This is a genomic window from Bradyrhizobium sp. CCBAU 45389, from assembly GCF_028128625.1.
In the GTDB taxonomy this organism is placed as follows: Bacteria; Pseudomonadota; Alphaproteobacteria; order Rhizobiales; family Xanthobacteraceae; genus Bradyrhizobium; species Bradyrhizobium liaoningense_B.
Genome location: NZ_LBIY01000080.1, coordinates 57672 through 112459 on the forward strand (window position 1 = coordinate 57672; position 54788 = coordinate 112459).

General features: G+C 65.2%; 58 protein-coding genes and 1 tRNA gene (2 of these 59 cut by a window edge). 24 read left to right on the plus strand and 35 right to left on the minus strand.

All coding sequences use genetic code 11. The annotated features are described in order from the left end of the window. The 5 genes from XH79_RS12090 to XH79_RS12110 form a co-directional block, all read right to left on the minus strand. On the minus strand, positions 1-3099 hold the 5' portion of the coding sequence (locus XH79_RS12090; RefSeq protein ID WP_271581807.1) for a CHAT domain-containing protein. 486 nt of this gene lie to the left of the window's left edge; 3099 of the gene's 3585 nt are visible here — the first part of the coding sequence; it begins with the start codon at positions 3097-3099; its stop codon lies off the left edge, out of view. A 92-nt stretch (positions 3100-3191) separates the two neighbouring features. After that, the gene (locus XH79_RS12095) at positions 3192-3365 is read right to left on the minus strand and encodes a hypothetical protein (protein WP_271581808.1); all 174 of its coding nucleotides are present in this window, start codon (positions 3363-3365) and stop codon (positions 3192-3194) included. Positions 3366-3372: 7 nt separating this feature from the next. Next, the gene (locus XH79_RS12100; protein WP_271581809.1) at positions 3373-3693 is read right to left on the minus strand and encodes a hypothetical protein; all 321 of its coding nucleotides are present in this window, start codon (positions 3691-3693) and stop codon (positions 3373-3375) included. A 138-nt stretch (positions 3694-3831) separates the two neighbouring features. Further along, the gene (locus XH79_RS12105; RefSeq protein ID WP_271581810.1) at positions 3832-4140 is read right to left on the minus strand and encodes a hypothetical protein; all 309 of its coding nucleotides are present in this window, start codon (positions 4138-4140) and stop codon (positions 3832-3834) included. Between the two features lie 113 nt (positions 4141-4253). Further along, positions 4254-4631 carry a hypothetical protein gene (locus tag XH79_RS12110; RefSeq protein ID WP_271581811.1) on the minus strand — a complete coding sequence of 126 codons (378 nt, stop codon included), beginning with the start codon at positions 4629-4631 and terminating at the stop codon, positions 4254-4256. A 242-nt stretch (positions 4632-4873) separates the two neighbouring features. Here XH79_RS12110 and XH79_RS12115 point away from each other — a divergent pair, with 242 nt between their 5' ends. After that, complete coding sequence (locus XH79_RS12115; RefSeq protein ID WP_212345600.1) at positions 4874-6265, plus strand: peptidoglycan-binding protein; 1392 nt, start codon at positions 4874-4876, stop codon at positions 6263-6265. 70 nt (positions 6266-6335) lie between these two features. On the opposite strand, the gene XH79_RS12120 is transcribed toward XH79_RS12115, so the two are convergent. The 5 genes from XH79_RS12120 to XH79_RS12140 are packed head-to-tail and all read right to left on the minus strand — an operon-like array spanning position 6336 to position 10680. Further along, positions 6336-7028 carry an AprI/Inh family metalloprotease inhibitor gene (locus XH79_RS12120; protein WP_271581812.1) on the minus strand — a complete coding sequence of 231 codons (693 nt, stop codon included), beginning with the start codon at positions 7026-7028 and terminating at the stop codon, positions 6336-6338. Further along, positions 7028-8017, minus strand: a complete 990-nt coding sequence (locus tag XH79_RS12125) for a 2-hydroxyacid dehydrogenase (protein WP_271581813.1) — start codon at positions 8015-8017, stop codon at positions 7028-7030. Before XH79_RS12125 ends, XH79_RS12120 begins: the two co-directional genes overlap by 1 nt. Beyond that, positions 8017-8835, minus strand: a complete 819-nt coding sequence (locus XH79_RS12130) for an ABC transporter permease (RefSeq protein ID WP_271581814.1) — start codon at positions 8833-8835, stop codon at positions 8017-8019. The genes XH79_RS12125 and XH79_RS12130 overlap by 1 nt, the downstream gene beginning before the upstream one ends. Next, the gene (locus XH79_RS12135) at positions 8832-9647 is read right to left on the minus strand and encodes an ABC transporter ATP-binding protein (protein ID WP_271581815.1); all 816 of its coding nucleotides are present in this window, start codon (positions 9645-9647) and stop codon (positions 8832-8834) included. Before XH79_RS12135 ends, XH79_RS12130 begins: the two co-directional genes overlap by 4 nt. Before the next feature lie 10 nt (positions 9648-9657). Then, the gene (locus XH79_RS12140; protein ID WP_271581816.1) at positions 9658-10680 is read right to left on the minus strand and encodes an ABC transporter substrate-binding protein; all 1023 of its coding nucleotides are present in this window, start codon (positions 10678-10680) and stop codon (positions 9658-9660) included. Positions 10681-10833: 153 nt separating this feature from the next. Between XH79_RS12140 and XH79_RS12145 the strand changes: the two genes are divergently transcribed. The 3 genes from XH79_RS12145 (at position 10834) to XH79_RS12155 (ending at position 14414) form a co-directional block, all read left to right on the plus strand. Continuing rightward, positions 10834-11640, plus strand: a complete 807-nt coding sequence (locus XH79_RS12145; protein ID WP_212345618.1) for a creatininase family protein — start codon at positions 10834-10836, stop codon at positions 11638-11640. Between the two features lie 140 nt (positions 11641-11780). After that, positions 11781-12044, plus strand: a complete 264-nt coding sequence (locus XH79_RS12150) for a hypothetical protein (RefSeq protein WP_026312161.1) — start codon at positions 11781-11783, stop codon at positions 12042-12044. Positions 12045-12443: 399 nt separating this feature from the next. After that, positions 12444-14414 carry a carbohydrate porin gene (locus tag XH79_RS12155; RefSeq protein ID WP_442869948.1) on the plus strand — a complete coding sequence of 657 codons (1971 nt, stop codon included), beginning with the start codon at positions 12444-12446 and terminating at the stop codon, positions 14412-14414. A gap of 9 nt (positions 14415-14423) precedes the next feature. On the opposite strand, the gene XH79_RS12160 is transcribed toward XH79_RS12155, so the two are convergent. Together XH79_RS12160 and XH79_RS12165 are read right to left on the minus strand one after the other, a co-directional pair. Further along, on the minus strand, positions 14424-15155 hold the full coding sequence (locus XH79_RS12160; protein ID WP_271581818.1) for a sulfite exporter TauE/SafE family protein: 732 nt from the start codon (positions 15153-15155) through the stop codon (positions 14424-14426). A 117-nt stretch (positions 15156-15272) separates the two neighbouring features. Further along, positions 15273-17348, minus strand: coding sequence for a methyl-accepting chemotaxis protein (locus XH79_RS12165; protein ID WP_271581819.1), 2076 nt, complete (start codon positions 17346-17348; stop codon positions 15273-15275). A 243-nt stretch (positions 17349-17591) separates the two neighbouring features. Here XH79_RS12165 and XH79_RS12170 point away from each other — a divergent pair, with 243 nt between their 5' ends. Further along, on the plus strand, positions 17592-18887 hold the full coding sequence (locus XH79_RS12170; RefSeq protein ID WP_271581820.1) for a hemolysin family protein: 1296 nt from the start codon (positions 17592-17594) through the stop codon (positions 18885-18887). A 109-nt stretch (positions 18888-18996) separates the two neighbouring features. Here XH79_RS12170 and XH79_RS12175 read toward each other — a convergent pair whose 3' ends face one another. From XH79_RS12175 to XH79_RS12185, 3 genes are all read right to left on the minus strand, one after another. Then, positions 18997-19236, minus strand: a complete 240-nt coding sequence (locus tag XH79_RS12175) for a PilZ domain-containing protein (RefSeq protein ID WP_271581821.1) — start codon at positions 19234-19236, stop codon at positions 18997-18999. A 61-nt stretch (positions 19237-19297) separates the two neighbouring features. Continuing rightward, positions 19298-21022, minus strand: coding sequence for an FMN-binding glutamate synthase family protein (locus tag XH79_RS12180; RefSeq protein ID WP_442869949.1), 1725 nt, complete (start codon positions 21020-21022; stop codon positions 19298-19300). Positions 21023-21376: 354 nt separating this feature from the next. Continuing rightward, positions 21377-22150, minus strand: a complete 774-nt coding sequence (locus XH79_RS12185) for a ferredoxin--NADP reductase (RefSeq protein WP_212345633.1) — start codon at positions 22148-22150, stop codon at positions 21377-21379. On the opposite strand from XH79_RS12185, the gene XH79_RS12190 reads away from it, so the two are divergent. Both XH79_RS12190 and XH79_RS12195 read left to right on the plus strand, forming a co-directional pair. Further along, positions 22149-22301 carry a hypothetical protein gene (locus tag XH79_RS12190; protein ID WP_156528319.1) on the plus strand — a complete coding sequence of 51 codons (153 nt, stop codon included), beginning with the start codon at positions 22149-22151 and terminating at the stop codon, positions 22299-22301. The two genes, XH79_RS12185 and XH79_RS12190, sit on opposite strands and share 2 nt — an antisense overlap. 234 nt (positions 22302-22535) lie before the next feature. Further along, positions 22536-23336, plus strand: coding sequence for an ATP-grasp domain-containing protein (locus XH79_RS12195; protein WP_271581822.1), 801 nt, complete (start codon positions 22536-22538; stop codon positions 23334-23336). Between the two features lie 188 nt (positions 23337-23524). Here the strand turns inward: XH79_RS12195 and XH79_RS12200 are convergent, their stop codons facing one another. Both XH79_RS12200 and XH79_RS12205 read right to left on the minus strand, forming a co-directional pair. Continuing rightward, complete coding sequence (locus XH79_RS12200) at positions 23525-24442, minus strand: amino acid ABC transporter substrate-binding protein (protein ID WP_271581823.1); 918 nt, start codon at positions 24440-24442, stop codon at positions 23525-23527. 12 nt (positions 24443-24454) lie between these two features. Further along, complete coding sequence (locus tag XH79_RS12205) at positions 24455-25750, minus strand: dicarboxylate/amino acid:cation symporter (protein ID WP_212345641.1); 1296 nt, start codon at positions 25748-25750, stop codon at positions 24455-24457. A gap of 213 nt (positions 25751-25963) precedes the next feature. Between XH79_RS12205 and XH79_RS12210 the strand changes: the two genes are divergently transcribed. The 5 genes from XH79_RS12210 to XH79_RS12230 all read left to right on the plus strand — a co-directional run bounded on the left by XH79_RS12210 (position 25964) and on the right by XH79_RS12230 (position 31246). Next, positions 25964-26971: an NADP-dependent oxidoreductase gene (locus XH79_RS12210; protein ID WP_212345643.1), complete on the plus strand. Its 1008-nt coding sequence runs from the start codon at positions 25964-25966 to the stop codon at positions 26969-26971. Positions 26972-27119: 148 nt separating this feature from the next. Next, complete coding sequence (locus XH79_RS12215; RefSeq protein ID WP_271581824.1) at positions 27120-27935, plus strand: hypothetical protein; 816 nt, start codon at positions 27120-27122, stop codon at positions 27933-27935. Between the two features lie 130 nt (positions 27936-28065). Further along, positions 28066-28281, plus strand: a complete 216-nt coding sequence (locus XH79_RS12220) for a hypothetical protein (RefSeq protein WP_271581825.1) — start codon at positions 28066-28068, stop codon at positions 28279-28281. A gap of 188 nt (positions 28282-28469) precedes the next feature. Then, positions 28470-29636: an FAD-dependent monooxygenase gene (locus XH79_RS12225; RefSeq protein ID WP_212345647.1), complete on the plus strand. Its 1167-nt coding sequence runs from the start codon at positions 28470-28472 to the stop codon at positions 29634-29636. Then, entirely contained in the window at positions 29633-31246 is a 1614-nt protein-coding gene (locus tag XH79_RS12230; protein ID WP_271581826.1) for a benzoate-CoA ligase family protein, read from the plus strand. The genes XH79_RS12225 and XH79_RS12230 overlap by 4 nt, the downstream gene beginning before the upstream one ends. A gap of 187 nt (positions 31247-31433) precedes the next feature. On the opposite strand, the gene XH79_RS12235 is transcribed toward XH79_RS12230, so the two are convergent. Both XH79_RS12235 and maiA read right to left on the minus strand, forming a co-directional pair. Then, the gene (locus XH79_RS12235) at positions 31434-31946 is read right to left on the minus strand and encodes a MarR family winged helix-turn-helix transcriptional regulator (protein ID WP_212345651.1); all 513 of its coding nucleotides are present in this window, start codon (positions 31944-31946) and stop codon (positions 31434-31436) included. Next, positions 31936-32568, minus strand: a complete 633-nt coding sequence (gene maiA / locus XH79_RS12240) for a maleylacetoacetate isomerase (protein ID WP_271581827.1) — start codon at positions 32566-32568, stop codon at positions 31936-31938. The genes XH79_RS12235 and maiA overlap by 11 nt, the downstream gene beginning before the upstream one ends. Before the next feature lie 189 nt (positions 32569-32757). On the opposite strand from maiA, the gene gtdA reads away from it, so the two are divergent. Beyond that, positions 32758-33798 (plus strand): gentisate 1,2-dioxygenase, encoded by a 1041-nt coding sequence (gtdA, locus tag XH79_RS12245; RefSeq protein ID WP_212345655.1) that lies wholly within the window; start codon positions 32758-32760, stop codon positions 33796-33798. Positions 33799-33906: 108 nt separating this feature from the next. On the opposite strand, the gene XH79_RS12250 is transcribed toward gtdA, so the two are convergent. From XH79_RS12250 to XH79_RS12265, 4 genes are all read right to left on the minus strand, one after another. After that, positions 33907-34719, minus strand: a complete 813-nt coding sequence (locus tag XH79_RS12250; RefSeq protein WP_271581828.1) for an ABC transporter permease — start codon at positions 34717-34719, stop codon at positions 33907-33909. Further along, a complete protein-coding gene (locus XH79_RS12255) occupies positions 34712-35485 on the minus strand; it encodes an ABC transporter ATP-binding protein (protein ID WP_271581829.1) in 774 nt (257 codons plus the stop codon). Before XH79_RS12255 ends, XH79_RS12250 begins: the two co-directional genes overlap by 8 nt. 132 nt (positions 35486-35617) lie before the next feature. Further along, complete coding sequence (locus tag XH79_RS12260) at positions 35618-36622, minus strand: ABC transporter substrate-binding protein (RefSeq protein WP_271581830.1); 1005 nt, start codon at positions 36620-36622, stop codon at positions 35618-35620. A 31-nt stretch (positions 36623-36653) separates the two neighbouring features. Then, positions 36654-38021 carry an FAD-dependent oxidoreductase gene (locus XH79_RS12265; protein ID WP_271581831.1) on the minus strand — a complete coding sequence of 456 codons (1368 nt, stop codon included), beginning with the start codon at positions 38019-38021 and terminating at the stop codon, positions 36654-36656. Between the two features lie 111 nt (positions 38022-38132). Here XH79_RS12265 and XH79_RS12270 point away from each other — a divergent pair, with 111 nt between their 5' ends. Both XH79_RS12270 and XH79_RS12275 read left to right on the plus strand, forming a co-directional pair. Continuing rightward, entirely contained in the window at positions 38133-39017 is an 885-nt protein-coding gene (locus tag XH79_RS12270; protein ID WP_212345664.1) for a LysR family transcriptional regulator, read from the plus strand. Positions 39018-39079: 62 nt separating this feature from the next. Continuing rightward, complete coding sequence (locus tag XH79_RS12275; protein ID WP_271581832.1) at positions 39080-39352, plus strand: hypothetical protein; 273 nt, start codon at positions 39080-39082, stop codon at positions 39350-39352. A 3-nt stretch (positions 39353-39355) separates the two neighbouring features. On the opposite strand, the gene XH79_RS12280 is transcribed toward XH79_RS12275, so the two are convergent. Continuing rightward, positions 39356-40159, minus strand: a complete 804-nt coding sequence (locus XH79_RS12280) for an enoyl-CoA hydratase-related protein (protein ID WP_271581833.1) — start codon at positions 40157-40159, stop codon at positions 39356-39358. Positions 40160-40309: 150 nt separating this feature from the next. On the opposite strand from XH79_RS12280, the gene XH79_RS12285 reads away from it, so the two are divergent. After that, a complete protein-coding gene (locus tag XH79_RS12285) occupies positions 40310-41284 on the plus strand; it encodes a ketopantoate reductase family protein (protein ID WP_212345671.1) in 975 nt (324 codons plus the stop codon). A gap of 3 nt (positions 41285-41287) precedes the next feature. Here the strand turns inward: XH79_RS12285 and XH79_RS12290 are convergent, their stop codons facing one another. Then, complete coding sequence (locus tag XH79_RS12290; protein WP_271581834.1) at positions 41288-41965, minus strand: alpha/beta hydrolase family protein; 678 nt, start codon at positions 41963-41965, stop codon at positions 41288-41290. 126 nt (positions 41966-42091) lie between these two features. Here XH79_RS12290 and XH79_RS12295 point away from each other — a divergent pair, with 126 nt between their 5' ends. Further along, the gene (locus XH79_RS12295; RefSeq protein ID WP_271581835.1) at positions 42092-43237 is read left to right on the plus strand and encodes an acyl-CoA dehydrogenase family protein; all 1146 of its coding nucleotides are present in this window, start codon (positions 42092-42094) and stop codon (positions 43235-43237) included. Positions 43238-43468: 231 nt separating this feature from the next. On the opposite strand, the gene XH79_RS12300 is transcribed toward XH79_RS12295, so the two are convergent. After that, on the minus strand, positions 43469-44449 hold the full coding sequence (locus tag XH79_RS12300) for a helix-turn-helix domain-containing protein (protein WP_271581836.1): 981 nt from the start codon (positions 44447-44449) through the stop codon (positions 43469-43471). A gap of 120 nt (positions 44450-44569) precedes the next feature. Here XH79_RS12300 and XH79_RS12305 point away from each other — a divergent pair, with 120 nt between their 5' ends. Beyond that, positions 44570-45295 carry an alpha/beta fold hydrolase gene (locus XH79_RS12305; protein WP_212345681.1) on the plus strand — a complete coding sequence of 242 codons (726 nt, stop codon included), beginning with the start codon at positions 44570-44572 and terminating at the stop codon, positions 45293-45295. A gap of 38 nt (positions 45296-45333) precedes the next feature. Here the strand turns inward: XH79_RS12305 and XH79_RS12310 are convergent, their stop codons facing one another. After that, on the minus strand, positions 45334-46218 hold the full coding sequence (locus XH79_RS12310) for a LysR family transcriptional regulator (protein ID WP_271581837.1): 885 nt from the start codon (positions 46216-46218) through the stop codon (positions 45334-45336). Positions 46219-46321: 103 nt separating this feature from the next. On the opposite strand from XH79_RS12310, the gene XH79_RS12315 reads away from it, so the two are divergent. Genes XH79_RS12315 through XH79_RS12325 form a run of 3 tightly spaced genes read left to right on the plus strand, consistent with a single transcriptional unit; the run spans position 46322 to position 47815 of the window. Continuing rightward, complete coding sequence (locus tag XH79_RS12315) at positions 46322-46750, plus strand: DoxX family protein (RefSeq protein ID WP_271581838.1); 429 nt, start codon at positions 46322-46324, stop codon at positions 46748-46750. 20 nt (positions 46751-46770) lie between these two features. Beyond that, positions 46771-47229 carry a DsrE family protein gene (locus tag XH79_RS12320; RefSeq protein ID WP_271581839.1) on the plus strand — a complete coding sequence of 153 codons (459 nt, stop codon included), beginning with the start codon at positions 46771-46773 and terminating at the stop codon, positions 47227-47229. Further along, positions 47222-47815 carry a TlpA family protein disulfide reductase gene (locus XH79_RS12325; protein ID WP_271581840.1) on the plus strand — a complete coding sequence of 198 codons (594 nt, stop codon included), beginning with the start codon at positions 47222-47224 and terminating at the stop codon, positions 47813-47815. Before XH79_RS12320 ends, XH79_RS12325 begins: the two co-directional genes overlap by 8 nt. Before the next feature lie 7 nt (positions 47816-47822). Here XH79_RS12325 and XH79_RS12330 read toward each other — a convergent pair whose 3' ends face one another. After that, positions 47823-48962 carry an amidohydrolase/deacetylase family metallohydrolase gene (locus XH79_RS12330; RefSeq protein WP_212345693.1) on the minus strand — a complete coding sequence of 380 codons (1140 nt, stop codon included), beginning with the start codon at positions 48960-48962 and terminating at the stop codon, positions 47823-47825. 124 nt (positions 48963-49086) lie between these two features. Further along, positions 49087-49163: transfer RNA gene (locus tag XH79_RS12335), tRNA-Arg, on the minus strand. 143 nt (positions 49164-49306) lie between these two features. Here XH79_RS12335 and XH79_RS12340 point away from each other — a divergent pair. After that, positions 49307-49660 (plus strand): VOC family protein, encoded by a 354-nt coding sequence (locus XH79_RS12340; protein ID WP_212345695.1) that lies wholly within the window; start codon positions 49307-49309, stop codon positions 49658-49660. Between the two features lie 106 nt (positions 49661-49766). After that, the gene (locus tag XH79_RS12345) at positions 49767-50060 is read left to right on the plus strand and encodes a GYD domain-containing protein (protein ID WP_271581841.1); all 294 of its coding nucleotides are present in this window, start codon (positions 49767-49769) and stop codon (positions 50058-50060) included. A 57-nt stretch (positions 50061-50117) separates the two neighbouring features. Here XH79_RS12345 and XH79_RS12350 read toward each other — a convergent pair whose 3' ends face one another. The 4 genes from XH79_RS12350 to XH79_RS12365 all read right to left on the minus strand — a co-directional run bounded on the left by XH79_RS12350 (position 50118) and on the right by XH79_RS12365 (position 53424). Further along, complete coding sequence (locus XH79_RS12350; protein ID WP_271581842.1) at positions 50118-51074, minus strand: tripartite tricarboxylate transporter substrate-binding protein; 957 nt, start codon at positions 51072-51074, stop codon at positions 50118-50120. 48 nt (positions 51075-51122) lie between these two features. After that, the gene (locus tag XH79_RS12355; protein WP_212345699.1) at positions 51123-51494 is read right to left on the minus strand and encodes a dimethylsulfonioproprionate lyase family protein; all 372 of its coding nucleotides are present in this window, start codon (positions 51492-51494) and stop codon (positions 51123-51125) included. 27 nt (positions 51495-51521) lie between these two features. Beyond that, positions 51522-52160: an RraA family protein gene (locus tag XH79_RS12360; protein WP_271581843.1), complete on the minus strand. Its 639-nt coding sequence runs from the start codon at positions 52158-52160 to the stop codon at positions 51522-51524. Between the two features lie 235 nt (positions 52161-52395). Further along, a complete protein-coding gene (locus XH79_RS12365) occupies positions 52396-53424 on the minus strand; it encodes an alpha/beta hydrolase (RefSeq protein WP_271581844.1) in 1029 nt (342 codons plus the stop codon). 209 nt (positions 53425-53633) lie between these two features. On the opposite strand from XH79_RS12365, the gene XH79_RS12370 reads away from it, so the two are divergent. Continuing rightward, positions 53634-54254 carry a hypothetical protein gene (locus XH79_RS12370; protein ID WP_271581845.1) on the plus strand — a complete coding sequence of 207 codons (621 nt, stop codon included), beginning with the start codon at positions 53634-53636 and terminating at the stop codon, positions 54252-54254. Positions 54255-54318: 64 nt separating this feature from the next. Here XH79_RS12370 and XH79_RS12375 read toward each other — a convergent pair whose 3' ends face one another. Both XH79_RS12375 and XH79_RS12380 read right to left on the minus strand, forming a co-directional pair. After that, positions 54319-54528, minus strand: a complete 210-nt coding sequence (locus tag XH79_RS12375) for a hypothetical protein (RefSeq protein ID WP_271581846.1) — start codon at positions 54526-54528, stop codon at positions 54319-54321. Between the two features lie 25 nt (positions 54529-54553). Further along, positions 54554-54788: the final stretch of a 2-dehydropantoate 2-reductase gene (locus XH79_RS12380; RefSeq protein WP_271581847.1), read on the minus strand. The gene runs 773 nt beyond the window's last position; the window shows 235 of its 1008 coding nt (coding positions 774-1008); its start codon lies beyond the right edge, outside the window — the gene reads right to left on this strand; it ends in the stop codon at positions 54554-54556.

The following is a 54788-nucleotide window of genomic DNA, read 5'->3' on the forward strand; positions in this document are numbered from 1 at the left end:
GAGCGGGACCGAAATGTCGACGACCTCGAAGCCGTAGCGGCCCTGGACGCCGTTCAGGCGCTGGACGGTGTGCTCGAGCTCGGGGAAGACGTGGTTGACGTCCCACACCGCCACGCGGAACTTGTGCCGGATCGTGGCGCTTCTGGCGCTGGAGGAAACCAGCGGCGTCAGCAGCACGTCCTTGGGCAGCTCGCGCAACTCGCAAATCCGCCCCTCCGGATCCCGCGCATAGACCACCGGAACGGCCCAGTCGATCGTGTCGTGACTGGTCGAGTAATTGACCGCGATCCGCGCTTCCCGGGCCGCGCTGCCGAACGTCGCTCCCTGCGCCAGCGACCAGTAGAAATGCTGCGAGAATTCGGTCGCGGCGTCGTCGCGGACACTGAATTGGTTCGCCACCACGGCCGGAACACCGTTCGCGACCAGCGCCGGCGCGATGCCGCGGTTGAAGTCCGCCTTGCGCTTGGCCTTGCCTACCGCCTCGCCGCGCCCGGTCTCGCACGCGTTGAGAAACACGAGCTGGATGCCGCGCTGGCAGAGGATTTCGCAGGCATTGCGCGCGCCGACCTCGAGCACGGCGCCCTTGTCATCCTCGAACAGCAGGAAGCCCTGCCCGGTTTCGGTGTCGAAGGAGCCGTGGCCGATGAAGTGCACGACGTCGTAGCTGGTCGCCGAGATCCATCGATGCAGCCGCGTCGGCGTCGTCGCGCGCAACACGTCGATCACGACCAGATTGGCATCGATCAGAGGCTGGAAGCTGCGCCTGATGACCGCTTCCTCCTGTTCCGAGGAGAGCTTCGCGGTCCCGATCGGCTGGGCCACGGCCACGAGAATCCGCAGCGGGCCCGGCCTGGGTTTGGCGACCTCGACCGGCATCGCCGTCAGCGCATTGCGGATGAAATGCAGCTCCTGGGTGGCGAGGAATGTCTTGCGGTCCGGATCGAAGGCGAACTCCCAGGGCTTGTCGGCGATCCACGGAATCATCGAGGTGAAGATGACGTTGAGATGTCCGTTACGCTCCTCGCGCGAGCGCGCGACGTCGTAGAGCCGGCGCACTTCTCGCGGAAACAGCGTGTCGAAGAGCAGCGTTCCGTATTTGACGAGCTCCTCATCGGTCGGCGCATCGAAGCCGAGCTTGCCGTCGACATAGCTCTTCATCCGCTCGTGCATGGCGATGATGTCGTGCCAGCGCTGCCCGGCTTCACCACCCCTGGCCGTGAAGGGCTCGACGATGCGGGCACCGCCATAGGTCGCCAGCAACTGATACGGCTGCGGCGTGACGACACCAGCCTTTCCGCTCTTGCCCGATTTGACCTTGGCTGACTTGATCTGGCTCGACTTGACCCGACTTGACCTGGATCGGCTTGACTTGGCCTTAGCCGGCTCGGTGTTGCCGGCCTCGTCCGCGTCGTCTTTCTGCTCGAGCGGCCGCGGCGCTATCAAGGTGAGTTGCAGCGCGTCGCTGAACACCGAGACTTTGGAAGGTGCGGAGAGCGGCGGCGGCGCAGCCGCGGCCTGGGCAGGTGCCGGCGGCGGAGGCGGCAGCACCGGTGTCGCCTGCGGCGCCGGCAGCGGAACGGCCAGCCGTTCACCCATGCCCCGCCGGCCTCGGCTGTCGGGAAGCATCAGCGCGGGATTGATCGGCGGCAATCCATGCGGCGTTCCCGCAAGCGCCTCGGTCAGGAAGCTCGCAGTCTCGGAACGGCCGAAGAAGTTCAGGTGATGCACCGCCGGCAGATTGGCGGGAAAGTTTCCGCCCGGACCGAAGCAGCCGATCCGCTCGCCGGGGATCGAGGGCTGCCCGTCGGCGCGATCGATGAGCCATCCGCCCGCGCTCGGCACGACAAGATCGTTGGCGCCGCCGAAGAAGGCGTCGACGCCGACATCGGCCATGCGCGCGAGGATATTGCCGCTCGGGGTGAAGTTCGAAACCAGGGCGGAGTAGGCCGACGCCGGCGGCGGGGGCGGCTCTTGCAGATCGGCCACCATCTCTCCGCCGGTGTCCATCGCCGCAATGCCGGGCAAGGCGCCGCCCGCACGCTGCGCGATCCACACCACCGCATCGGCGACGAGCCCCGCACCGAAGGTGAACGGGTTGTCGGGAAAGAGCTCGAGCAGATTGGCCAGCCAGCCGATGGTGGCCTCCCACCGGGCGGGCGTCGCCAGCGGCGTGCCGTCATTCGGCGAGGCGACCAGCACGGCATGGCGCAGCTTGAAGCGGCTGGAGGCGTTCCCGAACGCGCTTCTGCGCTCGACCAGATTTCGCAGCACGAGACCGCCGCGCGAATAGGTGATCACGTCGAACTCGGTCTCCCGGTCGGGCAGCCCGTCGAGCAGCTCCCTGGCATTGTCCTCCGGCGTCTTGCTGACGGTGAAATGATCGAAGGCATAGATGCGATCGCCATACGTCGCCTGCAGCCGCGCGAACAATTGCGGGCTCGCGAGCTCCTTGAAGGACGATGTGGTGTGCGAGAACGTGCCGTGAAGAAACAGCAGCGCGCGTCCGGCAGGACCGCTTGCCGCGGGCTTGCCCGGCTGCAACGTGCCGGATCTCAGCGAATTCTCGTCGAGCCTGAACCAGCCTTCGGAGAGGCCCGCCCTCCTCCACAGTGCCGCCTCGACCTTGGCGGCGAGCTTGGGCAGGAGCGCATCCGCGATCTTGCCGGTCACCTTCAGGACGGCGAACTTGATCGCCGAGCTCACGGCACCGCGCCGTTCTCCCGCTATCGCGGCACCTCGCAGGGGGACGCGGAAGCGCAGGCTGACCGGCGCCGCCGATCGCCGGCCGCGCCTGTCCATCTCGACCTCCGGCCCGTGGAAGGTGAGCGCGCCGGAGGCGTGCCTGATCGCCAGCGCGTAGGTGCTGCCCGCCTCCGGGACGACGGAGAGATCGATCAACGGCACCCCGGCGCGCCGGCGCGCGGCCTTCGGCGCAAGCTCCATGGTGCGATCGATCTGCACCTGCGACGCGATGAACATGTCCGGGATGACCGGTGACGGCTCTGCTGCCCGGCGACGCGTCGAGCGGCGGCCGCCTCCCGCGCTTTCGGCAACCACGGTCCATTCATCGGCATTGTTCAGCACCACCGAGCGCGCCATGCGAGCCTGCCCTTTCGAGAAGTGCGGATCAGGACGAACCGGCTCATCGACAAATGTCGGGCCGCATTCGAGGAAAAAATCAGGTCAATATACTACTTGTAGTTTATGATGAAAAATGCATCACGTAAAGATTGGAAATCGCGACGAACGCGCGCAGCGCGCATGTCGCGCGCCTGTCTCAATCCGGCAGCCGAGATGCGCAGCAGGCAGTCGGCGAGAAAATCTTGAAGCGGCAGGCCGGCCGCTCGCGTCATCTTCGGCAGCAAGACCTATTCAGTAGCAATAACGGGGATCGACCCGGACGTAGTAGCCATCGGGCCGCTGCATGTAGCAGCCGCGCTGATAGGCGTAATAACCGGAGCGGCGGCGCTCGCCCTCGGAGGCGATCGCGGCGCCCGTGCCGGCACCGACGACGGCGCCGATGGCCGCACCGCGACCTCCACCGAGCGCGCCGCCGAGGATCGCTCCGCCGACACCGCCGATGATCGCGCCGCCGATGGCATCCTGGGCCGCCGCCTCATGCACCGGCACCGCCATCGCGACCGTCAGACAAGCCGCGATTCCGAAACTTCCAATGCGAAGACCTCGAAACATGCTGCTCTCCCTGTGGTGAGCCGAGTCTTAGCGCCCGGCGGGGCTTCGGGCCAGATCAAATCGCCTTCCGTCCATCCCGAGGCGCGGAGGAATGTCGCCCTGGTCCCATCCCCCCGCGGGATGCCGGTCGCGCCGGCCTCATTTGTCGACCGCGAAGGCCAGCACGATCCTTTCGGGTGTCTGCTTGAAATCCTTGGCGACGGCGTCGCGGACGAGCCCTGCGAGTTCGTTCAGCGGCTTGTTTTCATAGACGCGCGGGAATTGAACCGTCACCGACACCAGCCTGCCATTGTGCCAGTTGAAGCCGACCGCCGGCTTGACACCGGTCGATTGCTCGAGGTCGGTCTCCACGGCTTTCGATTGCTTGAAGCCCTCCGTCACCGTGCTGACGGCATCGCAGCTTGCAAGGATCGTTGCGCAGACGAGCAGCAGCACAAATCTGGACATGAGATTCCCACCGGTGATGACGAGGCACATGATTGTTCGACAATCTCGCCGACGTCAACGGGTGGTTGTGCTGAAGGATTGATGCCCGCCGGCTCGAACCGGCCGTGAGCCGGTCATCCCGGTTCGATCCAGCGCTGCACGGCCTCGGCGGTGTCGGCCGGCGTGGTGTTGAAGCAGATCGCGGCCTCCGGCGCGAGGCGATGGACGAGGTTGAGCACCTTCTCGAACAGCAGCAGACGCTCCTTCGGCTCGCGCAGACCGGCGCCGATCACGATGCAGTCGAAACGCTCCTCGCGCAGCGCGGCGGTCACGGCGGCTTCCGCGGCCGCGTCGAGGTCGATCAGGCAGCTCGTGACCTCGAAGCCGCGATCGCGCAGACGCAACAGCTGCGCCTCGATGTAGTCGCGCACGAGCTCCGGCGTGAGCTGCGGGAATGCGCTGTAATCCGCAACGCCGGGCTCGATGCCGATCGCGAGGACACGCTTGGCCATGCAGGCCTCCTTGCCGAACCGTGTCCGTTGCTAACGGGCGGACGACCCTGCGGGTTCCCCGGTGGGCGATCCGCTCCGTGCCGCCAATTTTCCCGCAAGAGCTGTAAGCCATTTCACATGCGCAGAGCCGGCGACCTGCCAGACTCGCGGAGATAACGCTGAAGTCGCGCGCCGATCATGGCGACCGGTTCATTTTGAGTTGTGCGGAGATTCGATATTTCATCAATTTGCTGGAGCGGAAAATGGTGTCCTTCGAGAGTTTGAGGAGTGAATACGAACGGAATTGGGCCGGTCTCGAGATCCGGCCCGGGCGCCACGCCGACGCGACTGCGGTCGCACGCAAGGCCATCAACGGCAAGGCGACCTATCAGCAGATCGAGCGGCTGACCGGCGTTCCCTGGTATTTCACGGCGCTCTGCCACTATCGCGAATCCAATTTCGATTTCGACACCTATCTCGGCAACGGCGAGTCGCTCCATCGCACGACGACCCTCGTGCCGAAGGGGCGCGGCCCGTTCGCCACTTTCGTGGACGGCGCCGTGGACGCGTTCAGAATCGAGAATTTCGTCGGCGCGCAGGACTGGAGCATCGCGCGGATGCTGTTCCGGCTCGAGGCGTTCAACGGCTTCGGCTACCACGCCAAGGGCGTGAACTCGCCCTATCTCTACGGCGGCTCGAACCTGTACGGCCCGCCCGAGGCGAGGGCCGGCAAATTCGTCCGCGATCACGTGTTCGACCCGAACCACCTCGATTCCCAGCTCGGCACCGCCGTGATCCTGCATGCGATGCAGTCGCTGGATTCCTCGATCACGCTCGACGGCAGCCCGCAATTCGCAGCCCGCATCGAGCCGGAGGACGATGCGGCCTCGACGGTCGTCCTGATGCAGCAGGCGCTCAACAGGCTCGGCGCCAATCCGCCGCTTGCCGAGGACGGCATCAGCGGCCCGAAGACCAGGGCCGCGGTCTCGCAGTTTCAACAGCAGAACGGCCTCAGGGATACCGGCCTCCTCGACGGCGCCACGGTCGCCGCCATCACGCGCGCGACACAGCCCGGAGGGGTCATGCAGAGCGGCGACCTGTCCCAGGTCCTGAAGCGGCTGGAAGACCTCGCGCAGGTGCTGCGACCGTCAGCCGGCGGCGGAACGATTCCGGGACCGACGACATCGGGCAATACGCTGCCCGCCACCAACGATCCGATCAACCTGTTCGAACGGCTGTTCTCCCTCGTCAACAAGACGACGCCCATGCCAGGACCGGTGGCCCCGACCAACCCCGCCCCCGTCGATCAATTGAAGCAGGTCGTCGACCTGCTCAGCACGCTGCTCAACAAGAACGGCAAGCCCGTGCTCGGCCAGGTCAACGGCGCGATGGGCGAGACCATCGGCAAGCTGCTCGACGGCAAGAAGACCGCGCTCGGCATCGGCGGCTCGCTCATCACCGCACTCCTCTCCTCGGTGACGGCGAGCCCCAATGCGGGAGGTCTTGCCGGGCTGCTCGGCACGATCGTCTCGGCGGTGCCGGGCCTCGGTCAGTTCGCGATGCCGATCTCGCTCGCGCTCACCGTCTGGGGCGTGCTCGGCAAGCTGGAGAAATGGGCGCAAGGCACCGCACCGCCGCCGAAGGTGACGACGTAGCCGCGGCCATCCTTCGAGACGCCCGCCTGCGGCGGGTCCTCAGGATGAGGTCGCATTTCGCGGGCGACGCCTACTGACGCAGCATGATCAGGGGATCGGCGGTGTCGGGGACGCGCCGCCACTGCGCGTTGTCGTCGGCCTCGAACTGCCAGACATCGCCTGACTTCGACATCAGGATGATCTGGCCGCGCTCGAGCCGCCATTGCGTCGGGTTGAACTGCGCAATGGCCGGGTCACATCTCGGCTTGAGGAAGACCTGGAAATTGTCCTGGCCCGCTTCCGTGTTGGTCAGCGTCAGCCCGCAGACCGGCTGGCCGTTGCCGCGCACCATCGACCAGTCGCCGATCATCTGGTCCATCGACTTGGCCATCGAGCGCGCGGCGGCGAGGTCCTGCAGGATGTAGACGCCCTCGCCCTGGCGCAGGCCCTCGAAGATGCCGGCCTCGACCTCGGTGAAGTCGATCACGGCTTCACCGGTCGTATCCTGCAAGCGGACGATGTCGAGGCCCTTCACGCTCCAGGCGACGATGTCCTTGGTGAAGGGCAGCGCGGTCTTGCAGGCCGGCTCAAGCTCGAGCTTGAAGCCATGGCCTGCGGCATCGGCCTTGAGCGTGACGACGCAGGTCTTGCTGCGCTCGGTGGTCGAAAGCTCCCACTGCCCGGGCATCGATTTCTTCAGGCTCGTCGCATCCTGCGCCAACGCGGGGCCCATCGCGGCAAGACATGCCGCGATGGCGAATGCGAGAGCCCGGAGAACGGTCATCAGCGCCCCTTGAACGGCGTTTCCGCAACCGGCGTCAGCGGCGCCTTGCCGGCAAACCAGGACTTGAGATTGTCGACGACGAGCTGGTCCATGGCGTTGCGCGTCACCACCGAGGCCGAGCCGATATGCGGCAGCAGCACGACATTCTGCATGGACTTGAGCTCGTCCGGCACGGTCGGCTCGGCCGCGAACACGTCGAGGCCGGCGGCGAGGATGGTGCCCGATTTCAGCGCCTGGATCAGCGCCGGCTCGTCGACCACGGAGCCGCGCGCGACGTTGACCAGCACGCCGCGCGGGCCGAGCGCCTTGAGCACCTCGGCATTGATCATCTTGTTGGTCGAGGCGCCGCCGGGCACGATCACCATCAAGGTGTCCACCGCCTTCGCCATCTCGATCAAATCAGGATAGTGCTTGTAGGCGACGTCCTTGGACGGATTGCGCGAATGATAGACCACCGGCACCAGCGAGGCATCGAGCCGGCGCGCGATGGCCTGGCCGATCCGGCCCATGCCGACGATGCCGACCTTGCGGTCGCGCAGCGAGCCGACGCTGAGCGGATAGTTCTGCGTCTGCCAGAGCCCGGAGCGCACATAGCGGTCGGCCTTGATGAACTCGCGCAAGGTGGAGATCAGCAGGCCCATCGCGACGTCGGCGACCTCCTCGGTCAGCACGTCGGGCGTGTTGGTGACGATGATGTTGTGCTCGGCCGCGTATTTGGCGTCGATGTGGTCGTAGCCGACGCCGAAGCTCGCCACCATCTCGATCTTGGGCAGTTGCGACAGCGAATCCTTGTCGGCGCGGACCGTGTGATAGGTCACCGCCACGCCACGGATCTTTTCGCGGATCGCCGGGGTCAGGCGCTCGAGGTCACCGCGCGTCTCGGCCTTGTGCACGACGAAATGATCGGAAAACCCGCTTTCGAGGATCGGCCGCACCGGTCCATAAATCAAAAGATCGATCTTTTCGGACGAAATCGAACCGGTAGACATCAGCTTTCCTTTCCAAGCGCGCTTTCGTGCCAGCGCCGTAAAACGAGGTGGGAAACTAGCGCCAGCACCCCATAGATGACAATCCCGGCCAGCGACAACAAAAGCAGCGCCGCGAACATGCGGGGTATGTTCAAGCGGTAGCCCGACTCGGCGATCCTGTAGGCGAGCCCGGAGCCCGCGCCGGCCGTTCCGGCCGCGATTTCGGCCACCACAGCGCCGATCAGCGACAGGCCGCCGGCGATACGCAATCCGCCGAGGATATAGGGCAGCGCCGCCGGCAGCTTCAGGAAACGCAGGGTTTGTGGCTTTGATGCGCCATAGAGCTGGAACAGGCCGGCGAGGTTGCGGTCGACCGAGTTCAGCCCCAGCGTGGTGTTCGACAGCACCGGGAAAAAGGCGACGATGAAGGCGCAGACGACGACCGCGGTCTGCTGCTCCAGATAGATCAGGAGCAGCGGCGCAATCGCGATGACAGGCGTCACCTGGAGCACGATTGCATAGGGGAACAGCGAATATTCCACCCATTTCGACTGGTTGAACAGCAGCGCCAGCGCGATGCCGCCGATACTGGCGGCGACAAAACCTTCGAGCGTCGTCAGAAGCGTGGTCGCGAGCGATTGTGACAGCACCGCCCAATCCTTGATCAGTGTCAGGACGATGATCGACGGCGCCGGCAGCACGTAAGGCGGGACGTCCTTGATACGGACCACGAGTTCCCAGGCGAGCAGGCCTGCCGCGAAGACGACGACGGGCAGCACGAAGCGCATCGCGCGCTGCGCACCGGACGGCTTCGCGATGGCGGGGGCTTGCGCGTTCATAACGTCGACTGCCCCGAATAAGACGGCGCCAGCGCGGCGGACACACGCCGGCAATAATCGGAATAGGCGGCGGAGGTGCGAAACTCCTCACCGCGCGGCTCGACCGTCTCGATGCGGATATCGGCCTGGATGCAGCCCGGCCGCGCCGTCATGACCACGACTCGCTGCGACAGATAGACGGATTCGAACACCGAATGTGTGACGAAGATGACGGTCTTGCCAAGGCTGCGCCAGAGCGCGAGCAGATCGTTGTTGAGGCGGAAGCGCGTGATCTCGTCGAGCGCTGCGAACGGCTCATCCATCAGGAGGATGTCGGGGTCGGTGACGAGTGCGCGCGCCAGCGACACCCGCATCTTCATGCCGCCGGAGAGCTCGCGTGGGAATGCGTCGGCGAAATCGGCGAGCCCGACGCTGGCCAGCGCCTCATTGGCTCGCGCGCGTCCTTCCGCCTTCGGAACCCCGCCAAGCCTCAGCGGCAATCGCACGTTCTCGCGCACGCTGGTCCAGGGCATCAGGGTCGGCTCCTGGAACACGAAGCCGATGCCGTGACCCGGCTGCGCGGGGCCTTCGTGGCGCGCCACCCGCACGGTGCCCGATGACGGCGCGCTGAGCCCGGCGATCAGCCGCAGCGCCGTCGACTTGCCGCAGCCGGACGGGCCGAGCAGCGAGATGAACTCGCCCTTGCGCACGGCAAGATCGAGCGGGCCGAGCGCCATGACGCCGTTGTCGTAAGCCTTGGTCACGCCGCGCAGGCTGACGGCGAGAGCGGTCAGGCTGGCCTCGACGGCGGACGAGGTTTGGGCAGCGGACATCGACCGCGCGTTATTGCTTGCTCGGGCGCAGCTCGACACCGACGCCCTTGTTGACGAAGCGCAGCGTGTAGGACTTGCGGAAATCGAGATCGGCCTTCACCACACCCGCCTTCACCATCTTGTTGAAGAACGAGGTGTAGCGCTCGTCGCTCATCGCGCCGATGCCGTTCTTCAAGCTGTCGCCGGAATCGACGATGCCGTGTTCCTTCATCTTGGCGACGGAATAGGCGAGCAGATCGTCGGTCATCTCCGGGTTGAGCTGCTTGATCAGGGCGTTTCCGGCAGAATTGTCGCGGTAGATGTAATTGTACCAGCCGATCATGGAGGCATCGACGAAGCGCTGCACGAGGTCCGGCTTCTTCTCGACGATGTCGCGGCGGGTCTCGATCAAGGTCGAATAGGTGTTGAAGCCGTAATCGGCGAGCAGCAGCACGTTGGGCTTGAAGCCGGCGGCCTTCTCGACCGCGAAGGGCTCGGAGGTGACATAGCCCTGCATCGCGCTCTTGGGATTGGCGATGAAGGGCTGCGGATTGAAATTGTAGGGCCGGACGTTCTTCTCGTTGAAACCATATTCGGACTTCAGCCACTGGAAGTAGCTGGTCATGCCCTCCTTGGAGACGAACAGCGTCAGCGGCTTGAGGTCCTCGATCTTGGCGACCTTGGCATCGGGCTGCGTCAGCATCACCTGCGGATCCTTCTGGAACACGGCGGCGATGGTGACGACGGGGACGTTGTTCGCGACCGCATCGAACGACATCAGCGTGTTCGCGGCCATGAAGAAATCGATCTTGCCGGCGATCAGCAACATCCGGTTGTTCTCGTTGGGACCGCCGGGGACGATGGTGACGTCCAGCCCGTACTTCTTGTAGGTGCCGTCGGCCACCGCCTGGAAGAAGCCGCCGTGCTCGGCCTCGGCGACCCAGTTGGTGCCGAAGGTGACCTTGTCGAGCGTCTCGGCGCGCGCCGGCAGGACCGAGACCAAAGCGGCCATCAGGCCTGCCGTTAACGCTCGCCGCAGATGAGAGGGGGTCATGATGGCACTCCGTCGATCGTGGCTGGCCCAATCGCATCTGGCTCAAGTGAAGGCAACGCGATAGAACCGCATGAAGTTCGGGGACGCGAGCCAGTCGGGCCCGCGTCCCCTCATACCCCAAATTACGTGACAAATTCGGGCAAAGAAACCTTGATGACGCCGCCCCGTGACTGGATCGACATCAACTGGGCTCATGCCGGCCCTGCAGATGTGTCGCGTTGGATCGCGGTGCTGCCGCTGGCAGCGACCGAGCAGCATGGCCCGCATTTGCCGCTCGAGACGGACGTGCTGATCGCGGACGCCTATCTCGCGCGCGTGCGCGAGCTCCTGTCCGCAAATGTTCCGGCCAGCTTTCTTCCCGTCGAACCGGTCGGCATTTCCACCGAGCATATCGACTATCCGGGCACGCAGACGCTGCCGACTGACGCGGCGCTGAAGAGGTGGACGGGAATCGGCGAGGACATCGCGCGTCGCGGCGTGAGGAAGCTCGTCATCATCACCAGCCATGGCGGCAACAGCGCGGCCATGATGCTGGTTGCGCAGGACCTTCGCGCGCATCACAAGCTCTTCGTGGTCACGACGTCGTGGTCGCGGCTATCGGGGGCGGACAAACTGTTCCCGGCCGAAGAAGTGCGCCACGGCATTCATGGCGGCGCGGTCGAGACCTCGATCATGCTGGCGCGCTATCCCGATCAGGTGCGGAAAGATGCGATCGCGGATTTTCCGGCGAGCAGCATCGCGCTGGAGAAGCAGTATCGCTGGCTGTCGACGCAGCGCCCCGCGCCGTTCGCCTGGCAGGCGCAGGATCTCAACGCCAGCGGCGCGGTCGGCGATGCGACGTTGGCCGTCGCCGGGAAAGGCGAGCAGCTGATCGATCAGGGCGCGCGCGCCTTTTGCGAGCTGCTGGGTGAGGTCGATAACTTCGACGTGAACAGGCTCGCCAAAGGCCCCCTCGGCTAACCCGCATCCAACTGAAACTATTCGGGAAATGACCGCCTTCCGGGAGCGCCAGGTGGGCTTTCGAACCTGACACGGCATCCCTCCGTCCAACTGGGCACGCGGGCCACAACGGACCGCCTCAACACCGGATGGAGTTTCACATGTCGATCAAGACCAAGATTGCCGCCGCAGCTCTCGCTGCCCTCGCCGTCACCGGCAGCATCGCGTCCACCACCACCGCGGCCGAAGCCAAGCAGCCCGGCTGGGTCTGGGGTGTCGGCGCCGGCATCGCTACCGCCGCCGTCGTCGGCTCCGCGATCGCCGCCAGCAACGATCCCTATTACTACGGCTATCACCGCTGCGGCTGGGTCGCCCAGTACAACGCCTTCGGCCAGTACGTCGGCCGCGTTCGTACCTGCTACTGATCTGAGTACCTGAGGCCGATCTCCCACGTGGATCCTGCGTCCGACACGGGCGCCTCATCCACCCCGTGTCGTGCCCCCGACCCGCCCGGCTGTCCCCCCGGGCGGGTCATCTGTTTTGGGGACGGGACATTGTTGCAGCCCCGTCACACAGCGGTGCGAACCATCTTCTGCGGCAACGCGCGCCAGTTGCTATTGCGAATTAATCGCAATAAGGTTCGCAACAGGTCCAGGGGCTTGGGACGAAGTCGCGTCGAATCGAGATCATCTCGGCCGATTGCGTCGGCAACCGAGGCCTGATGACAGAGTGACCGCGAATCGGCAGGGATATCGCGGCGAGTGGGACACATTCGCGTTTGGGGGCGTTTCGTTTTGACGTTGAGAGGTCACCGTTACAGGTATTTGCGAACGGCCGCGGCAATTGCCTCGGGCGTGATGATTCTTCCCACCGCCAGCCGCGCGGCCGATCTGCCGCTGAAGGCCCCGGCGCTGAAAGCCGTTTATGACTGGACCGGCCTCTATATCGGTGCGCATGCCGGCTACAGCCGCGGCTCGTCGCACTTCGCACTGAACGACGGCACGGCCATCAATGACAGCGGCGTCTTCAGCGGCATGATCGGCGGCGTGCAGGCGGGCTACAATTACCGGCTCAACTCCGGCTGGCTGGTCGGCGTCGAAGGCGATTTCTCGTTTCCCAACTACATCACCTCAAATTCGATCGTCTCGTTCCTGACAACGCCGGCCAACACCGTCACGCAGCAATGGGACTACACCGCGAGCCTGCGCGGGCGCGTCGGCTACACCAGCGGTCCGTGGCTCTTCTATGCCACCGGCGGCTTTGCATGGATGGGCGAGCGTTATTTCAACACGCCGGCCTCGGGCGAAGAAGTCCCGAAGATCCTGAACACGCGGCCCGGCTGGATTGCGGGTGCGGGCATCGAATATGGCTTCGCACCGCATTGGAGCGCGCGGCTCGAATATCTCTACAGCCGCTTCGATAGCGCCAACGTCGCATTTTCCACGGGCGCGCAATACACCTCGTCCGCGCTCGACTTCCAGACGATCAGGCTCGGCCTCAACCGCAAGGTCGATTGGCCGGGCATGCCAGGCTACAACCCGAACAGCTCGCTGATCGACACGGAATCGGATCGCTGGGAGATTCACGGTCAGAGCACCTATCTGCCGCAAGGCTATCCGTCGTTCCCCGCCCTCTACAGCGGACCGAACTCGCTCTCGCCGTCGCGGCAGGCCAAGGCGACCTGGAGCAACAGCCTGTTCCTGAACGCGCGGCTGTGGGACGGCGGCGAGGTCTATTACAATCCCGAGCTGCTCCAGGGCTTTGGATTGAACGACACGGTCGGTGCGGCCGGCTTCCCCAACGGCGAGGCGCAGAAGTCGAACTTCCCCTATCCGCACTACAACACCTCGCGCCTGTTCGTGCGCCAGACCTTCGGCTTCGGCGGCGAGCAGGAAGAGCTCGCGAGCGGCCAGTTGCAGCTCGGCCAGAAGGTCGACGTGTCCCGTCTCACCGTGCAGGCCGGCAAGTTCGCGGTGGTCGACGTGTTCGACGGCAACGCCTATGCCAAGGACACCCGCAAGGACTTCATGAACTGGTCGATCTGGGCGCCGGGCGCCTTCGACTATTCCGCCGACAAGGTCGGCCTCACCTATGGCGTGACGGCCGAGCTCAACCAGAAGCAATGGGCCCTGCGCGGCGGCTATTTCCTGATGGTCGCGGAACCAAATTCAAATCATTTCGACACGAGGGTCGGCGAGCGCGGCCAGTACGTGCTCGAGCTCGAGACGCGCTATTCCCTGTTCGGCCAGGCGGGCAAGCTCAGGACCATGGGCTGGGTCGACAGCGCCAATATGGGCAGGTTCCGCGAGACGCTGGACAATCCCGCGCTCAATCTCGACATCGCGCAGACCCGGCGCGGCCGCCTCAAGGTCGGCTATGTCGTCAACCTCGAACAGGCGATCACCGAGGATCTCGGTCTGTTCGGCCGCTGGAGCTGGAACGACGGCAAGAGCGAAACGCTGGCGTTCACCGACATCAACCGCAGCCTGTCCGGCGGACTGTCGATCAAGGGCACGAAATGGGGCCGGCCCGACGACGTCGTCGGCATCGGCGGCGCCATCAATGCGATCTCGCAGGACTATCGCGACTTCCTCGCCGCCGGCGGCCTCGGCGTTCTCGTCGGCGACGGCGCGCTCAACTATCGCAAGGAGCGCATCCTCGAAACCTATTACGCCTATGCGCTGAACAAGAACGTCACGCTCACCGCCGACTACCAGCTCATCGTCAATCCCGCCTACAACGCGGACCGCGGGCCGGTGTCGGTATTCTCGGGGCGGCTGCACGGCGAGTTCTGAGCCCGCGGCTCAGAACAGGAGCGCGACACCCGAGACGAACAGCAGGGCCAGCACGATCTTGCGGAACGCGGCCTCGTCGATCCGGCCGAACAGTTTCAGCCCGAGCCAAGTGCCGGCAAACAGGAACGGCAGGCCGAGCGCGAACAGTTTCGCCGTGTCGAGCGTGAGCGATCCCTTGGCGCCGAGCCAGAACGCCGCCATGGCGAACACCACGACGGCAACCGGCTGGAACGTGGCACGCTGCGCGTCCTTGGGCAGGCCGCGCAGATTGCACCAGATGGTAACGACGATGCCGGCAAGGCCGGTCAGCCCGCCGAGCAGGCCGTTGACGAAGCCAACCGTCATGTCGGCGGCCGGCGGCGCGGAGGTGGCGAGCTTGAGCTGCGGCCGGAAGAATGCATAGAGGCTGTAGGCAATCAGGATCGCACCGACCGCAATGCGGACACTCTTCGGATCGGCCCAGGTCAGAAGCGACACCCCGGCCGGCACACCGATGACGGCACCGACGATGAAAGGCCACAGCCGGCGCCAGTCGAGCGCAGCGCGCAGCTTCCAGACCGAATAGCCCTGCACGAGAAGGCCGAAGCCGACGATCAGGCTGGCGCTCTGAAGCGGCGTCAGCACGTAAAGCCACAGCGACGCCGCGACGAGGCCGAAGGCGAAGCCGGAGAGGCCGGCGACGAATGCGCCGGCGAAGGTGGCCAACAGAAAAAGCGGAAGCTCGATTGCGATCCCGTCCATTGCTCGCTCCATAGGACAGCGAGCAGCGCTTGCGTGGGATCACCACTTCACGGGGAGGCTGCGACATCCCCGGATTGCAAGTCTAGGTGAAGCCTCTTCCTGGCACAATGACCTTTGTTACGCCGCCCGGATCGCGTTCAGGAATTTTCCGACCTCGGTCTTGAGGCGGGTGCTCTCGCCGGACAGCGATCTGGCGGCGGCGAGGACGTTGGCGGAGGCCGATCCGGTCTGGCTCGCGCCGTGCTGCACGTCGACGATGCTGGCGGAGACCTGCTGGGTGCCGCGCGACGCCTGCTGCACGTTGCGGGAAATCTCGCGCGTCGCCGCGCCCTGCTCCTCGACCGCCGAGGCGATCGCGGATGCGATCTCGGACATGCGGGTGATGGTGTCGCCGATCGCCTTGATGGCGCCGACGGAATCCTCGGTGGCGGCCTGGATACCTGCGATCTGCTGACTGATCTCGCCGGTGGCCTTGGCGGTCTGCTCGGCCAGCGCCTTGACCTCGGAGGCGACGACTGCGAAGCCGCGTCCGGCCTCGCCGGCGCGCGCCGCCTCGATGGTGGCGTTCAGCGCCAGGAGGTTGGTCTGGCCAGCGATCTGGCTGATGAGCTCGACGACGTCGCCGATCCGCCCGGCGGCCTTGGCGAGCTCGCCGACATGATCGTTGGTCCGCTCGGCCTGCTGCACGGCTTCGCCGGCGACGCGCGCGGAGTCCTGGACCTGCCGGCTGATCTCGTCGACCGACGAGGCCATTTCCTCTGCCGCCGCGGCAACGGTCTGCACGTTGGTGGAGGCCTGTTCGGACGCGGCTGCGACGGTCGCGGTGACCTGCTCGGACTGTTCGGCCGTGCTCGTCAGCGTTCCCGCCGAGACCTCCAGCTCCGAGGATGCCGACGCGACGGTGCTGATGACGTCGCCGATCATGGCCTCGAAATCGCGCGCGATCTGGTCCATGCGCTGGCTGCGCTTGAGCTTCGCCTCGGCTTCGATCGCGGCCGCCTCGTCGGCGGCCTTCTGGGCGAGAAGCGAATCCTTGAAATGCTGGAGCGAGCCCGCGACCTGGCCGATCTCGTCATTGCGGCCCGTCGCCGGAATCTCGACGTCATGCCGACCGGCGGCGAGCGTCCCGATCACGTCGGCGAGCCGGCTGAGCGGCGTCACCACGCGGCTGCGCAGCATCATGGTGACGCCGGCGAGCGTGCCGAGCAGCACCAGGACCGCAACGCCCGCGAGCGCGAGCATCGCCAGCGCGCCATCACGCGAGGCCGAGGCGCGCTCGCCCGCTTCCGCGAGCGCAGCGTCGCGCACGCCGTAGAACATCTGGATCGCCGGCACGATGGCATTGGCGAGCTCTTCGGCGTTGACGCCGTACTTGCCGTCGCCCCTCGCCGCGGGCATCTCCTTGTCCACGACGGCCGCTGCTTTTCCAAAATAGGATTCGCTCGCCGCCTTCTGCGCCGCGGCGATGCGGGGCGGGCTCCCAAGCTGATCGATGCCGGCCTCGATGCGTTCGCGATCGGCCTCGACACGCCCCTGCATGCGATCCATCAGCGTTATCTCGGCGGCCGTCAGCGGCCGGCGTGCGCTCAGTGCCGGCGACAGCGTGGCGGCGCGGCTGCCGGCAGAGACACGGAGATCCTGCGCCGTCCGCGCCAGGCTCAGTAACGCCGCAAGTGAGGAATCGGCGTTGACGACCTGCCCTTCGAGCTGATTCATGATCGGCTCGATGTTGCCGATGACCTCGGCAACGCCGGGCAGGAAGCCCTTGATCACACCACTGTCGCGCTGCGCCAGGGGGACGCTCATCGCGCGATCTGCGGCCGTGGTGACCTCCTTGAGCCGCCGCGCGGCACGGTCGAGCTTTTCGATCATCGGTCCGGCGTCACCCAGCGCCAGGAAAGTGGGTCTTGCCTTCTCGAATGCCGCATCGGCCGCCTTTGCAGCCTTGGCGGCAGCGTCGATCTGGGCCTGCGTGGCAGCACCTTCCTGGAAGATCGGTCCAATGTAGGGTGCGCGGAGGCCGGCGACCTGCTGGCTGACCATCAGGGTCGCACCAAAAGCGTCGACCGTCTTGATCGCGTCGGAACGGTTCGTGAAGATGCGCGTCTGGGGTATCAGCACCTCGGCGCCGAGGATGACTGCAAAAACCGTCACCGTCAGCATCGACAGCGCGAAAAGCTTCCCAATCCGCATCCCCGGTCCCCCAAATGCATTTACAAATGCGGAGAACCTAGCCGGCGGCCACTAAGACCCCGTTAAGCACGTGCCCGTAGTTCCGCGGGTCTCATGCCGTCGCAGACCGTGCGGAACGCGCTCGGCCACGCGGTTCCCTCGCGGCGAGGGATGCGACAGAATTGCCAGCATTTCCGCACCGAATACCTATATCAATGCGTGTGCCGGCAGCCGCCTGCCATACTTGCTTACCTCGGAACGTCAATGCTCTCGGTCGAACTCGTCATCGTCGTCATCCTGATCGTCATCAACGGCCTCTTGTCCATGTCGGAGCTGGCCGTGGTCTCGTCGCGGCCGGCCCGCTTGTCGCTGCTCGCCGCCAAGGGCGTGCGCGGCGCCGAGCGCGCGCTGACGCTGGCGGCCGATCCCGGAAAATTCCTCTCGACGGTGCAGATCGGCATCACGCTGGTCGGCGTGCTCTCGGGCGCCTTCTCCGGCGCGACGCTCGGGCAGCGGCTGACGCAATGGCTGATCGAGCTCGGCCTGTCCTCCGGCATCGCCGACATCGTCGGCGTCGGCCTCGTCGTCACCCTCATCACCTACGCGACGCTGATCGTCGGCGAACTGGTGCCGAAACAGGTGGCGCTGCGCGACCCCGAAAGCATCGCGGTCAGGGTCGCGCCCGCGATGCACCTGCTGGCGAAGATATCGCTGCCGCTCGTCTTCCTGCTCGACCTCTCCGGCAAACTGATCCTCACGCTGCTCGGCCGCGGCGGCAAGGCCGAGGAGAAGGTCTCGGAGGACGAGATCCATCACCTCGTCAGCGAGGCCGAAAGCGCCGGCGTGCTCGAGCCCGGCGAGAAGGAGATGATTGCCGGCGTGATGCGGCTCGGCGACCGGCCGGTCGGCGCCGTCATGACGCCGCGCACGGAAGTCGACGAGATCGATTTGAACGACACGGCTGAAACCATTCAGGAGATCATCGCGAAGAGCCCGCATTCGCGCTTTCCGGCCTCCGACGGCGATCGCGACAAGCCGATCGGCGTGCTCCAGGCCAAGGACCTGCTGGTCGCGTACATGAACGAACGCGCGCCCGACCTGCGGGCGCTGGTCCGCGAAGCGCCGAGCATTCCCGCATCGGCGGATGCCCGCGATGTGCTCACGATCCTGAAGGCGGCTCCGGTTCATGTCGGCTTCGTCTACGACGAGTACGGCGCCTTCGAAGGCGTGGTCACCGCGGCCGACATCCTGGAATCGATCGTCGGCGCGTTCCATTCCGAGGAGGGTCCGCCGGAGCCGGCTTACGTCAAGCGCGCGGATGAATCGCTGCTGGTCGCCGGCTGGATGCCGGTCGACGAATTCGGCGAGCTGCTCGGCATCGAGCTGCCGCCGCATCGCTTCAACACGGTGGCGGGCCTCGTGCTGCAGCAATTCAACGTGCTGCCCAATGTCGGCGACGCCTTCGACCTCGGCGGCTGGCATATCGAGGTGGTCGATCTCGACGGCAGGCGGATCGACAAGATCCTGGCAAGCCGAAGAGGTGAGCAGGCGGCGGCGTGAGGGGCAGGCGCTAAACTCTCCACGTGTCGTCCCGGCCTAGTGCGCAATTGCGCACTAGGCCGGGACGACGGCGGAGTTTTGGGCGCGAGCTTGCCCCCGCTCACGTCCCCTAGCCGAACCTCACCCCGATCCGCTTTTCCTTGCGCCAGACCACGGTGCAGGACAGATGCGTTCCGTCGGCCTGGATGAACAGGGTGAAGTGTTCGGGAATGCCGACCGGGCTGGTGACGTCGAGCGCCGCGCCGGTGTCCGAGAAATTGCGGACGGTGCAGTCGATCGCGCCGCCGCCGAACTCGATCGTTCCGGCCTTCAGCACCCGATGCCTGGCTTTGTCGCGCCGCTCGTCCATAGGGTGAATTTACACCCAAAGTTGAACCAAATGCCGATTGCCAGCCTCGCTCGCGGTGAATTTACACGATCGGGCCCAACGTGGCCGCGGGCGGAGCGGACAGCGCCGGCTGGAACGTCTCCGCCCGCGCCATCTGCCAGGCGTCGCGAAACCGCGGGTCTTCCGTGCCTTCGAGCAGTTCGCCCGGGCGCAGCGCCGGATAGAGCTGCGCGAACGACTTCACCTGGGTCGTCGACGTCCGCTGGTTGAAATGGATCGGGCGCAGTTCCTGCGGATGCTCGAGGCCGGCCGCGGCGATCAGCTCGGTCAGCGAGTGCAGCGTGGCATGGTGATAATTGTGCACGCGGTCGATCTTGAGCGGCACGTAGAGCGCGCGGGCCCGGGTCGGATCCTGCGTCGCCACGCCGGTCGGGCAGCGGTCGGTGTGGCAGCTCAGCGACTGGATGCAGCCGAGCGAGAACATGAAGCCGCGCGCCGAATTGCACCAATCGGCGCCGATCGCCATCGCGCGCGCCATGTCGAAGGCGGTGGCGATCTTGCCGGAGGCGCCGACCTTGATGCGGTCGCGCGCATTGATGCCGACCAGCGCGTTGTGGACGAAATTGACGCCCTCGCGCATTGGCATGCCCAGATGGTCCATGAACTCCAGCGGCGCCGCGCCGGTGCCGCCTTCATTACCGTCGACGACGATGAAATCAGGGTAGATGCCGGTTTCCAGCATCGCCTTGCAGATCGCCAAGAACTCCCAGGGATGGCCGATGCAGAGCTTGAAGCCGGCCGGCTTGCCGCCGGACAGGCGCCGCATCTCCGCGATGAACTGCATCATGCCAACAGGCGTCGAGAACGCCCGGTGCGAGGCCGGCGAGATGCAGTCCTCCCCCATGGCGACGCCGCGGATTTTTGAAATCTCCTCCGAGACCTTCGCCGCCGGCAGCACGCCGCCATGGCCGGGCTTGGCGCCCTGGCTGATCTTGAGCTCGACCATCTTGATCTGGTCCTGGCCGGCGACGCGCGCGAACGCTTCGGGGTCGAAGGAGCCGTCGAGATGGCGGCAGCCGAAATAGCCGGAGCCGATCTCCCAGATGATGTCGCCGCCCATCTCTGCGTGATAGGGGCTGAAGCCGCCCTCGCCGGTGTCGTGCGCGAAGCTACCCTTCCTGGCGCCGGCATTCAGCGCCCGGACCGCGTTCGGGCTCAGCGCGCCAAAGCTCATCGCGGAGATGTTGAACACCGAGGCCGAATAGGGCTTCTTGCAGTCGGGCCCACCGATGGTGATGCGGAATTTCTCCTCGGCATGCGCCTTCGGCGAGACCGAGTGATGCATCCACTCATAGCCCTCGCGGTAGACGTCCTCCTGGGTGCCGAACGGACGCTTGTCGAGCTCCATCTTCGCGCGCTGGTAGACCAGAGAACGGGTGTCGCGCGAGAACGGCATGCCGTCCTTCTCGCTCTCGAAGAAATACTGCCGCATCTCGGGGCGGATCTCTTCGAGCAGAAAGCGGATATGCGCCGAGATCGGATAGTTGCGCAGCACCGCATGGCTCTTCTGCAAGAGGTCGCGGACGCCGAGCAGCGTCAGGGCGCCAAAGATCAGGATCGGGATCAGCAGGATGTCCGAGATCTTGCGGTCGGAGATGCCGATGCCGATCAGGAGCGCCATGACGACCGCGCAGATCGTCAGCACGATGAAGCGCGGCGAGAACGGCAGCAGCAGGGTCTCCATGAGCCCCTCCTCCGCCAGTGCCAAACGCTTCGGCGATTCCTGCTTTTTGCTGTCGTCGGCCACGATCCCATCCTCTCGCCGGCATGAGGCGGTACGATACGCCCGCCCCTGTCATACGGATATGACGCGGCCCTTGTTTCAGGCTAGCGAAATCGGCCGCGGCAGATCAATCCGCCGAGAGGTTGGGGCTTTCGCAGCGCAGCAGAGGGGGGATGGGAGGGTAGATAGCCCGGCAAGGTGCTTTACCCACCGCCGGCCGTCCTGGCGGAAGCCAGGACCCATTACCCCTGAATGGGGTTGTGCGAAGACTAGCAACGACCAGCCTTCGCCAAACTTGGCTCGGTGCGTATGGGTCCTGGCTCCCGTGCGCAATTGTGCACCAGGCCAGGACGACACCGAAACAACAAGCCGCAGCGCTTAGCGCTCGACGAAGGCCTTCTCGATCACGAAATGACCGGGCTTGTTGCCGGACCCTTCGATGAAGTCGCGGCCCTCGAACATCACCTTGAGCTCTTCGAGCATCGCCGGGCTGCCGCACATCATGATGCGATCGGTCGCGATGTCGAGCGGGCCCTGGCCAATGTCGTTGAAGATCTGCTCGGAGTTGATGAGGTCGGTGATGCGGCCGCGGTTCCTGAAGGGCTCGCGGGTCACGGTCGGATAGTAGATGAGCTTGTCCGCGAGCAGCTCGCCGAACAGCTCGTCCTCGCGCAGGGTCGCGACCAGCTTCTCGCCATAGGCGAGCTCGGAGACCTGGCGGCAGCCATGCACCAGCACGATGCTCTCGAACTGCTCGTAGACCTCAGGGTCCTTGATCAGGCTGGCGAAGGGCGCAAGGCCGGTGCCGGTCGAGAGCAGCATCAGCCGCTTGCCGGGAATGAGATTGTCGGTGATCAGGGTGCCGGTCGCCTTGCGGCCGACCAGGATGGTGTCGCCTTCCTTGATCTTCTGGAGGCGTGAGGTGAGCGGGCCGTCCTGCACCTTGATCGAGAAGAACTCGAGCTCTTCCTCGTGGTTGGCGCTCGCCATGCTGTAGGCGCGCAGCAGCGGTCGGCCGTCGACCTCGAGGCCGATCATGGCGAACTGGCCGTTCTGGAACCGGAAGCCGGTATCGCGCGTGGCGCGGAAGCTGAACAGCGTGTCGGTCCAGTGGTGGACAGAAAGAACCTTCTCTCGGTAAAACGCGCTCATGATTTTCGATATTCCGAATATTTGCGGTTTTAGGGCAAAAGCGTTGCCCGGCCCTGAAATCGGGGCGGTCACCATTGCCATGGCGGAGGATTTCGCGTGTGTGATCTACGCCATTGAGACCAATAATCAACCTCGTTTCGGATGCAATTGATGCCGATCAAACCGGCATTTGCGGCAGAACTGGCCGCATCATTAATGAATCTGCTGCCGGGCGCGCGAAGAGGGCAATTTCTTTTCCCTTCGAGGCTCGATTGCAGCACTTAATTTCCGTCGCGCTCGCGAGAATTTCATTAAGAATAGCTCTGATTTTCATCCCGGTATGGCGCCGATTCCCGCATTTTTGCGGCTTTTGGCGCCAGGAACGACTGACGAGTGACTGAAGCAGATGGCTGGCAGCGAGCGGATCTTCGTCCAGACGATCAGGCGCTACTGCGCCCGCCACGGCATTGCGGTCGATGTCCGCGCCGGCGGCTGGCTGATCGCGATGCACCTCGGCGAGACGCGCCGCTTCGCCTTCGGCTACGATATCGGCCTCAACAGCGCGATTGCGCATCGCCTCGCCAACGACAAATCGGCGACCGCCGAGGCGCTGACGCTGGCGGATGTGCCGTGCATTCCGCATCAGCTCTTTCTCAACCCGAGGCTGGGCGTGCACGTCGCCGGCCCGGGCTGGCATGAAGCGATGCTGGCGCGGCTCGCGCAAAATCCGCAAGGCATCGTGGTGAAGCCGAACGAGGGGACATCGGGGCGCTCGGTATTCAAGGTGACGGCGGCGGCGGAGCTCGACCACGCGGCCCGCGAGGTCTTTTCGATGAGCGCGGGGCTCGTGATCTCGCCCTATGTCGCGATCGAGGAGGAGGTCCGCGTGGTGCTGCTCGATGACGTGCCCCTCGTCGTCTACAGCAAGCAGCGTGGCTCGGACTGGCGGCACAATCTCGATGCAGGCGCCAAGCCGGTGCTCATCGAGGACGGCGAGGTCCGCACGGCTTGCGTGAAGCTCGCGACCGATGCCGCGCGCGCCATCGGCATCGTCTTCGCCTCCATCGACGTGGTCCGCGTCGATGGCACCTGGCGCGTGCTCGAGATCAACTCCGGCGTGATGATGGAAGCGCTGGCGAAGCTGCACCCGGAGTTGGTCCAGGCGGCGTATGACGCGGCACTGGATCGGGTGTTTGGGGAAAGATAGCAGCCGCGACGCAGGTGCCCACCCTCCCCTGGAGGGGGAGGGTCGGCTCGCAGCGCGTCAGCGATGCGAGACGGGGTGGGGTGAAAGTCTCTCCACCGAAGCGGTGCCCGTGCGGAGAGATCACCCCACCCCGCTCGCGCTACGCGCGATCGACCCTCCCCCTCCAGGGGAGGGTAAGAAAGGCGCCCCTAATTATTCGCACTGGCCGAATCGTCCATCGACTTGAACGCTTCCTCCAGCTGCAGGGAGATCGGCACGTTCAGACGTTCGCCGGTCGGAAGCCGTGCGATGAACCATTTGTTGTAGAGTGGGATGAGGTCCTGATTGGAGCCGAGCTTGCGGAAGGTACGATCGACCACCGCCGTCAGCTGCGGCTCGCCTCTCTTGAACATGATGCCGTAGGGATCGTAGGACAGATAGTCGCCGGTGACGCGGAACTTGTTCTGCGACTTGTGGCGCGCGATCAGGCCGAACAGCAGGATGTCGTCGGTTGCGAACGCATCGGCCTTGCCGTCGACGAGGATCTGATACGACTGCTCGTGATCCGGCGAGGTGATGATGTTGAGGCCGAGCGAGAACTTCTTGTCCGCCGCCTGGATCGCCTGCTCGTTGGTGGTGCCTTTCGTCACCACGATGGACTTGCCCTTCAGATCGGTCAGCGACTGGACGTTCGACGCCTTCGGCACCATCAGCTTGGTGCCGGCGACGAACATCAGGGGCGAGAAGGCGACGCGCTTGCCGCGCTCGGCATTGGCGGTGGTCGAGCCGCATTCCAGGTCGATCTTGTTCTGGAGCACGGCGTCGATGCGGTCGTCCGAGGTGACCTTGACGTAGTCGATTTTGAGATTGGGATCGTCGACCTCGACGCCGATCTCCTCGACGATGGCCTCGCACAGTTCGAGGCTGTAGCCGATCGGACGACCCGACTGGTCGAGGAAGGAGAACGGCGGCGAGCTCTCGCGATAGCCCAGCCGCACGGTATGCGCTTTCTTGATGGCCGACAGCGTCGGGCTAAGCCCTTCGCTGCCGGTCTGCGCTGAGGCCCCGGTTGCCAGCAGACACGCTGCCAGCAACAGGCTGCCCGATATCGCCCATGAGCGGCGCATGATGCACCTCCGTCAATGGCCGGCCATCGCGGGCAATTCGCCAGGCACCATGTCCGGCGTCGCCACCTCGCCCGGTCCGAGCTCGTGCTCGGGCCCGAGCTCGCCTTCCCACTTCGCGACCACGGCGGTCGCCAGCGAGTTGCCGATCACGTTGGTGGCGCTGCGCCCCATGTCGAGGAAGGTGTCGATACCCATGATCATCAGGAGGCCCGCCTCGGGGATGCCGAACTGCGACAGCGTCGAGGCGATCACGACAAGGGAGGCGCGCGGCACGCCGGCGACGCCCTTCGAGGTGATCATCAGGGTCGCGAGCATCGCGAGCTGCGTCGCGAGCGACATCTCGATGTGGTAGGTCTGCGCGATGAAGATGCTGGCGAAAGTGCAGTACATCATCGTGCCGTCGAGATTGAAGGAGTAGCCGAGCGGCAGCACGAAGCTCGAGATCCGCGACGAGGCGCCGAACTTGGTCAAGCCCTCCAGCGTCTTCGGATAGGCCGCTTCCGAGCTCGCGGTCGAGAACGCGATCATCAGCGGTTCGCGGATCAGCTTCAGAAGATGGCTGTAGCGCGGCCCGATCACGAGGAAGCCGACGACCATCAGGATGACCCAGAGGATCGCGAGCGCGAGATAGAAACCGCCCATGAAGACGACGAGCTTCCACAGCACGCCAAGGCCGTTCTTGGCGACGGTGGCGGTGATGGCGGCCCACACCGCGAGCGGCGCGAATAGCATCACGTAGCTCGTCACCTTGAGCATGATGTGGGCGACGTCGTCGATCATCGCCAGGATCGGCTTCGACCGCTCGGGCATCGAGCCCATCGCCACCGAGAAGAACACGGCGAAGATCACGATCTGGAGGATCTCGTTCTGCGCCATCGCGTCCGCGATCGAGGTCGGGATCAGATGGGTCAGGAATTTCTCGATGGAGAAGGCCGAGACCGGCAGGCCGGTCGATTGTCCCGCCTGCGGCAGCGTGCCGGGGAAGTTCGCGCCGGGCTGAAGCAGGTTGACCATGACGAGACCGAGCAGCAGCGACACGAAGGAGGCGCTGACGAACCAGCCCATGGTCTTGGCGAAGATGCGCCCGAGCCGCGAACCGCTTCCCATATGCGCGATGCCGCCGACGAGGGTCGCGAACACCAACGGCGCGATGATCATCTTGATCAGGCGCAGGAACATCATGGCGATCAGGTTGATGGAGGAGGCCCATTCGGCGCGTGTGTCGGGCAGGAAGTTGAAGATCGCCGCCCCCATGACGATGCCCAGCACCATCGCGGCCAGAATGTATTGCGTAAACCTGTTCGACATTGAACGACCCCCACTAACACCGGCCGCTTCATGATGTCGCAGATATGACGATCACGCAACACGCTTGGCGAGCGATCGCGTTGGCCGGATGTTCCCGTTGTGAAACGACCCTCCGCGATCTAGCCTTCATGCAGCGCACAACGAATGCGGCTTGCACGTTTTCTTTGCGGCGGCTGCATCAATAATCGTCAAACAAATGAAGAGGGAAACGCCATGAGCGGCAACACCAATCGCCAGATTCTGCTGGTGGAGAAGCCCAGCGGCAAACTCGGTCCTGAACATTTCAAGATGATCGAGGGCGCGATGCCGGAGCCGAAGGACGGCGAGGCCTTGCTGCGCGTGCGATACATCTCGCTCGACGCCGCCAACCGGGCCTGGATGCACGGCGCGACCTATCGTTCGGCCGTCGAAGCCAACAGCGTGATGGCCGGCGGCGCCATCGCCGAGGTCGTGAGCTCAAAGGCAATGGGGCTTGCGGCAGGCGACATCGTGTTCGGCGACACCGGCTGGCAGGAATATGCCGCGGTGCCGGCGAAGCATCTGACCAAGATGCCGAAGCTCGAGCCGATGACGCATCTGCTCAGCGTGTTCGGCATCGCCGGCCTCACCGCCTATTTCGGCCTGCTGGAGGTCGGCAAGCCCAAGGAGAGCGAGACGGTTGTGGTCTCGGCAGCCGCGGGATCGGTCGGCTCGATCGTCGGACAGATCGCCAAGATCAAGGGATGTCGCGTCATCGGCATCGCCGGCGGTGCCGACAAGTGCCACTGGCTGACCTCCGAGCTCGGCTTCGATGCCGCCGTCGACTACAAGGACGGCGCGGTGTTCAAGGCGCTGCGCGCGGCTGCGCCGAAGGGAATCGACGTCTATTTCGACAATGTCGGCGGCGACATTCTGGAAGCATGCCTGCCGCAAATGAACAATTACGGCCGCATCGCCTGCTGCGGTGCGATCTCGCAATATGACGGCGCCCCCTCCGCGCACGGCCCGCGCGGCGTGCCCGGGCTGATCGTGGTGAAGCGGCTGGTGATGCAGGGCTTCATCGTGATGGACTACATGAAGGACAGCCAGCGTGCACTCGCCGATCTCCAGGCCTGGGTGAAATCCGGCAAGCTGAAGGTGCAGGAGGACATCATCGATGGCCTCGAGAACACGCCGAAAGCGCTGATCGGATTGCTCGCGGGCGAGAACCGCGGCAAGCGCATGGTGAAGCTGACGACCTAGTCACGTCGCAATTGCACTGACATTATCTACTTGCGGTAGAGGCCAAAGCGGCCAAAGATGCCGCTCGCGAGGCATCACTCGCGACGATTGCGCTTGCATACCTTTTTGAAAATTGTCGGCATGACCGACAGGGCAGGAATTCACTCAGATGTTCAACACGTTGAAACATGCCTCAACGCGCACCGCGTTGCTTGCCGCAACTCTCTTCGCAACTGCAACAGGCGCATTCGCGCAGGCGCCGACCGAGGCCCAGAAGAGCGCCATCCGCTCCGCATGCCGCTCGGACTTCATGGCGCATTGCTCGAGCGTGACGCCCGGCGGCGTTGAAGCGTTTCAATGCCTTGCCAAGAACATGTCCAGCCTGTCGTCGGGATGCCAGGCCGCGGTTCGCGCTGTCGAGCCGGCAGCCGCGCCGAAGACCGAAGCGGCGCCTGCCAAATCCGAACCTGCAAAGACGGAAGCCGCGCCCGCCGCCGAGCCCGCGGTCAAACCGGCAGCGGCAGCCGCCCCGAAAGCGGCAGCGCCAAAGCAGCCGAGCAGCGCGCAGGTGTCCGCGATCAAGAGCGCCTGCCGCGGCGACTATCCCAAGGTCTGCGCCGGCGTGCCGCCGGGCGGCGCGCCGGCGCTCGAATGTCTGGAGAAGAACAAGGCGAAGGTGTCGGCGGGCTGCGCCAAGGCCGTGAATGCGGCTTCGGGCGGCGGTACGGCGGCGGCCGCGCCCGCTGCCGGTGCAGCACCGGCTGCAGCGGCGACGCCTGCCGCGGCACCGGCCGTGATCGTGCTGCGCCCATTGCTCCCGCGCGAAGAACTGTTCATCGTCCGGTCGGCCTGCGGCGCCGACATCCGCACGCTCTGCGCCGGCGTCGCGCCCGGCGGCGGCCGCATCATCCAGTGCATTTCCAACAACGCCGCCTCACTGTCGCCGGCGTGCAAGGACGTGCTCGCCCCGTTCGCCGCACGTTGAGGCAGGGCATGATCACGTGCCAAGGCGCGTGATCATCACGGAGCGTCGCGCGAATGAATTTTCGCGCGGCTGCGGCGACAAACCATTTGCAAACATCCGATTTCAATCACGACAAGACCGGGAGAAAGACATGCGTTCGTTGCTGCTGATCGCTTCCGCGCTGCTCGCCTTCGCCGCGACCATGACGTTCGAGGCCACCGACGCCAAAGCGGTGGTGTGCGCCCGCGGCGTCTATCGCGCCGGTTGCGCCGGGCCGAACGCGGCCGTCGTCGTCCGCAAGCCGGTTCCCGTGGTCCGGTGTACCAGGGTGCTGGTGAACGGCGTCTACGTAAAACGCTGCGTCTGACCCCCGGGTGGTCAATCCGGCGCGGTTTGGCTATGTTCGCGAATGAGGATTTTGGACACGCGCAAAGCGTGGGTCCGAAAGCGAGCTTCGGCGTGCCGGCCTTGCCGATAATTCCGCTGGCGCCGGACGTCGGAGCACATTAGTCTACCCCTAGATAGTAAGTATACTGTCAATTAGGGAGGCAGACGTTGCGGATCGCCGTGATTGGCGGGGGGCCCGGCGGGCTCTACTTCGCCTATCTCTGGAAGAAGCGTCACCCCGAGGATCAAGTCGACCTGTTCGAACAGAACCCGGCCGACGCGACCTGGGGCTTTGGCGTCGTGTTCTCCGACCAGGCCCTGGAGTTCCTGCGCGCCGACGACCCCGAAACGGTCGACGGGATCGCGCCGCATATGGAGCGCTGGGAGAACATCACGCTGAACCTCGGCGGCGACAGCATCGCCATCGACGGCGTCGGCTTCTCCTCGATCGGGCGGCTCGAGCTCTTGAGGTTCCTGCAGCAGCGCGCGCTCGATGCCGGCGTCACCCCGCGCTTCGACACGCCGGTTCACGGCGTCGACCAGCTCAACGGCCACGACCTGATCGTTGCCGCCGACGGGCTGAACTCGCTGGTGCGCCGCGCCTATGAGGGCGATTTCGGCACCTCGTTGTCCTACTCCTCCAACAAGTTCGTCTGGTATGGGACGTCAAAACGCTTCGACACGCTGTCGCAGACCTTCGTGAAGACCGATCGCGGCGCCTTCAACGCGCATCACTACCGCTATTCGCCGACCATGAGCACCTTCCTGGTCGAATGCGATTACGCGACCTGGCAGGCCTATGGCTTCGCCTACAAGGACGTCGAGCAGTCCAAGGGCGTGTGCGAGGAGGTGTTTGCCGACACGCTTGGCGGCCATTGCCTCGTCTCCAACAAATCGGTCTGGCGCAATTTCCCCTGGGTCTGGAACGAGCACTGGTCGTTCAAGAACATGGTGCTGATCGGCGACGCGCTGCACTCGGCCCATTTCTCGATCGGCTCGGGCACGCGGCTCGCGATCGAGGACGCGATCGCGCTGGTCAAGGCGCTGGAATCCGATGCGCATCTGACCACCGCGCTGCAGCGCTACCAGGCCGAGCGCAAGCCGGTGGTACAGAAGCTCGTCAACGCGGCCCGCACCAGCGCCTTCTGGTACGAGCACTTCGCCCAGCACATGCAGCTTGACCTGATGGATTTCGCCTACAGCTACATCACCCGCTCCGGGCGCATCGACGATGCACGCCTGCGCCACATGTCGCCGGCCTTCATGGCGCGTTACGAGGCCGCCAGGAATGGCGCAGGCGACGGCGGGGATGCGGCCAGCGAGGCGACCGCATGAGCAACGAGATCCGCGACAAGGTGCCCGCCGACAGCGCGGGCACGCGCGAGATCGGCTTTGCCGTTCCGCAGGCCTATAACGCCAGCCGCGTGCTGTTCGACAATCTCGGCAAAGGCTGCGGCGACAAGCTCGCCCTCATTGGCCCCGCGGGCACGCGCACCTATGCCGAGCTCTGTGCTGAGGCCTGCCGCTGGGGCAACGGTTTTGCCTCGCTCGGCCTGACGCGCGGCGACCGCGTGCTGCTGTTCCTCGACGACACACCGGCTTATCCCGCCGCCTTCTTCGGCGCGGTGCGCGCCGGCTTCGTGCCGCTGCTGATCAACACGCTGACGCCGCCGGACCTCCTGCAGTTCTATCTCGCCGATTCCGGCGCGGCCGTTGCGGTCGCCGATGCCGAGTTCTGCGCACGCTTCAATGCCGAGGCGTGCCAGGAGACGAAGCTGCAGACACTGATCGTCGTCAATGGCGAGGTCGGCGAGCACGCCGCGCCTACCGCGGTCGCGGCGGCAGGCTGGCTCGCGCAATTCCCGACCGAGCTCGCCGAAGCGGACACCGATCGCAACGAGATGGCGTTCTGGATGTACTCCTCCGGCTCGACGGGCCGGCCCAAGGGCATCGTGCATCTCCAGCACGACATGGCCTATAGCGATGTCGCCTTTGCGCGGAATGTGCTGAAGCTGACGCCGGATGACATCTGCTTCTCGGTGCCGAAGATCTTCTTCGCCTACGGTTTTGGCAATTCCGTCACCTTCCCGTTCTCGGCGGGCGCGGCGACGCTGCTGCTGCCGGGCCAGCCGAAGCCGGCGGCGATCTTCGCGGCAATCGAGCAGTACAGACCGACGGTCTTCTTCGGCCTGCCGACTCTCTATACCTCGCTGACCAAGGCCGAGGGCGCAGAGAAGACGAATTTCTCGTCGCTGCGCATGGCGCTCTCCGCCGCCGAAGTGCTCTCGGCAGAGGTCTTCAACGGCTGGAAGACGCTCACGGGGCTCGAGATCGTCGAAGGCCTCGGCTCGACCGAGGTCCTGCACATCTATCTCTCCAACCGGCCCGAGCAGAAGAAGCTCGGCGCCGCGGGCTTGCGCGTGCCCGGCTACGAGGTCGCGCTGCGCGACAAGGACGGGCGCGACGTCGGCGACAACGAGGAAGGGATTCTGTGGGTGCGCGGCGATTCCAACACGCCGCTGTACTGGAACCGGCCGGACAAATCCGCCGAGACCATCCGCGAGGGCGGCTGGATCTACACCGGCGACCGCTTCGTCCGCGATGCCGACGGTTTCCACTTCTTCCGCGGCCGCGCCGATGATCTCATCAAGATCTCCGGCCAGTGGGTCTATCCGCTCGAGGTCGAGCTGTGCCTCGCCGACCACCCCGATATCCGCGAATGCGCGGTGTTCGCGGCCGAGCTGCCGGACCGGCGCATGACGCTGAAGGCGGTGGTGGTGATGAACAACCGCGCGGCCGATCAGGGCGAGGCGACGCGGAAGCTGCAGGATTATGTGAAGAGCAAGCTGCTGCCCTACAAATATCCGCGCGAGGTGATTTTTATCGACGAGCTGCCGAAGACGGGAACGGGAAAGATCGATCGGCAGGCGCTGTTGCGGATGTGAGGCGAGGACGGAGTTCCGCGCACCGCAATCGTAGGGTGGGCAAAGCGACTTGTCCGTCGTAGCTCGAAGAGCGAAGGCGGAAGCGTGCCCACGACTTGTTGTCCGTTGGAGACAGGTGGTGGGCACGGCGCAAGAGCGCCTTTGCCCACCCTACGAGATCGCGCGCTGGGCTCGCCGGGGCGCCCCCTCACCCGCCCTTGCCCAGATGCTCCAGCGCGTCCTCGGCCCGCAGCGGCACCCGGGAGGCTTCGTTGTTGAGGTCGACCAGTTGCTCCAGAAGCCCCATCAGCGCCTTGCGATCGGCGGGCTTGAGCGGCTCCAGCATGCGCGCCTGGGCGCGCTCGACGGCGGGGATGATCTCGCGCAGGATCGCCGCGCCCGACTTGGTCAGATAGAGCAGCTTGATCCGCTTGTCCTCAGGCGCCGGCTTGCGTTCGATATAATCCTTGGCCTGGAGACGCTCGATCACGCTGCCGAGCGTGGAGCGGTCGAAGGCGATCACCGCTGACAGCCGGGTCGCGTCGATGCCGGGATGGGTGTGGATCGCGATCAGCGCGGCATATTGCACCGGCGTGAGGTCGAACGCCTTGCACTCCTCCATGAAGATCGAGACCGCGATCTGCTGCATGCGCCGGAACAGATAGCCCGGTGCGTCATAGACCGCGTCGATCGTGATCGGAGTGGAAGGCTTACTCGGCATCGGGCTGCTTCTCCGGCGCGGCATTGGCGAAGGCCGGCAGCGCCTTGGCCGCGGCCTCGGCATTCAGCAGGCGCGGATAGGCCGAGACGTCGACGCCGAAGCGGCGCGCGTTCGCGAGCTGCGGCACCAGACAGAGGTCGGCCAGCGTCGGCGCATCGCCGAAGCAGAACGGCCCCGCTTCGCCCTTGATCAGCGTTTCGCAGGCCGACAGGCCCTCGCGGTTGACCCAGGCGGCCCAGTCCTGGACCTTCTCCTCGGCGAGGCCGAGCTCGCGCAGTCGCGCCAGCACTTTCAGGTTCTGCACCGGATGGGTATCGCAAGCGATCGCCAGCGCGAACGCCCGCACCTTGGCGCGGCGCAGCGGATCCTTGGGCAGCAGCGGCGGATTGGGATGGGTTTCGTCCAGCCATTCGATGATCGCGACCGATTGGGTCAGCACTGCGCCTGCATCGTCCTCCAGCGCGGGCACTAACCCTTGCGGGTTTATGGCAAGATAAGCGGGCGCGCATTGCTCGCCCTTGCGCAAATGATGCGGCAGGTGCTCGGCACCGAGGCCCTTGAGGTTCAGCGCTATCCGCACGCGGTAGGCGGCACTGGAGCGGAAATAGCCGTGCAGCTTCATCGGAACCCTCCCTCATATTTTCTGTCATTCCGGGGCGGCTCGAAGAGCCGAACCCGGAATCTCGAGATTCCGGGTTCGATGCTTTGCATCGCCCCGGAATGACGACCTATCAGAGACGTTCAAGATTGACGCTACAAAGATTGTCAGTATGCTGTCAATCTCAACGAGAACGACGACGGGAGCCGCGCCATGGAAGCCGTGACCAAGACGCCGGAACGCGAGGCGTTTTACAAGAAGATCGACGGCGAAAATCTCACCGCGCTGTGGACGGTGATGAGCGACCTGATCACGCCGGAGCCGAAGAGCGCCTGCCGGCCGCACTTGTGGAAGTTCGACGTCATCCGCGATTACATGACCGAGGCCGGCAAGCTGATTACGGCCAAGGAAGCCGAGCGGCGCGTGCTGGTGCTGGAGAACCCCGGCCTGCGCGGGCAGTCCAAGATCACGACCTCGCTCTATGCCGGCGTGCAGATGGTGGTGCCCGGCGACGTCGCGCCCGCGCACCGCCACAGCCAGTCGGCGCTGCGCTTCGTGCTCGAAGGCAAGGGCGCGCACACGGCGGTCGACGGCGAGCGCACCGCGATGGAGCGAGGGGACTTCATCATCACGCCGTCGATGACCTGGCACGATCATTCCAACGAGACCGATCAGCCGATGTTCTGGCTCGACGGCCTCGACATCCCCCTGGTCCAGTTCTTCGATTGCTCCTTCGCGGAAGGCTCCAAGGAGGACCAGCAGAAGATCACCAAGCCGGCCGGCGACAGTTTTGCGCGCTACGGCCATAACCTGCTGCCGGTCGACGTGAAGCGGAGCTCGAAGACCTCGCCGATCTTCAGCTATCCCTATGCCTATACCCGCGACGCGCTGGAGAAGGCCAGGACGAGCCAGGAATGGGACGCCTGCCACGGGCTGAAGCTGAAGTTCAGCAACCCCGAGACCGGCGATTTCGCCATGCCAACCATCGGCACCTTCATCCAGCTGCTGCCGAAGGGTTTTAAGACCGCGCGCTATCGTTCGACCGATGCCACCGTGTTCTGCCCGATCGAAGGCAAGGGTCGCAGCCGCATCGGCGATGCCGTGTTCGAATGGGGCCCGCGCGATCTGTTCGTGGTGCCGAGCTGGCACTGGGTCACCCACGAGGCGGAGGAGGACGCCGTGCTGTTCAGCTTCTCGGATCGGCCGGTGCAGCAGAAGCTGGATCTGTTCCGCGAGGATCGCGGGAACGCGTGAGGCGCGCCAGTGTCGTAGGGTGGGCAAAGGCGCACTTGCGCCGTGCCCACGTCTTCTAAATCGTGGGCACGCTTCGCTTTGCCCACCCTACAGCAGCGGTGAACTTGGCTACCGCCAGTGCAAGAGCCGCGTCTCCAGCCAGCCGATCACCTTGCCTACCGCCAGCCCAAACACCGACAGGATCACCACGCCCGCGAGCAGCTGATCCGTCTGCATCAGATTGCCGGCCTGCAGCACAAAGGCGCCAATGCCGTATTGCGCGCCGATCATCTCGGCACTGACGACGAGCAGCAGTGCGACCGACGCAGTGATGCGGAAGCCGGCGAGGATCGCGGGCAGCGCGCCGGGCCAGATCACCTTGCGCACGATGGTGGCGAAGGGGACGTTGAAGCTCTGCGCCATGCGGATGAGATTGCGCGGCACCGCATCGACGCCGCTATAGACCGAGATCGCGGTCGAGAAGAACACACCGAGCGCAATGGTCGCGATCTTCGGCTCTTCGCCGATCCCGAGCCAGAGGATCAAGAGCGGCAGCAGCGCGATCTTCGGGATCGGGAACAGCGCCGAGATGAAGGTGATGCCGACGCTGCGCGCCAGCCGCGACAGGCCGATGGCGAAGCCGACGGCAACGCCGGCCGCGGTCCCGAGTACCCAGCCGACACCGATACGCAAGAGCGAAGCGGACAGGTGCTGCCAGAGCGCGCCCGAGATCGCGAGCTGGTAGATCGCCCGGGCGATCGCAGATGGCGTCGGCAGGAACAGCGCATTGACGAGGCCGGCGCTGCCGGCGGCCTGCCAGATCGCGATGACCAGGGCGAGCGCGATCCAGCCGCCGAAGCGGCTCGAGGCGGGCACGAAGCCGGCGCCGCGAAAGCGGACGCGCCGGGTCGTCTCGTCTTGCGCCGGTGCGCGATCAAGCATGCTGGACCTCGCGCTCGGCATCGATCGCCTCGTTGCGGATCAGCGACCAGATCTGGTTCTGCAGCGCCAGCAGCTTTTCACGCGCCGCCGCCTCGCCGCGCGCGGCGCGCGTCATCGGCACGGTCACGACCTCGCGAATGCGCCCCGGCCGGCGCGACAGCACCACGATGCGATCGGCGAGCCGAGCGGCCTCCTCGAGATTGTGGGTGACATAGACCGCGCCCATGCCGCCATCGGCAAGCAGGCGGACGAAGTCTTCCATCAGCAGCTCGCGCGTCTGCGAATCCAGCGCCGACAGCGGCTCGTCCATCAGCAGGATCGCAGGCTTGACCGCAAGCGCGCGCGAAATGCCGACGCGCTGGCGCATGCCGCCGGAGAGCTGCTTTGGATAGGTCTGGCGAAAGTCGGTCAGGCCCGTGCGGCGCAAGGCGTCGTCGACCAGCGCGCGGCGCGGCGCAGCCGAAAGCTGGGTATGCAGCAGCGGGAATTCGACATTCTCCTCCACCGTCGCCCAGGGCAGCAGCGCAAAATCCTGGAACACGAAGGTCAGCGGATTGAGACTGTCCGCGGGCGGCGCGCCACGCAGCTCGGGCGCGCCCGAGGTCGGCTGCAGCAGGCCACCCAGTATGGACAGCAGCGTGCTCTTGCCGCAACCGGAGGGTCCCACGATCGCCACCACCTCGCCCGCGCTGACGGTGAAGGAGACGTCGTCGAGCACGGCGAGATCGCCGAAGCGATGGGTGATGTGGCTGGCGATCAGGTCCATTCTGTCTCGTCTATCCTGTTCTCCGTCGTTCCGGGATGATCCGAAGGATCAGACCCGGAACCTCGAGATTCTCAGGTGCGCAAGTGCGCACCATAGTTCGATGCTTCGCATCGCCCCGGAATGACGGACACATCAGTCCGCCTTCACATAATCCTTGGCGATGATCGCATCCGCATCAAAGCCCTTGTCGGCAAAACCCTGCTCCTGCAGCCATTTGATCTGGTTGTCGACGTTCTTCACGTCGAGCTTGCCGTCGGGATCGATATAGGCGCAGTTGCCGACCACCTGCTCGACCGGCAGGTTGGTGTATTTGGCGATGATCTCCAGCAGCGGTTTTGTCTGCTCGTTGATCGGGGCGACGCCGTCCTTCATCGCGGCGAGGATGACGTCGTGATATTCGCGGTCGGCTTTTGCGAGCACGCCGATGAATTTCGTCACCAGCGCCTTGTTGGTCAGCGTCTTCGGCGAGGCGAACACTGCGCCGAGCTGCCACGGCGTCTCGTCGCCGACCCAACCCAGAAACTTCGCGCCGCCCTCGTCCATCAACTTTCGCGCGGTGGAGATGGGGAGAAGCGCGGCATCGACGGTCTCGCCCTTCAGCGCAGCTGCTGCATTCGACAGCGATTGCAGCGGCACGATCTTCACGTCCGCGAGCTTGAAGCCATATTTGTCGGCGAGCAGGCCGAGCGAATAGTGAAAGCTTGATCCGACCTGCGTCATCGCCACGCGCTTGCCCGCGAGGTCCTTCGGCGTTTTCAGACCGGCAGCATAGGCATTGTTGCTGGCGAAATAGCCGATCAGGGGATAGCCTGCTTTCTCGCGGCTCATGCCGCCGATCACCTTCAGCGTGCCCTTGCCGGCGAGATTGTAGAGACCGGCGGTGAAGGCGGTGACGCCGAAATCGACGTCGCCCGAGGTGGTGGCGACCGCGATCGGCTGCGCCGCATCGAAGAACTTCAGCTCGACGTCGAGACCGGCCTCGCGAAAATAGCCCTTGTCCTGCGCGATGAAGACCGGCGCGGAAGAGGACAGGCGGAGCACGCCGACCTTGGCCTTCAGCGCGTCCTCGGCCCGCGCCGTGCCCATCGCCATGATCGCCAACAGGCCGGCAGCTGCGAGCCGTGCAATTCCGATCATCCCGTTTCCTCTCGTGTTGTCTTGCAGTCCGTTACAGGCCCTCGGGCACCACCTGATCCCGCCCGATGAAGGCGCCCTGTTGTTTCAACGTTTCCTGCAATTTTTCAATGGGGATTTCGCGTGGAATGCGGTTTCCGGAGAGCGCCAGCGCGGCGGCGGAACCAGCCGCCTCGCCCATCACGAAACAGGCACCGGAGACCCGCGCCGCCGACTGGCCCTCATGGGTCATCGAGGCGCAGCGGCCGGCGACCAGCAGATTGTCGACGCCCTCGGGCACCAGCATCCGGTAGGGCAGCTCGTTGTAGCCGCGGGATTCCGGGATCGGCGGGAAGGTGAAGACGACATCGCCGGGAACATGGGCCTCGATCGGCCAGCCGTTGACGCCGATGGAATCCTCAAACGAGGCGCAGCCGAGCACATCCTCGCCGCTGAGCTGGTAGCCGCCTTTGATGCGACGGGTCTCGCGGATGCCGAGCTGCGGCGGCAAATCGACGATGTAGGATTTTTCAAAGCCCGGCACGGTGCTACGCAGGAATTCGAACGCCGCGAGCGCCTGCTTGCGGCCCTCGATCTCGCCGCGGGTGAGATCGTCGGGCTCGATGCCGTTGATGGCGTGGCCGTCCTCGCGTGCGACTTGCGTAAAATTCACCCGCCACTCGATGCCGGATTTTTGCGGCCGCACGATCGCGCTCTTGCGCGGGAATGTGTGGGTGCCGGCGGCAAGCGCCTTTTCCATCAATTGCGGAATGGTGCGCCAGGCCTCGCCCGCCTTGTCTGGATCGATGCCGTTGAGACGCAGCATCATCGACGGATAAAGCGGGTGACCGTGCTCGTCGCCGATCTCGAACGGCGCGCCGGCCCACACGGCGAGATCGCCGTCGCCGGAGCAGTCGATGAAGATTTCCGCGCGCACGGCCTGCCGGCCGGCCTTGGTCTCGACCAGCAACGCGTCGATGCGGCTGTTATCGCCCATCACCACGCCGGCGCCGAGCGCATGGAAGAGGATGTGCACCCCGTGGCTCGCGAGCAGTTGATCGGCCGCGATCTTGTAGGCCGCGGTGTCATAAGCCTGGGCAAACACCTTGCCGAGGATCAGATGCGGCGTGTTGAGGCCGTTGAGCAGGTCGATGCGCGCCAGCAGCTCGGACGCCATGCCCTGCACCAGCCGGTGCGCCTTGCCGTAGACATTGCCGTGCAGGCCGCAGAAATTGGTGACGCCGGCCGCCGTGCCCATGCCTCCGAGAAAGCCGTAGCGCTCGATCAGCAGCGTCTTCCGCCCGGCGCGCGCCGCGGAGGCCGCCGCCACGATGCCGGCCGGACCGCCGCCGAGCACGACGACTTCATATTCGCCGTAGAGCGGCACTTTGCGCGCTGGTTCTTCGATCGTCGTGGCCCGCATGGCGCGTCCCTTCCCAAAATTTCTTGCTTGCGGACGACTATGAATTAGCGCGCAGCGGGCTACAATCCACCAAAATATGCAATCAGCTTTCTCGAATCGCGAAAGGTGGACATGGACATCCTGGTGAACCTTCAAGCGTTTCTCGCCACTGCCGATGCGGCCGGATTCTCCGCCGCCGCACGAAAACTCAACGTCTCGACCTCGGTGGTGGCAAAACGCGTCACGCAACTGGAGGCGCGGATCGGCACGCCGCTGTTTCACCGCTCGACCCGGCAATTGCGTCTCACCGAAGCCGGTCAGCGCTACGTGCATCGCGCGCGCGGCGTCGTCACCGATGCCACCGACCTGCTTTCGCGCATGGGCGAGAAGGGACACGATCTCGTCGATCACCTCCGCATCAAGGCGCCGACCTCGCTGACGGTGGCGCGCCTCGCCGACGCCTTCAGCGCGTTCCAGACCCAGAACCCGCGATTAAAACTCGAGATCGTGCTGATCGATCGCCCGGTCGATCCCGTGACGGAAGGTTTTGACATCGCCATCGGTGCCTTCCCTCATTCCTTCGGCGGCGTGGTCGACGAGCCCTTGTGTCTATTGAAGCGGCTGCTCTGCGCCTCGCCCGCTTACTTGAAGAAGCACGGCACGCCAAAGCATCCGCGCGACCTCGTCGAGCATCGCTGTCTCAGCTTCCTGCCGACCGGCCCGGAATGGATTTTCGACGGACCGCGCGGTCGCATCAGCATCCAGGTCAGCCCATTGCTGTCCTCCAACGAGGGACACGTGCTGGCGCGGAGCGCGATTGCCGGCAACGGCATCGCGCTGATGTCGCATTATCTCGTCGCGGATGCCTTGCATGATGGCAGGCTGAAGCCGGTGCTGCGCGACTTTCCGATTCCGGATTTGTGGGTGAAGGCCGCGATTCCCGAGCGGCGGCGCAACGCGGCCGCGGTGCAGGCGCTGCTGACCCTGCTGAAAACGTCACTGGCGCCGTCGCTGTGAGCCGCCTCTGGCGTCACAACATGGCGGTTGCTCTTGCATTGCGGACCTGACAGAAGTGCCGCATGGATTCGACGCTTTTGAAGTTCGCCCTGCCCTCCCTGGTCGTTCTCGCGATCTCCACCACCGCCGCCGCAGCCCTGGAGCAAAACTGCCGCTTCATCCAGGCCAAGCCCGATCGCGAGGCCTGTTACAAGCGGCAGGAGGACGAGCTCGCGGCCAAGCGCAAGCCGGCCGCGCCGGCCGCCGAGAGCACGACGTTCGAAACACTGCGCCAGATGCGGCAGGACGACGACGCCGTCTATCGCAGCATCAACAACATCTGCCGCGGCTGCTGAGCCTCAGCTTTTCCCGCCGCCCCAATTCCCCGCCCGCTTCTCCGCGAATGACGCCAAGCCCTCCGCGGCCTCCGCGCTCTGGCGCTTGAGCGAATGCAGCTGCACGAGCCGCTTGTAGGCGGCATCGTCCACCGCCATGCCGCCGAACGAGCTCTCCAGCGCGAGCCGCTTGGTCTCGGCCATCGCCTCCGGCCCGTTGGCGAGCAATTGCTCCACCACCTTGGCTCCAGCAGATTCGAGATCGGCGAGCGGCACCAACTCGTGGACGAGGCCGATGCGGCGGGCGTCCTCGGCGCCGAAGCGCTCGCCGGTCAGCGCGTAGCGGCGGACTTGCCGGACACCGATGGCGTCGCAAAGCTGCGGGATGATGATCGCGGCGGTCAGGCCCCAGCGGACCTCGGTGATGGAGAACAGGGCGTTGTCCGCGGCGATCACGACGTCGCAGGCCGCGATCACGCCGGTGCCGCCGCCGAAGCAGCCGCCCTGCACCAAGGCGACCGTCGGGATCGGCAAGGTGTTGAGCCGTTGCACGGCTTCGAAGGTCGCACGCGAGGCCGCCTCGTTGGTCTCAGGCGATTGCGGCCGCACGCCGTTGATCCATTTGAGGTCGGCGCCGGCCTGGAAATGCTTGCCGTTGCCCCTGAGAACGACGACCCGCAGGTTCGGCTTCTTGGCCAGATCGTCCATGGCCGCCAGCACACCCGAGATCAACGCGCCATCATAGGCGTTGTTGACCTCCGGCCGGTTCAACGTGACGGTCGCAACCCCACGCTCATCAAGGGTCCATAGGACGGGGCTGGCAGTCATCGGCGATCCTCCGGTTGTTTGCCACGCACTATGGCCGAGGCAACGCATCCCGATCCATATCTTTCCGGCGTAGGGCAGCCGCGTCCATCGCATGGCGGCTTGTGTCATGCTGCCGCCTGATGGCACCACGGGATCAGGGACGGGATCAACATGCGCATCTGCATTTTCGGCGCGGGCGCCGTCGGCAGCCACATCGCGGTACGGCTTGCACGCGCCGGCCATGAGGTTTCATGCGTGATGCGCGGCGCGCATCTGGAGGCAGTGCGCGCAAACGGCCTCAAGCTGCGGGTCGGCGATTCCGAGGTTTCCGCCAAGGTGAACGCGTCAGGCGACCCGGCCCAGCTCGGCCCGCAGGACGTCGTGATCTCCACGCTGAAGGCGACCGCGCTGACGGGACTGGTCTCCAGCATCAAGCCGTTGCTGCAGGACGACACCGCGATCGTGTTCGCGCAGAACGGCATTCCCTGGTGGTACGGCATCGGCCTGCCGCCGCGGCACCCGACGCCACCCGACATTTCGTTCCTCGATCCCGGCGGACGCCTGCGCGCCTGCATCCCGAAGGAGCGGATCATCGGCGGCGTCATCTTCTCCTCCAACGAGGTCGCTGCGCCCGGCGTCGTGCATAACCTCACCCCGGACCGCAACCGCCTCCTGATCGGCGAATGCGACGATCGCAATTGCGAGCGGATCACGAAGCTCCGCAACGTCCTCAACGACGCGCGGCTGGAATCGCCGCCGGTGGCCGAGATCCGCGAGGCGATCTGGTCAAAGCTGCTGACCAACATGTCGCTGTCGGTGCTGTGCCTGCTCACCGGCCAGACCGCCCGCGGGGTGCGCGACGACCCCGCCTTCGCCGAGGTCATCCCGCGCATGCTGAACGAGGCCAACGACATCGCCCAGCACTTCATCCCCGAGGTCAAGCGCGTCACGCGCAGCGGCCCCGCCCCCAACCACAAGCCGTCGCTGCTGCAGGATTACGAGCTCGGCCGCGCCATGGAGATCGACGTGCTGGTGAGGGCGCCTGCCGCCTTCGCGCGCACTGCCGGCCTGTCGACGCCGACGCTCGACCTGATCGCCGCGCTGGCAATCCAGAAGGCGCGCGACAAGGGGCTTTATTCGGCGTGAACGTCAGCCGATTTCGTCGATCCAGGCCGCGAGCGCGTCCAGCACTTCCGTGAGCGCCTCTTCATTCGTCCGGCCGGACTTTTTCAGCACCGCAAACGAGTGATCGCCGCCTTCGACCTCATGCAGCGTCGCCTTCGCCCCGAGCTTCTCGACGACAGGCCTGAGGTAGCTCAGGTCGGCAAGCCCATCGCGCGTTCCTTGCAGGAACAGCATGGGGACAGTGATACCGGCGAGGTGATCGGCGCGCTCTGACGACGGCTTCTTGTCGGCGTGCAGGGGGAAGCCGAGGAAGGCGAGGCCTTTGACGCCAGGCAGTGGAGCCTTGGACTGCGCCTGCGAGGTCATGCGCCCGCCGAACGATTTACCGCCGGCAACGAGCTTCACGCCGGGGCAGAGCCGCGCGGCCTCCGCGACCGCCGCGCGGATGGCCGCGTGCGCCACCGCCGGCTGGTCCGGGCGCCCGTGTTTCTTTTCCATGTAGAGAAAATTGAAGCGGAACGTCGCAATGCCGCGCTCACCAAGGCCCGCCGCGACCTTCTCCATGAAGGAATGCCGCATGTCCGCACCCGCGCCATGCGCGAGGACGTAACAGGCGCGCGCTTGGGCCGGCTGCGTCAGGATCGCCGAGACCGTGCCGGTGCGTTCGATGTCGAGCTTGAGCTCTTGAGTTTTGGTCGCCACAATCAGACATCCCGACAGACGCTGTTACGGCCGCCTTGGTAGCGTCACCGGCGCAGCCTGAAAACACAATAATTGCCGCGGCCGGCTGGCCTACCAAGCCGGAACTGCACATCAACCGAGGTAACCATGTCCTACCGCTCCTCCTGGATGACCGAAGAGCTCGACGTCTTCCGCGACCAGTTCCGGAAATATCTCGCCAAGGACCTGGCCCCGCATGCCGAGAAATGGCGCGAGCAGAAGATGGTCGACCGCTTCGCCTGGCGCGGCCTCGGCGAGATGGGCGCACTGCTGGCGAGCGTGCCGGAGGAATACGGCGGCCTGGGTGCGACCTTCGCCTATGATGCCGCCGTGCTCGACGATCTCGAGAGCACCGTGCCGGAGCTCACGACCGGCGTTTCGGTGCACAGCACCATCGTCGCGCACTACATCCTCAATTACGGCTCGGAGGAGCAGAAGAAGCGCTGGCTGCCGAAGATGGCGAGCGGAGAGATGGTCGGCGCCATCGCCATGACCGAGCCCGGCACCGGCTCGGACCTGCAAGCCGTCAAGACCACGGCGAAGAAGCAGGGCAATTCCTATGTCATCAACGGCCAGAAGACCTTCATCACCAATGGCCAGGCCGCCGATCTCGTCATCGTGGTCGCGCGCACGGGCGAGGCCGGCGCCAAGGGCATCTCGCTGATCGTGGTCGAGACCGCGGGCGCGGATGGCTACAAGCGCGGGCGCAACCTCGACAAGATCGGCCTGCACGCCTCCGACACGTCGGAGCTGTTCTTCGACAACGTCACCGTGCCGCCGGAAAACCTGCTCGGCAAGGAGGAGGGCCAGGGCTTTGTCCAGCTGATGCAGCAATTGCCGCAGGAGCGTCTCGCGCTCGCGGTCGGCGCCGTCGCCGCGATGGAGCGCGCCGTCAAGCTCACCACCGAATACACCAAGGAGCGCAAGGCGTTCGGCAAGCCGCTGATGGACTTCCAGAACACCGCCTTCACGCTCGCCGAGCGCAAGACCGAGGCGATGATCGCCCGCGTCTTCGTCGACTGGTGCATAGAGCGGCTGGTCGCGAAAGATCTCGACACCGTGACGGCGTCGATGGCGAAATACTGGTGCTCGGACAAGCAGGTCCAGACCGCCGACGAATGCCTCCAGCTGTTCGGCGGCTATGGCTACATGCAGGAATATCCGATCTCGCGCATCTTCATCGATTCCCGCATCCAGAAGATCTATGGCGGCACCAACGAGATCATGAAGCTCTTGATCGCGAGGTCGTTGTAGCTCTGCGCTCTTGCTTCCGGCAAAAGACGCTTGAGGCAACACGGCCTCCATAAGAATTAGCTGTCGTCCCGGCCTAGTGCGCAATTGCGCACGGGGGCCGGGACCCATAACCACAGGGAGGGGTTTGGCGAAGGTCAGCAGTTCGGTACTCCCACCTTTCGCAATCGGTAGATCACGCGGTATGGGTCCCGGCCTCCGCCGGGACGACAAGTCCGTTTTACGCGCTCTCCCTCATCGCATACGCCAGTCCCGTGGGCGGCAACCAAAACGCTGCTTGAAGCGCCGCGTGAAGTGAGAGAGGTCCGAGAAGCCCCAGTCGAACGCGATGGCGCCGATCGCCCGATCCGCCATCGCGGGATCCCTGAGATTCCTGGCCGCGCCGTCGAGCCGATGCTCGATCACATAATCGGTGAAGCTGGAGCCCGATCGCGCCAGCAGCTTATGCACGTAGCGCTCGCTGATGCCCACGGCGGCGGCGACATCGGCAACCGCAAGGCCTGGCTCGCGGAGCCGCCGGTGAATGGCGCGCTTCAGCGCCAGCGTGGTCGCATCCGTGAGGCTCTCCGATTCCGCAGCACCCGCCCGGCTGTGCCGCGACAGGCTGACGGCGACAAGCTCGATCAGCGCCCGGAACAGCCGCACGCCCTCGTCCTCGGTCATGCGCAGCGCCCCGTTGCTCAGCGTGCGCGCCGTCTCCACGATGAGGTGGCCGACGCAGGGATCGTCCGAGACGCGGCAAGCGGTGACGTCGAACGACGCCGGCAATCGTTCGCGCAACGCGACTGCTGGCACCCAGAACGAAGCGACCTGCAATTGCGGACCACGATCGTGCAGGAGGGCGAACTGGCGGTCGCTGTCGAAGATTCCGACCTGCCCGGGCGAAAGGCTGATCTCATGGCCGTCCTGCTGAATGCGGCAGCGGCCGGCCAGCTTCAGGTTGAGGTAGAAGCAGCTGCGGTCGGACGCCGCGATGTCGGCGGCGGAGCGGCGTACCACATGCTCGGGAAAGCTGACGCGGTTGATCGCGGCATCGCCGAGACGGACGTGCTCGACGCTGGCGGGAAAGCCGGCCGCGGCCGCCGGCTCCGGCGTCAGATTCATGAAGGCCTGGCAGATCGCCTCGCGGTAATAGGCGAATTGCTCGTTCGGTCGCAGGCCCGCGGTATTCCAGGCCGATTGGCGTGACGGAACGGCGCGCTCGATCTGCTGCATCGGTTCACTCCGAGACCAATCCGATTCACTTCCAGCCAAGCAACAAATCCGTCGCCGGTCCACATTTGCCGCGCGGCGACGCTGCGCCGATCTAATCACACCCGCGGGAGGAGCCACAACATGTCGACCTACGTTCTCGTTCATGGCGCCTGGCACACCGGTGCGGAGTTCGAGCCTGTGGCGGCTCCGATCCGTGCCCACGGCCATCAGGTCCACACGCCGACGATCAAGGGCAACCGCCCGGGGGATGCCAAGACGACGGGACTGAAGGAAGCGATCCAGTCGATCGCCGACTACCTCGCCGAGAACGATCTCACGGACGTCGTCCTGCTCGGCCATTCCTACGGCGGCATGGTCATCACCGGTGTCGCCGACCTCGCGCCCGAGCGCATCCGCCGCCTCGTCTACTGGAACGCCTTCGTGCCCAACAATGGCGAGTGCCTCAACGACATGGTGCCGCCGCATTATATCGGGCTGTTCGACGCGATCGCCGCCGAGCGCGGCGACGGCTCGGTGGTGCTGCCATTCCCGGTCTGGCGCGAAGCCTTCATCAACGATGCCGATCTCGAGACGGCGCAGCGCGCCTATGACGTGCTCAATCCGCATCCGCTCGCGACCTTCACCGACAAGATCGCGCTCAAGACCAATCCGGCCGAGATGCCGCTGGCCAAATCCTACATCAACTGCACCGAGGACACCGCGCTGCCGCACAGCTATGGCTGGCATCCGCGTCTCTCGGAGAAGCTCGGCCTGTTCCGCCTGGTGCAGGTGCCGGGAAGCCACGAGCTGTGCTTCTCCGATCCCGCACGCCTCGCCAAGGCGATCATGGAGGCGGGACGCGACTGACAGCCGCCACGCAGCTGATCTCGCGGTGCCGCGCGCGGCTACCTCATCCGCTTGTCGGCGGCGACGAAGTCGATGAAGGTCCTCACCTTCGCGGACAGATATTTGCGGCTGGGATAGACCGCGAGCAGTCGTCCCTCGAAGATGATCTCGTCGGGCAGGACGTGTTCGAGACGCCCCGCAGCGATATCGGCGGCGACCAGCCATTTCGGCAGGAAGGCGAGGCCCATGCCTTCGAGCGCCGCCATGTGCAGCAGCGTCTCGTTGGCGCTGCGCAGCACCGGATCGAGCTTGATGGTCTCGGGGCCGTTCTCGCCCTGGAAAGAGAAGCTTTCGCCGGGATAAAGCGCGTAGTGCAATAGCGCGTGGCCGGCGATGTCGGCGATCCTGGCCGGGCGCCCTGCGCGTTTGAGGTAGGCAGGCGCGGCGACCATGTAGAAGGGAACGTTGGTGATCGGACGAGCGATAAGCGCCTCGTCGGGTGCGGCGGTCGCGCGCAAAGCGAGATCGAATCCCTCCTCCACGAGGTTGACCAGCCGCCCACTGAGATCGACGTCGAGGCGCACATCCGGATATCGCGCCTGATAATCCGCCAGCACGCCTGCGAAGATCGCGTTTGCCATCCACACCGGCGTGGTCAGCCGCAGCGTGCCGCGCGGAACGACGGTCGCCTTGCTGACGGCGGCCTCGACCTCGTCGAGCGAATCCAGCATCTGCCGGGCCTGCTCGAAATAGAGCGTGCCGCTCTCGCTCAGGCTGACGCGCCGGCTGGTCCGGTTGAGCAGCCGCGTGCCCAGCCGCTTCTCGAGCTGCATCACATGCTTGCTCGCCATGGCGGGGGAGATGCGCAGGCGCTGCGCCGCGGCGGCAAAGCTCTTCAGCTCGGCAACCAGACAAAACACCCTCATGCTGACCAGGGAATCCATGAGATCATCAACATCCAGGAAATGAACCTATCCCGGAACATATAATGATCAAAAATGGAGAAACCATCAAATGGTGGGAACCCTCACTGTTTGGAGAACCACCGTGTCCACCACCACCTTCGAGACCGCCGCCCCGGGTCGGGCCCTTCGCATCGGCCTCTGGGCCGCCCAAATCGTCCTCGCCTTCGTCTTCATCGCGGCGGGGTTCGTGAAGCTGACCACGCCGATTCCCCAGCTGGCCGCAATGATGCCGTGGGCGGGCCAGTATTCCGAGACGTTCGTCCGATCCATCGCGCTGGTCGATCTCGCCGGCGGCATCGGCATCCTGCTGCCGGCCCTGACGCGGATCCTGCCGCGGCTGACGGTGCTCGCCGCGCTCGGCTGCGCGGTGCTGCAGGTGATCGCACTTCTCTTCCATCTCTCGCGCGGCGAGGCCGCTGTGACGCCGCTCAATGTCGTCCTGCTCGCGCTCGCCCTGTTCGTGCTGTGGGGACGCAACAGCAAGGCACCGATCGCGCCGCGCCAGTTCTGACCGGCAGGAACGCCGTCGCCATGATCTTCGCCAACGGATGGTCCCGCAGGGGCCTGCTCGCCGGCACCGCGATCCCCACGGCCGGCGGCGCTGCCGCCAAGGAGGATCGCCTCACTGAGGGCGTCGTGATCCTGATCGACAGCAACGAGCCCTATGTCATGGGTCACGCGATCAGCTACTCGGCCAACCTGTCCAAGCATTTTGCCGACAGGGGCGCGCGGCTGCTGATCGAGGTCGTCGCCAACGGCAAGGGCATCGACGTCTTCCGCGCCGACAAGACGCCGCTGGTCGAACCGCTCGCGACACTGCGGCAGTCGCTGCCCAATCTCTCCTACAGCATGTGCGCCTCGTCAAAGTCGATCGCGGAAGCCAAGGAGCAGATCTCGATTCCGCTGATAGCAGGCGCGAGCCTCGTCCCGTTCGGCATCGGCCGCGTCGTCGATCTGCAACTGAAGGGCTGGGCCTATATCCATGCGTGATGCCGCGCGCGAAGGCGTTACGCTGTCGCGGCGATCGATCCTGATCGCCGCGGCAGCCTCTCTCGCTGTCCAGCATGCGAGCGGCGCGGAGGACAGCTGGCCGCCGGTGTTCGAGGCCGGCCGCAGCCAGTTCACACTGGTGCGGCCGCGCGTAGCGATGCCACAGCTCAGGCTTCAGGACCTGCACGGCAGGGACGCCGTCGTGACGGCAAAGCCGGGCCGCGTCACCTTGGTGAACTTCTGGGCGACCTGGTGCGCGGCCTGCAAGCTCGATCTGCCGATGCTCGCAAGCCTTGCGGGATCGCGGCCCGACCGGCTCGACATCGTCGCGATCTGCACGGATACGAAAGACCTGCGCAAGATCCGCGCATTTCTCGGCGGCCTCGCCGTGCAGAACCTCGCCTGCTATGTCGATGCCTATGGCGCGGCGGCCGAAGCATCGACCACGATGTTCTCACTCGTCGGCATGCCCATCACCTATCTGGTCGGGACGGGCGGACGGATCGAGGGCTACATCGCGGGCGCGCCCGACTGGCTCTCGCCGGCGGGCGCGCGGCTGCTGCAGTTCTATCGCGAGCGGGATTAGCGCGGCCTCAGTTCGGATGCCACCAGCGGCCGCCGATCACGACACCCTCCGAGACGATCTTGCGATCGCCGATCAGGTGCTCGCCGACGACGTCCTCATAGTCGAACTGGCCCTGCCTGACCGTAACAAGCGTGGCGTCGCCGACGCTGCCGGGCTTGAGGCTGCCGAGCTCGGGGCGGCGCAGCGCCATCGCCGCGTTCACCGTCGAGGCCGCGACCACGTCGGAGAGCTCCATGCCCATGCACAGGAATTTCGACATGGTCGTCACCTGGTCGAAGGCGGGGCCGTCGATGCAGAGCTGGTGGATGTCGGAGGAGATGGTGTCCGGATAGAAGCCGTTGGCCAGCATGGCGCGCGCAGTCTTGAACGCGAACGAGCCCTTGCCGTGACCGATGTCGAACAGCACGCCGCGCTCGCGCGCCTCCAGCACCACCTTCTTCACCGTGCCCTGCGCGGTCGCCGGCGTATTGGGGAACGGACGGAACGCATGGGTGAGCACATCGCCGGGGCGCAGGCGGGCCAGCACCTCCTCATAGCTCGGCGGCGGATGGTCGATATGCGCCATCAGGGGCATGCCGACCTCGTTGGCGACCTCGAGCGCGATCTCGAGCGGCACCAGCCCCGAGGTGCCCGAAGAATGCAAGCCCACGCGCACCTTGATGCCGACGATGAGATCGCGGTTGGCATCGGCCACCTTGGCCGCCTCGATCGGATTCATCAACCGCAGCTCCTCGCTCTCGCCGACCATGATCCGGTGCGAGAAGCCGAAGATGCCGGCATGCGAGACGTGCAAATAAGCGAGGATGCGGACCTGGCTCGGCTCGATCACATGCTTGCGGAAGCCCGCAAAATTGCCGGGCCCGGCACTGCCGGTGTCGACCGCCGTGGTGACGCCGGACAGGCGGCAGAATTCCTCGGCATCGATGCCGAGCGAGGTGCCGCCCCAATAGACATGGGTGTGCAGATCGATCAGCCCCGGGGTCACGATATATTTCGAAACGTCGCGCACAACCGTGCCCGGGTCGGCCTTGAGTCCTGTGCCAATGGCAGCGACCTTGCCGCCCGAAAATGCGACATCCGTCACGGCATCGAGCTTCTGAGAGGGGTCAACGACCCTTCCGCCGCGCAGGATCAAGTCAAAAGGCATCATGGTCTCCGGATGTAGCTGTGAGGCGGCCGACCACCAGTCAGCCGAAAGGAAGGAAGACCCCACTTCTAGCAATTTTTACGCCGGAGAGCTTGTCGAGCAGGGCCGACGGCCCATACCGAAATGGCGATCCCGGGAAGACTCGAACTTCCGACCTACGGTTTAGGAAACCGTCGCTCTATCCGGCTGAGCTACGGGACCGCGGAACCCGCAAGTTGCGGGCTCGGCCCCTCATAGCAGAGCAGAATACGGTTCGCCAGCCGCAAGGCGGGCGGGATCCATCGTCAAGCTGAACACGGCGGCAGTACAATCGCGGCCGGATCCCTCCCGACGGAGCAGCCCACATGATCGAAAGCATCAGCGCCATCACGCTCGGCACGCATGACATGGCGCGCGCCGTGCACTTCTACCGCTCGCTCGGGTTCGAGCTGCTGTATGGTGGCGAAGCCGCCGCATTCACGAGCTTTCGCGCCGGCAGCGGCTATCTCAACCTGACTGCGCAGCCGGACGACAAGCGCTGGTCCTGGTGGGGCCGCGTCATCTTCTACGTGGCCGATGTCGACGAGACCTATGCACAAGCGCGCGCCGCCGGGTGGCAGCCGTCGACCACGCCGCGCGATGCCGAATGGGGTGAGCGCTACTTCCATCTCACCGACCCCGACGGCCATGAGCTCAGTTTCGCACGGCCGTTGTCCTGACCGAATAAGTCGCATCCGCTGACGTTCCAACGCGCAAGTAGCGCTGTCTCAGCCGCCGTGGCAAGCTCGGTGCGGTTTCCTCAAGTTCGAACCAGGGAGGACGACCATGGTAACCTACGTTGTGCTGTCGAACTTCACGGATCAGGGAGTCCGCAACGTCAAGGACTCGCCGAAGCGGGCCGACGCCTTCAAGGAGATGGCCAAAACGTTCGGCGTGACCGTGAAAGAGATCGTCTGGACGCAGGGACGATATGACGTTGTGACCGTTCTCGAGGCTCCAGATGAGGCTGCCGCGATGTCGCTCAGCCTTAGTCTCGGCGCACTCGGCAATGTCCGCACCGAAACGCTGCGCGCGTTTTCGGCGGCGGATATGACAAAGATTGTTGGCAAGATGCTCTGACGCTCAGGCCCGCGCGAGCGCACTGGACCCGGGATGGCAATCCCGGGAATAGGCGTCTCACGCCCTGATATTGTTGTCCCGGACCACCTTGCCCCAATAGGCGACCTGCTTGTCGAAGAAGGACTTGAAGGCGGGGCCTTCCTGGAGCAGCAGCGTCATGTGCTGGGTCTCCTTGAGCTGGGCGGCGGTGGCGGGCTCGCTCAGGATCTCCTTCGAGGCAGTTGCCATGGCCGACACGATGTCGGGCGGCGTGCCTGCGGGCGCGAAGATGCCCCACCAGGCCAGCGTCTCGAAATCGGGAAAGCCGGCCTCGATCGCGGTCGGCGTGTCCGGCAAGGCCTGCAGCCGCTCGCGGCCGAGCTGCAGGATCGGGCGCAGCATGTTGGTGCCGAGCTGGGCTGCGACCAGCGCCGCCGATCCGGCGATGAGATCGACATGGCCGCCGAGCACGTCGTTCATCGCCGGTCCGCCGCCGCGATAGGGCACATGCATGATCTCGACGCCGGCCTTGCTGCCGAGCACCGTCATGGCGAGATGGCCGAGCGTGCCGATACCGACGGAAGCGTATTTCACCGCACCGGGCGTTGCCTTGCAGGCGGCGACCACGTCGGCAAAGCTCTTGTAGGGACGGCCGGCACCGGCCGCGATCACATAGGGCGCGGTGCCGATCAGCAGCACCGGCATCAGCTCGCGCTCGACGTCGACCGGCGGCTTGTCGAGGATGGAGGGGATCACCGCGTGGGAGTCGAAGGTGACCAGGAACGAGGAGCCGTCCGCCGGGCTCTTGGCGACCTGCGCCGCACCGAGTGCGCCGGCCGCGCCCGACTTGTTCTCGACCAAGACGATGCGGTTGAGTTTTGTCTGCAGATTGCTCTGAAGCAGCCGCGCCATCGCATCGGTCGATCCGCCCGGCGGAAACGGCACGACCAGCGTGATCTTCGAGGCCTGCGCGCTTGCCGATGCCATCGCGAGGATGGCGGGCGCAGCAAGCAGCGCCCGTCGTGTGATCGTCATGGTCCCCTCCCTTTTGTTTTGCGCTTTGCTTTTTTGCTTTTGAGCGCTTTAGGTCGTTCCGAAGCCCGACCCCGCTTTTTTGTATTCTGGCCGAGGCGGACTGAAAATGTCCAGCACGCGGGCGCCATCGGGGCCGGCGCGCATGGTGTGCGGCACGTTGCCGGGCGTGCGCCAGAAATCGCCCTTCTTCACCGGGATCTCTTCATCGCCCTGGACGCGGATGGCGGAGCCGTCGAGCAGCACGCCCCATTGCTCCTCGGGATGATGGTGCAACGTTCCTTTCGCATGCGGGGCCAGCGTCACCACCGACAGCATCGCCTGCTCGCCGGAGAAGATGCGCGTGGTCACGCCGGCCGCGAGCTCGCGGAAGAGGCCGTCATCGGGATTGTCGATGTTGTGGAATTCGTCCTTCTGGCTCACGCCGCTCTCCCCTTCGTTCGTCTCTGGTCAGGATTTGCCATAGGAGCCCTGGTAGCGGCCCTCGCGGATCGCCTTCATGGTCTCTTCCTCGCGCGCGACCTGGGCACGCACCGCTTCCAGCAGCGCGGCCGCGCCGGCAGCGGGAAACGACACCACGCCATCCTCGTCGCCGACGACGATATCGCCGGGCGAGATCACGCTGCCGCCGACAGTAACAGGCACGTTGATCTCGCCGGGGCCGTTCTTGTAGGGGCCGCGGTGGATCACCGCGCGGGCGTAGCAGGGGAAGTCGTCAACGGCGAAGGCCGCGACATCGCGGATCGCGCCGTCGATCACATAGCCTTCGGCTTTGCGCCACTGCGCGATGTTCTTCATGATCTCGCCGACCAGCGCGCGCGTCTCGTCGCCGCCACCGTCGACCACGATGACGTCGCCGGGCCCGACCAGCTCCAGCGCGCGGTGGATGGCGAGATTGTCGCCGGGCCGGGTGCGCACGGTGAAGGCCGTCCCCACCAGCTTGCCGCCGCGATGATAGGGTTTTAGCCCCACCGCGCCCGGCAGCCGGGCGAGATTGTCCGAGATGACCGAGGTCGGCGCACCGCGAAAGCCCGCGATGATCTCGGCGGGCGGCTTCGGCACGCTGTTCGCTGCGATCGTGATCGTCATGTCAAAGAGTCCTTTCGTGAATTTTCTTATTCGGCATGCGCCGGCGCCTTCGCCGGCAAGATCCGGAAGGCGCGTCCCTCCTTCATCCACGCCGCGCGCTCGTCGCGCAACAGGGCACGTCGGACAGGGGCAGCAGCATCAGGCGTTTCCACTTCGTCTTCTTGGCGGCGCCTCGGGGTGAGGCACTCGCGGGCCGAAGTGTAACAGCGACGGCCGCGCCTTCAAGGCACCCGCGTTAGCGCTCCGCGCCACAGCCCGGACTGTCGAACAGCGCCGCAAGGCCGCATTTCGAGGTCAGCATCCTGTCGCCGTCGTGGCCGACGCCGGCGACATCCCAGACGCGGTGATTGGGCGTGCCGTGGTCGCGCTTTGCCATCGCATCGGCATAGGCGTGACCGCGGACATAGCGCGTGGCGCCTTGCGCCTCGGCCATGCAGCTCTTGTCCAACGCAGAATGTTTCGGATTGGTGTCGAGCGTGCCGAGCAGGTAGATCACCTCGCGCTCGACATAGCGCTGCTCGAGTGCCGCTGGTGTCGCGTCCGCAAGATAGGGCGGACGGTCGCCCATGCCGTATTTCCAATTGTCGTAGCCGGGACAGGATGCAGCAACCTTCGGCAGCGGCCGCTCAGCGCTGAAATAGGCATAGGACGAGGGATTGGCGACGACGTAGCGGATGTCGATATGCTGGCGCAGCAAGGGCGCCTCGCCCTTGCCCGCGATCGCATAGCGCTGCACGACCTGGCCGCCGCCGGAATGCCCGGCGACCACGACCTGCTTCAGGTTGGGAAAGACGCGCCGGTCCGAGAGCTTTGCCAGGATCGCATCGAGCGCCTCGAAGGACGACACCGGATTCGGCGCAAGCGCGGCTTCGCCGCCCTCCCATCCCTCGAGCGACCAGCGCAGCATGTCCTGCGGCAGCTTATGCGCCTCGATATCGATCTCCACCAAAAACTGCGGGACGATCATGAGCGCGCTCTTGCCGTCGTCGCCCGCCGCGGCCTGCGCGTTGTTGGCCGATATGTAATATTCGTCGGCATTGCGCAGGCGACCATGCAGCACGATGACCGCGCGCAAGACCGCCGGCAGCGGCATCGACCAGTCGCGGGAGAGATAAAGCGGCAGCATGCCCCGCCCGCCGACCGAGAGCCTGGCATCGCCGATGGCCTTCACCGGCTTGCGGTTGGGCGCATCCTCCTCCGCTGCGAAGGCATGGCCGCAAGTCAGCACCAGGGCGAGTGCGGCAAGTCGGGCCAGCGCGCTCATGACGGAGATTCCCCCTCGGATTCAAATCGATAAAAGTCTAAGCGCATCACGTGCCGCGCGGCTGTGACTCCCGCGCCACGTCAAGCAAAAAATGTCAGCATCGCAGCCATGAAATTCTCGGGTTCCATGGGTGACAAGCCGGCGATAAAGGGGCAAAAATCTGGCCCGACTCGGTTCGAGTTGAGTCGTGTAAGGAATGCCCTCGTAAAATGTCGGTTGTCGTTGCATCGCGTCGTGCGGCGCTTCTCATTGCCGCAGCAGGAATTTTTCTGCTGACGCAGTCGCATGCCCAGGCGCAATGGTGGAAACGCGCGCCCATCGACTTCGAGGAATGCGCCGATGCCGCCGAGAAGGCCGCAACCAAGGCCGAGAAGACATCCGCGCTCGCCGACTGCAATGCCAAGTTCGCCGGCCGCCGCAAGCCGGGCGGCGGCTACACCTATTACGATTTCCTCCAGGACCGCACCTTCGAGATCGCAGGTCCCAATCCGACGCCGGAGGAGCAGAGGAAGATCGACGAAACCTATACCGCCTACCTCGCCAATCAGCGGCGCAGCAATGAAGCGGCCCAGGCCACGGCCCGCCAGCAGCGCGAGCAGCAAGAGCAACAGGTCCAGCAGCTTCAGCAGATCGCGCTGCGAACCGAGACCGAGCGCGTGCCCGTGCCGGTCGAACGGCCGAAGGTGCAGCAGGCCGCAGGCCAGCGACCGAAGAGCGCGCCCTGCACCAAGGGCTCGTTCTCCTGCGAGTGGCCACGGCTGTCGGAAAGCTTGAACGACCTGAAGAAGCTGTTCAACCCGACGCCGAGCAAGCCGGCGAAGAAGGGCTGAGTTTCACTGCTTTCGTTCCGCTGTTACCACAAACTCCGCTGTCGTCCCGGCGAAGCGTGTGGCTTCAGTTCGGATGCTTCTTTTTTCTGTGCTTCGGTTTGACCACCGGTGCGGTCGCTGGCGCCGTCGCCGAGCCACCCAGCTGCGACCTGCTCTCCTGCAATCGCCTGTCATAGCCGGGCGAGGTCATGACCGTCGGCGGCCTGGCGTAGGCGAGCGTCGATGTGCCGCAGAGCGCGGCCAGCGCGAGCCCAACCATCAAGCTACGTTTCATCGCGCTCTCCCATCGCGTGGCGGGCTCAACCGTACCCGCGAATCTGCTGCGGCGACAGCCCGGGCGGGCCCTTGCCGGCGCGTTCAGCCTCCCTGATCAACGCAACAATGCGGCGCATCAGCGGCACGGCGACATTGTTCCGCTCGGCCAGCGCAATGACTGCGCCCTGGAGATAGTCGATCTCGGTCTTGCGGCCCTGCTTCAGATCCTGCCACATCGAGGAGCGCGCCTCGGGATCGATCTTCATCGTGCGTCCGAGG

Coding starts and splice junctions, on each gene's coding strand:
- XH79_RS12100 (WP_271581809.1), bottom strand. CDS start 3,693: ATGTTTCGAGGTCTTCGCATTGGAAGTTTCGGAATCGCGGCTTGTCTG.
- XH79_RS12105 (WP_271581810.1), bottom strand. CDS start 4,140: ATGTCCAGATTTGTGCTGCTGCTCGTCTGCGCAACGATCCTTGCAAGC.
- XH79_RS12110 (WP_271581811.1), bottom strand. CDS start 4,631: ATGGCCAAGCGTGTCCTCGCGATCGGCATCGAGCCCGGCGTTGCGGAT.
- XH79_RS12115 (WP_212345600.1), top strand. CDS start 4,874: ATGGTGTCCTTCGAGAGTTTGAGGAGTGAATACGAACGGAATTGGGCC.
- XH79_RS12120 (WP_271581812.1), bottom strand. CDS start 7,028: ATGACCGTTCTCCGGGCTCTCGCATTCGCCATCGCGGCATGTCTTGCC.
- XH79_RS12125 (WP_271581813.1), bottom strand. CDS start 8,017: ATGTCTACCGGTTCGATTTCGTCCGAAAAGATCGATCTTTTGATTTAT.
- XH79_RS12130 (WP_271581814.1), bottom strand. CDS start 8,835: ATGAACGCGCAAGCCCCCGCCATCGCGAAGCCGTCCGGTGCGCAGCGC.
- XH79_RS12135 (WP_271581815.1), bottom strand. CDS start 9,647: ATGTCCGCTGCCCAAACCTCGTCCGCCGTCGAGGCCAGCCTGACCGCT.
- XH79_RS12140 (WP_271581816.1), bottom strand. CDS start 10,680: ATGACCCCCTCTCATCTGCGGCGAGCGTTAACGGCAGGCCTGATGGCC.
- XH79_RS12145 (WP_212345618.1), top strand. CDS start 10,834: ATGACGCCGCCCCGTGACTGGATCGACATCAACTGGGCTCATGCCGGC.
- XH79_RS12150 (WP_026312161.1), top strand. CDS start 11,781: ATGTCGATCAAGACCAAGATTGCCGCCGCAGCTCTCGCTGCCCTCGCC.
- XH79_RS12160 (WP_271581818.1), bottom strand. CDS start 15,155: ATGGACGGGATCGCAATCGAGCTTCCGCTTTTTCTGTTGGCCACCTTC.
- XH79_RS12165 (WP_271581819.1), bottom strand. CDS start 17,348: ATGCGGATTGGGAAGCTTTTCGCGCTGTCGATGCTGACGGTGACGGTT.
- XH79_RS12170 (WP_271581820.1), top strand. CDS start 17,592: ATGCTCTCGGTCGAACTCGTCATCGTCGTCATCCTGATCGTCATCAAC.
- XH79_RS12175 (WP_271581821.1), bottom strand. CDS start 19,236: ATGGACGAGCGGCGCGACAAAGCCAGGCATCGGGTGCTGAAGGCCGGA.
- XH79_RS12190 (WP_156528319.1), top strand. CDS start 22,149: ATGATTTTCGATATTCCGAATATTTGCGGTTTTAGGGCAAAAGCGTTG.
- XH79_RS12185 (WP_212345633.1), bottom strand. CDS start 22,150: ATGAGCGCGTTTTACCGAGAGAAGGTTCTTTCTGTCCACCACTGGACC.
- XH79_RS12195 (WP_271581822.1), top strand. CDS start 22,536: ATGGCTGGCAGCGAGCGGATCTTCGTCCAGACGATCAGGCGCTACTGC.
- XH79_RS12200 (WP_271581823.1), bottom strand. CDS start 24,442: ATGCGCCGCTCATGGGCGATATCGGGCAGCCTGTTGCTGGCAGCGTGT.
- XH79_RS12205 (WP_212345641.1), bottom strand. CDS start 25,750: ATGTCGAACAGGTTTACGCAATACATTCTGGCCGCGATGGTGCTGGGC.
- XH79_RS12210 (WP_212345643.1), top strand. CDS start 25,964: ATGAGCGGCAACACCAATCGCCAGATTCTGCTGGTGGAGAAGCCCAGC.
- XH79_RS12215 (WP_271581824.1), top strand. CDS start 27,120: ATGTTCAACACGTTGAAACATGCCTCAACGCGCACCGCGTTGCTTGCC.
- XH79_RS12220 (WP_271581825.1), top strand. CDS start 28,066: ATGCGTTCGTTGCTGCTGATCGCTTCCGCGCTGCTCGCCTTCGCCGCG.
- XH79_RS12230 (WP_271581826.1), top strand. CDS start 29,633: ATGAGCAACGAGATCCGCGACAAGGTGCCCGCCGACAGCGCGGGCACG.
- XH79_RS12235 (WP_212345651.1), bottom strand. CDS start 31,946: ATGCCGAGTAAGCCTTCCACTCCGATCACGATCGACGCGGTCTATGAC.
- maiA (WP_271581827.1), bottom strand. CDS start 32,568: ATGAAGCTGCACGGCTATTTCCGCTCCAGTGCCGCCTACCGCGTGCGG.
- gtdA (WP_212345655.1), top strand. CDS start 32,758: ATGGAAGCCGTGACCAAGACGCCGGAACGCGAGGCGTTTTACAAGAAG.
- XH79_RS12250 (WP_271581828.1), bottom strand. CDS start 34,719: ATGCTTGATCGCGCACCGGCGCAAGACGAGACGACCCGGCGCGTCCGC.
- XH79_RS12255 (WP_271581829.1), bottom strand. CDS start 35,485: ATGGACCTGATCGCCAGCCACATCACCCATCGCTTCGGCGATCTCGCC.
- XH79_RS12260 (WP_271581830.1), bottom strand. CDS start 36,622: ATGATCGGAATTGCACGGCTCGCAGCTGCCGGCCTGTTGGCGATCATG.
- XH79_RS12265 (WP_271581831.1), bottom strand. CDS start 38,021: ATGCGGGCCACGACGATCGAAGAACCAGCGCGCAAAGTGCCGCTCTAC.
- XH79_RS12270 (WP_212345664.1), top strand. CDS start 38,133: ATGGACATCCTGGTGAACCTTCAAGCGTTTCTCGCCACTGCCGATGCG.
- XH79_RS12275 (WP_271581832.1), top strand. CDS start 39,080: ATGGATTCGACGCTTTTGAAGTTCGCCCTGCCCTCCCTGGTCGTTCTC.
- XH79_RS12280 (WP_271581833.1), bottom strand. CDS start 40,159: ATGACTGCCAGCCCCGTCCTATGGACCCTTGATGAGCGTGGGGTTGCG.
- XH79_RS12285 (WP_212345671.1), top strand. CDS start 40,310: ATGCGCATCTGCATTTTCGGCGCGGGCGCCGTCGGCAGCCACATCGCG.
- XH79_RS12295 (WP_271581835.1), top strand. CDS start 42,092: ATGTCCTACCGCTCCTCCTGGATGACCGAAGAGCTCGACGTCTTCCGC.
- XH79_RS12300 (WP_271581836.1), bottom strand. CDS start 44,449: ATGCAGCAGATCGAGCGCGCCGTTCCGTCACGCCAATCGGCCTGGAAT.
- XH79_RS12305 (WP_212345681.1), top strand. CDS start 44,570: ATGTCGACCTACGTTCTCGTTCATGGCGCCTGGCACACCGGTGCGGAG.
- XH79_RS12310 (WP_271581837.1), bottom strand. CDS start 46,218: ATGGATTCCCTGGTCAGCATGAGGGTGTTTTGTCTGGTTGCCGAGCTG.
- XH79_RS12320 (WP_271581839.1), top strand. CDS start 46,771: ATGATCTTCGCCAACGGATGGTCCCGCAGGGGCCTGCTCGCCGGCACC.
- XH79_RS12325 (WP_271581840.1), top strand. CDS start 47,222: ATGCGTGATGCCGCGCGCGAAGGCGTTACGCTGTCGCGGCGATCGATC.
- XH79_RS12330 (WP_212345693.1), bottom strand. CDS start 48,962: ATGCCTTTTGACTTGATCCTGCGCGGCGGAAGGGTCGTTGACCCCTCT.
- XH79_RS12340 (WP_212345695.1), top strand. CDS start 49,307: ATGATCGAAAGCATCAGCGCCATCACGCTCGGCACGCATGACATGGCG.
- XH79_RS12345 (WP_271581841.1), top strand. CDS start 49,767: ATGGTAACCTACGTTGTGCTGTCGAACTTCACGGATCAGGGAGTCCGC.
- XH79_RS12350 (WP_271581842.1), bottom strand. CDS start 51,074: ATGACGATCACACGACGGGCGCTGCTTGCTGCGCCCGCCATCCTCGCG.
- XH79_RS12360 (WP_271581843.1), bottom strand. CDS start 52,160: ATGACGATCACGATCGCAGCGAACAGCGTGCCGAAGCCGCCCGCCGAG.
- XH79_RS12365 (WP_271581844.1), bottom strand. CDS start 53,424: ATGAGCGCGCTGGCCCGACTTGCCGCACTCGCCCTGGTGCTGACTTGC.
- XH79_RS12370 (WP_271581845.1), top strand. CDS start 53,634: ATGTCGGTTGTCGTTGCATCGCGTCGTGCGGCGCTTCTCATTGCCGCA.
- XH79_RS12375 (WP_271581846.1), bottom strand. CDS start 54,528: ATGAAACGTAGCTTGATGGTTGGGCTCGCGCTGGCCGCGCTCTGCGGC.